The organism is Streptomyces kurssanovii, from assembly GCF_040677245.1.
GTDB lineage: Bacteria > Actinomycetota > Actinomycetes > Streptomycetales > Streptomycetaceae > Streptomyces > Streptomyces kurssanovii.
Map to the genome: position 1 here is coordinate 1 of NZ_JBFAQK010000010.1, position 56,333 is coordinate 56,333.

Genomic DNA, 56,333 nt, shown 5'->3' on the forward strand with positions numbered 1-56,333 from the left:
CCCGCGGGGGGTGCTTATGTTGCATTTAAACTCCAGCCTCGCCGGCGTTTGAGGCGCGGGGGTCCGGTGGGGGTCCCCCCACGCCGCCAGGCGTAGGGGGCGGAGCCCCCGAAACACCGCGCGGAGCGCGGTGGCGGGTCCGGGCGGAGCCCGGTTACGGGAAGGGGCGGGGAGGGGAACAGCTCCGCCAGCGGCCACCCCCGCAGCGGCCCCGCCCCGCAGCTGCCACGCCCCCCCGCAGGGGTCACCGCGCCGCCCCCACCAGCGCCGCCATCACCCGCGTGTCCGATCCCATCTCCGGATGCCACTGCACCCCCAGCACCCAACCGCCGCCCCCCGCCAGTTCGATCGCCTCCACCGTGCCGTCGCCCTCCGCGTACGCGCTCGGGACGAGGCCCTCGCCGAGGCGGTCGACCGACTGGTGGTGGTAGGTCGGGACGGGGGTCGCCTCGGGGGCGATCGAGCCGTAGAGGGTTCCTGGCACCGGCTTCACCGGGTGCCGGCCGAAGACCCCGACCGACGTCACGTGCCCGTCCAGGTGCTGGACCAGCGTCCCGCCGAGCGCGACGTTCAGCAGCTGCATACCGCGGCAGATGCCGAGCAGCGGTGTGCCGGACGCCAGCGCCGCCCCGATCAGCGCCAGTTCCCACGCGTCACGTTCGGGTGCCGGAGGGCCGGTGCGGGGCTCGCGCGGCGCGCCGTAGCGCTCGGGGTCGACGTCGGCGCCGCCGGCGATGACCAGTCCGTCGACGCGTGCCACCGCGGCCTCCGCGAGCGCCGGCTCGTCCGGCGGGAGCATCGCGGCGATGCCGCCCGCCGACTGCACGAGACGCGGGTAGCCGGCGGGCAGCAGCGCGGCGGGCAGATCCCACACGCCCCACCGGGCGGACGTCTCCCAGTAGGTGCTGATGCCGATCAGCGGCTTGGACACATGCATCAGGTTGTCACTTCCGTTCCAGTTCGGCCTCCGCGGCCGCCAGGGCCGCGAACTCCTCCTCCGGGGCCCGTGCCACCAGATGGTGGCGGCTGTAGAAGGCGAAGTAGGCGAGCGCCACGGCGTACACGCCGAGTGCCATGAACGCGGCGTCCTTGTCCACGAGGAACGTCGCCACCAGCGCGGACAGCGCGAGCACGAAGGCGACGGAGGAGGTGGCGACGCCGCCCGGTGTCCGGTAGGGGCGCGGCAGTTCCGGCTCACGGCGGCGCAGCACGATGTGCGAGAGCGCCATCAGCGCGTAGCTGATCGTCGCGCCGAAGACGGCGATGTTCAGCATCCGCGCGCCGTTGCCGGTGCCCGCCGCCAGGGCGAAGCCGATCGCGCCGGGGATCAGCAGGCCGAGGTAGGGGGACTTGCGGCGGCTGGTCAGTGACAGGAAGCGGGGCAGGTAGCCGGCCCGGGAGAGGGCGAAGAGCTGCCGGGAGCCCGCGTAGATCAGCGAGAAGAACGAGGCCACGAGTCCGGCGAGGCCCGCGTAGTTGACGAAGCGGCTCAGCGCGGTCGGGTCACCGTCGCCCTGGAGGGCGACCACCAGCGGGTTGCCGGCCTCCTGGATGGCGGCGGAGCCGCGGGCGCCGCTCGCCGCGAAGAAGGTCAGCAGCGCGAGCAGCACCAGGATGCCCATGGAGATCGCCAGTGCCCTGGGCATGGAGCGCACGGGGTCCTTCGCCTCCTCGGCCGCCAATGGCACGCCCTCCACGCCGAGGAAGAACCACATGCCGAAGGGGAAGGCGGCCCAGATGCCCAGCAGGCCGAACGGCAGCCAGGAGCTCGCCCCGAACGCCTCGGTGTCGACGGGGATGTCGTCGAGTCCTCCGGCGCTGAACTCGGTGAACGCACCCACCGCGAAGATCAGCAGCGCCGCGACGGCGATGGCGGTCACGACGAGGCTGAAGCGCAGGGCCTCGCCCACGCCCCAGAGGTGGATGCCGATGAAGATCGCGAAGCAGGCCAGATAGACGGGCCAGCCGGATTCCAGGCCGAACAGGCCGAGCGATTCGACGTAGTCGCCGATGAAGATGGAGATCGCGGCAGGGGCGAGGATGTACTCGATGAGGATGGCGGTGCCGGTGAGGAAGCCGCCCCAGGTCCCGAGTGCGCGCCGGGCGAAGCCGTAGCCGCCGCCCGCGGTGGGCAGGATCGCGGACAGTTCCGCGAGTGCGAAGACGAGACAGGCGTACATCGCGCCCATCAGGAGGGTGGCGACGGCGAGGCCGCCGAAGCCGCCCTTCGAGAGTCCGATGTTCCAGCCGGAGAAGTCGCCGGAGACGACATACGCGACGCCGAGTCCGGTCAGCAGCAGCCATCCGGCGCTGCCTCTGCGCAGGGTGCGCCGGTTCAGATAGGCGTCCGACTCCGGGTCGGATCCGGGTGGGGCGGCGGACGGGGGGCGCGATGTGGTGCCTTCAGCCATGGTCGCTCCTGGCTCAGGTCAAAGGTTTGTGCGGACACCTTTGCGGCAGTCCGGCGGCAGCGCAAGCCCTGTGCGTAAACCCGGCGTTACGGATCCGCCCGCCCGCCTCCCTGCGCGAGGTCGTACGCCGGACCGTCCCGGTCCCGGCCCTTTCATGCCCTGCCGCCCCCTTGGCGCCCACGGGACCGGCGCCGCGTCCCGGACGCTCAGGCCAGGAAGCCCCGCAGCAGCGCCGCCGTCCCCTCGCAGTGCTCCCGCATCACCTCGCGCGCCCCGTCCGGGTCGCCGTCGAGCACGGCCTCGACCAGTGCCGTGTGCTGGTGCTGCGAGTGCTCCAGGTTCCGTACGAGCAGCGGGATGCAGTCGAGCAGGTCGTTCAGGGTGGCCCGGACCGCCGCGTACTGCGCGGTGAGCGAGGGGGAGCCGGACAGCTCCGCCAGGGTCAGGTGGAGCAGCGTGTCCTGCCTGCGGTACTCGGTGAGCGGCGCGTCGTGCGTCGCCGTGAGGGCCGTGCGCAGCCTCAGCGCGCCGTCGTCGGTGAGGCCGTGGGCCGCGCACAGGCCGGCCGCCCCCACCTCCAGCACCTCGCGGAAGCGCAGAGTGTCCTCGACGTCGACGCCCGCGACCCGGCGGCGCAGTTCCTCCTCGCCGTGGCTGTCGGGGCGGTGCAGCACGAACGTTCCGCCGTAACGGCCGCGGCGGCTCTCCACCAGTCCCTGGTCGGTGAGCACCTTGAGCACCTCGCGCAGGGTGACCCGGCTGATGCCCATGCGCTCGGCCAGTTCCCGCTCGGCCGGCAGCCGCTCCCCGCCCGGAACCAGTCCGAGGCGCAGCAGTTGAAGGATCTGCTCGAGCGCCTCCTCGAAGCCGTTGCCCGCCCGCACGGGGCGCAGCACCGGTGTCAGCCGGTCCGTCGGCGTGCCCGCGGTCCCACCTGTCTTCGCCACCTCGCGTTTCCCCTTCCCAAGCAATGGTCTTCAGTAATACCTTATGGCTCCCGGCTGACCCAAGGAGGCACCGTCCCGTGGCAGACCGCAAACCCCCGCTCGCCCTCGACGAGCTGCGAGCGCTCGTCGCGAGCGGCGAGATCGACACCGTCGTCCTGGCCTTCCCCGACATGCAGGGACGACTGCAGGGCAAGCGGTTCGCCGCCCCCTTCTTCCTCGACGAGGTCGTCGAGCACGGCACCGAGGGCTGCAACTACCTCCTCGCCGTGGACACCGACATGAACACGGTCGACGGATACGAGATGTCGTCCTGGGAGCGCGGCTACGGCGACTTCGCCATGCACCCGGATCTCACCACGCTGCGCAGGATCCCCTGGCACGAGGGCACCGCACTCGTCATCGCCGACCTGGCGTGGGACGAGGGCCGGCCCGTCGTCGCCGCCCCCCGCCAGATCCTCCGCGCCCAGCTCGAGCGCCTCGCCGAGCACGGACTCACGGCCCACGTCGGCACGGAGCTCGAGTTCATCGTCTTCAAGGACACCTACGAACAGGCCTGGGACAGCGGCTACCACGGCCTCACCCCGGCCAACCAGTACAACATCGACTACTCCGTCCTCGGCACCGGCCGCATCGAGCCCCTGCTGCGCCGCATCCGCAACGAGATGACCGGCGCCGGCCTGACCGTCGAGTCCGCCAAGGGCGAGTGCAACCCGGGCCAGCACGAGATCGTCTTCAAGTACGACGAGGCCCTCGTCACCTGCGACCAGCACGCCGTCTACAAGACCGGCGCGAAGGAGATCGCGGCCCAGGAGGGCGTCTCGCTCACCTTCATGGCGAAGTACAACGAGCGCGAGGGCAACTCCTGCCACATCCACCTGTCCCTGCGGGACGCCGACGGCCGGGGCGTCATGGCCGGGGACGGCCCCGACGGCATGTCGCCGCTCATGCGCCACTTCCTCGCCGGCCAGCTCGCCGCACTGCGCGACTTCTCGCTGCTGTACGCGCCGACCGTCAACTCCTACAAGCGCTTCCGCCCCGGCTCCTTCGCCCCGACCGCCGTCGCCTGGGGCCACGACAACCGCACCTGCGCCCTCCGCGTCGTCGGCCACGGCCCCTCGACGCGCTTCGAGAACAGGCTGCCCGGCGGTGACGTCAACCCGTACCTCGCCGTCGCCGGCCTCGTCGCCGCCGGCCTGCACGGCATCGAGCAGCGGCTCGAACTCCCGGACCCCTGCACGGGAAACGCCTACTCCGGTGACTACGAACACGTCCCCACGACCCTGCGCGACGCCGCCGAGCTCTGGGAGAACAGCCCGATCGCCAAGGCCGCCTTCGGCGACGCGGTCGTCGCCCACTACCGGAACATGGCGCGCGTCGAACTCGAGGCCTTCGACTCCGCGGTGACCGACTGGGAGCTCCGCCGCTCCTTCGAACGCATGTGAGGAACCCCTTGGCTGACACGCACCACGACGTACTCGACCCGGCCACCGGGGAAGTCGTGCGGACCGTCCCCGCGACGACCGTCGCGGAGGTCGACGCCGCCGTCGCCCGCGCCACGAGGGCCCAGGCGCAGTGGGCGGCCGCCGCACCCGCCGACCGGGCCCGGCTGCTGCGCCGCTTCGCCGCCGTCGTCGACGACCACCTCGAGGAACTGGCGCGGCTCGAGGTCCTCGAGGCGGGCCACACCATCGGCAACGCCCGGTGGGAGGCGGGCAACGTGCGCGACCTGCTCGACTACGCCGCCGGGGGAGTGGAGCGCCTGAACGGCCGGCAGATCCCCGTCCCGGGCGGCCTGAACTTCACGATCCTCGAACCGCTCGGCGTCGTCGGCGTGATCGCGCCCTGGAACTTCCCCATGCCGATCGCCGCCTGGGGCACGGCCCCGGCACTCGCCGCCGGCAACGCCGTCCTGCTCAAGCCGGCCGAGACCACCCCGCTGACCGCCCTGCGCCTCGCGGAACTCGCCCTGGTGGCCGGCCTGCCCGAGCATCTCTTCCAGGTGCTGCCCGGCGCCGGTGACGTGACCGGCAACGCGCTCGTCGAGCACCCCGGCGTCGCGAAGATCGTCTTCACCGGCTCCACCAGGGTCGGCAAGAGCATCATGGCCACGTGCGCGGACCGCGTGAAGCGGCTGACCCTCGAACTCGGCGGCAAGAGCCCCAACATCGTCTTCGCCGACGCCGACCTGGACGCCGCCGCGGCCGCCACGCCCATGTCCTTCCTCGACAACAGCGGACAGGACTGCTGCGCCCGCACCCGGATCCTTGTGCAGGCTTCGGTGTACGACCGCTTCCTCGACCTGCTCGCCCCGGCCGTCGAATCGGTCGTCGTCGGCGATCCGTCCGACGAGAAGACGCAGATGGGCCCGCTGATCTCACGCACCCAGCTGGAACGGGTGCGCGGCTACGTCCCGGACGGCGCCACGGCGATCCGGGGCACCGCCCCCGACGGACCGGGCTTCTGGTTCCCGCCGACGGTGCTCACCGACATCGCGCCGGACGCGCCCGCCGCGTGCGAAGAGATCTTCGGACCCGTCGCCGCCGTGATCCCCTTCGAGGACGAGGAGGACGCCGTACGCCTCGCCAACGCCACCGAGTACGGCCTCTCCGGCTCCCTCTGGACCCGCGACGTGGCTCGTGCCCTGCGCGTCTCCCGCGCCGTCCGCGCCGGCAACCTCTCCGTCAACTCCCACTCCAGCGTCCGCTACTGGACCCCGTTCGGCGGCTACAAGCAGTCCGGGCTCGGCCGTGAACTCGGCCCCGACGCGCTCACCGCTTTCACCGAGACCAAGAACGTCTTCATCAGCACGGAGGCCTGAGACACCATGACCGAGACCCCGCTCTGCCGCCGCCTCGAAGGCCGCACCGCAGTGATCACCGGTGCCGGCAGCGGCATCGGCCTGGCCGCCGCGCGCCGGCTCGCCGCCGAAGGCGCGAACGTCGTCTGCGGCGACATCGACGAGACGGCGGGCAAGGCCGCGGCCGACGAGGTGGGCGGCACCTTCGTACGCGTCGACGTCACCGACGCCGAGCAGGTCGACGCGCTGTTCAAGGCGGCGTACGACACCTACGGCAGCGTCGACGTCGCCTTCAACAACGCCGGCATCTCGCCCCCCGACGACGACTCGATCCTCACCACCGGCATCGACGCGTGGCGCCGCGTCCAGGAGGTCAACCTCACCTCCGTCTACCTGTGCTGCAAGGCGGCCATCCCCTACATGCAGCGCCAGGGCCGGGGCTCCATCATCAACACCGCCTCCTTCGTGGCGATCATGGGTGCCGCCACCTCCCAGATCTCCTACACCGCCTCCAAGGGCGGCGTGCTCGCCATGTCACGGGAACTGGGCGTGCAGTTCGCCCGCGAGGGCATCCGGGTCAACGCCCTGTGCCCGGGGCCGGTCAACACCCCGCTGCTCCAGGAACTGTTCGCCAAGGACCCGGAGCGGGCAGCACGGCGCCTGGTGCACATCCCGGCCGGGCGTTTCGCCGAGGCCGACGAGATCGCCGCCGCCGTCGCCTTCCTCGCCAGCGACGACTCGTCGTTCGTCAACGCCACGGACTTCCTCGTCGACGGCGGGATCTCCGGGGCGTACGTGACCCCTCTGTAGCCCGCCGGGCCCCCGCCGCCCATAAGGTGGCGGGATGAGCATGACGACCCCTCCCGGCTGGTACCCGGACCCCCAGGCGCCCCACACCGAACGCTGGTGGGACGGCACGGCCTGGACCGCGCACTCCCGCGCGGCCCAGGCCACGGGCGGCGTGCCGGGACTTCCGCCGCAGGGACCGGGCGGGACGTTCGGGCCCCCGCAGCCGCACACCGTCCCGATGCGGCCCGCCGGCACCGGCCCGGAAGGCAGCGGCAACAAGCGGATCATGGCGCTCGCCGCCGCCGGGATCGTGCTCGTCGCGGCGGTCGCGACCGGGGCCGTACTCCTCGGCGGGGACGACAGCGGGTCCGCCCCCAGGACCGCGCCGAGCAGCAGCCCGACGCCCGCCCCGCCGACGGCAGACCCGAAGAACAGCGCCACCGCGTCGCCCGCCGCGCCGGACGACCCCACGGTGTTCGAGGACCAGCTCAACGGCATCACACTCGCCATCCCGGACGGCTGGGTGCGGGCCACCAGCTCCCTCGAAGAGGGCGCCACGATCTACACGGACGAGACGTACGACTGCCCCGGAGGAGGGTCCTCCCTCTGCCGTCACGGGCGGGTGTCCTCCCTCGCCGCGAGCACGGACGCCGCCACGGCGGAGGCCGTGGCCAAGGAGGACATCTCCCGGTACGCGGAAAAGGTGTACGGCGAGGACACCCTCGGGAACCGCCCCCACGGCGGTATCGAGTCCCACAAGGTCCTCAAGTCGCAGAACTTCGCCGTCGCGGGGAAGGCCGGCTATCTGGTGCGCTGGCAGGTCGTCACCGGCGCGGGACCCGGCGGCTACGTGCAGACGATCGCCTTCCCCTCACCCGCCGGCACCGGGGCGCTGATGGTCGTCCGCTTCGCCTTCGACGCGGCCCCGTCCGCGCCCGGACTCGAGGTGATGGACGAAGTGGCCGCGAGCATCCGCCCCGTCGGCGAAAGCACGGGCGGCGGCGTCGGCAGCAGCATCGGCCCCGGCTGACGGTCCACCGCCGCGGCAGGGCCGGACACCGGCCCTCAGAGGAAGGTGCGGCCCTCGCCCCGGTACGTCGGCGCGGTGCCCGTCACACGGTCGCCCTCGACGAGGTGCAGAGTGTCGAAACGCTCACACAGCTCACCGGCCTTGGCGTGCCGGAACCACACCTTGTCGCCTATCAGCAGATCGTCGGCGGGCGGACCCAGCAGCGGCGTCTGCACCTCCCCGGCACCCTCCTGAGGGTCGTACCGCAGCCCCTCGGGCAGCCACGGCACGGGCAGCCGGTCCCGGCCCGCGGCACCGGAGGCGGGATAGCCGCCGCCGAGCACCGTGACCGCTCCCACGCCGGGCCGGCGCACCACGGGCTGCGCGAACAACGCGGCGGGCCGGGCCGTGAACGACGTGTAGTTGTCGAACAGGCGCGGCGCGTACAGGCCGGAACCGGCCGCGATCTCCGTGACCGCGTCCTCGGCCGCCGTGTGCTGCACACTGCCGGTGCCGCCGCCGTTGACGAACTCCAGGCCGGGCTCCACCGCCCGCACCGCCCGCACCACGGCCGCCCGGCGGGCCGCCAACTCCTTACGGGCCGCGCGCTGCATCAGCCGCACGGCACGCGAACGCACCGGCGAACCGGCGACCGCGTCGCCCACGCCGGCGACATGGCCCTCGTACGCCATCAGCCCCACGAGGCGGAAACCAGGGCGGCGCGCGATCGACCTGGCCATGTCCGCGAGCCGGGCCGGCTCACGCAACGGCGAACGCCGTGCGCCGACCCTCACCCGGCCGCCCAACAGGTGGAGCGCCGTGTCCAGTTCGAGACAGAGCCGGATCTCCTCCGTACCGCCGGCGCGCGAGGCGTCGATGAGCTCCAGCTGCTCCGGGTCGTCGACCATCACCGTCACCGCGGCGGCGAGCTTGGGGTCGGCGGCGAGCTCGGCGAAACCGGCGCGGTCCGCGGAGGGATAGGCGAGCAGCACGTCGTCGAAACCGGCCCGCGCCAGCCAGATCGACTCGTCCAGCGTGAACGACATGATCCCGGCGAACCCGTCCATGGCCAGCACCCGTTCGAGCAGCGCCCGGCAGCGCACCGATTTGCTCGCGACCCGCACGGGCTTGCCTCCGGCCCGGCGCACCAGATCGCCGGCGTTGGCGTCGAAGGCCTCGAGATCGACGATCGCGACGGGTGCGTCGAGGTGGGCGGTGGCCTTGTCGTAACGGGCCCGGTCAGCGGAACGGGGAGTCATGGGCCGAGCTTGCCAGACATGATTACCCCGGGGTAGGGGATGTTTTGGGCAGATCCCCACGGACCGCAGGCAGGTGGCCGACGCCGTCGATCGTGCCCGTTAGAGTGACGGCACGAGGTGACGCAGCGCCTGCCCGGAAGGGTGATCAGCCGGCGGTACGTGATTGAGCAACGGGGGGTGGAATGAGCACGGAGGCGCAGCGCCCTTCCGGCCCGCAGCCCCCGCCCCGCTCCCGCATCTCGGATGCCCTGCTGCCCCCGGACGACGATGCCTCCGGCCCGACCCGCTCCGGCCCGGCCCGCTCCGGCCCGCCCGTGACGCCTCCGGCCGCGCCGCCCACGCCACCGGGTTCTCCCACGACTCCCGCCGGTACGCCCGCTCCCGGCTCTGCCACGACGGCTCCCGGTGCGCCCGCTCCCGGTGCGTCCGCCGCGTCGGCTCCCGGCACTCCGGCCGCCCGGTCGGGCGCCGCCGCACCGCCTGCCCTGCCCGGGGCCGGCGTGCCGCCGGCGCGCCCCGGCACCGGTGCCGCCCCCGGCCGCCCGGTTTCCCCTCCGCCGCCCGCCGGGCCCGCGCAGGCCGCGCCGCCGCGTCCGGCGCCGGCACCTGCCGCCCCCGCCCGGCCCGTGTCCCCGCCGCGTTCCTCCGCCGTGCCGCCGTCGCGCCCTGCCACCGGCGTTGAGCGTTCCTCCGCCGTGCCGCCGTCGCGCCCTGCCACCGGCGCTGAGCGTCCCTCCGCCGTTCCGCCGTCGCGCCCGGCCGCGGGCGTCGACCGGACTTCCGTGTCTCCCGCGGCCCCGCCCCATGCGGTGCCGCAGCCCCGGCCCGGGCAGGCGGACGGACCGGCCGACGGGTCGATCCCCGAGGTCGAGACCACCACGCGGCTCCGGCCCGTCGCCGACGTGCCCCGGCCCGCGGCCCCGGCACGCCCCGCGCGGCCGCCGCGGCCGCCGCGGCCGGTCGGCAGCGTCGACATGACCCCACGGCCCGACGCTCCGCGCCCTCCCGCGCAGATGTGGATCCCGCCCGAGACACCGGCCGAGATGACGACCCGGCTGCGTCCCGTACGCACCCGGCACCCCGCACGGACCGTCGGGGCAGTCGCCGCCGTCGTGCTCGGCCTCGGTCTGATCGGCGGAGCCGTCACCGGCACCTGGCTGACCGGTGATTCGAGCGCCGACACGGCCGAAGAGAACGTCTACGCCGAGGTGCGCACCGCCTGGCACAGCGTCCCCGTGGACACCCTCTTCCCACGGAAGCTCGACGGCGACGGAGCCGGGCCCGGCGGCGCGGACCGCGTCTGGACGCGGATCGCCGTCGCACCCGACGGCGACTGCGCCACCGCGCTCGACCCGCTGCTCACCAAGGCGCTGGAGCCCGTCGGCTGCACCCGCGTCCTGCGCGCCACGTACACCGACGCGACGGCCAGCAGCGTCACCACCGTGGGCCTGGTCTTCACCGAGGCGGACGAGAAGGGGATGCTCGCCCTGCACAACCGGTTCACGACCGAGTCGCTCGGCGAGCGCACCGACCTGATGCCCCGTACGTTCCCGGCCAAGGGCACCGTCTCCGCCGGGTTCGGTGACGAGCAGCGCGCCAGCTGGACCGTGGAGGTCGTGACCGAGGCCCCGGTCGTCGTCTACGCCGTCTCCGGCTTCGCCGACGGCCGTGCCGTGGCCGACCCCCAGCCGGCCGACGAGGCCCAGGCCGAGGGCGCCACGAACGCGCCCGCCCAGGCGGGGCTCGGCCACGAGGCCACGGGTATCGCCGAGCGCATCGAGAAGGGTCTGCGCGGAGCCGTGCGCAAGGGGACGGAGGAGCCCCGATGAGACGCCACCGTCTGCGCATCGTCGCCGCCCTCGCCGCCACGTCGTTCGTCGTGCTGCCGGCGACGCCCGCGCACGCGGACGCCATCCGGGCCCAGCAGTGGAGCCTCGACGCCATGAACACCGAGCAGGCGTGGCGGACCACCAAGGGCGAGGGCATCACCGTCGCCGTGCTCGACACCGGTGTGGACGACCAGCACCCCGACCTGGCCGGCTCCGTGCTGCCGGGCAAGGACTTCATCGGCTTCGGCGCCGAACGCGGCGACCGTGCCTGGGCCCGGCACGGCACGGCGATGGCCGGCATCGTCGCCGCCCACGGCCACGGACCCGGCCGGGAGTCGGGCGTCCTCGGCATCGCCCCCGAGGCGAAGATCCTCCCGGTCCGCGTCATCCTCGAGGGCAGCGACAAGGCCCGCGACAAGGCCCGCAAGACCCGCGGCACGGCCCTGGCCCAGGGCATCCGCTGGGCCGCCGACCAGGGCGCCGACGTCATCAACCTCTCGCTCGGCGACGACAGCGAGTCCGCGCACCCCGAGGCGGGCGAGGACGCGGCCGTCCAGTACGCGCTCTCCAAGGGCTCCGTCGTCGTCGCCTCCGCCGGCAACGGCGGCGAGAAGGGCGACCGCGTCTCCTACCCCGCCGCCTACCCGGGCGTCATCGCGGTGACCGCCGTCGACCGCTGGGGCACCCACGCGTCGTTCTCCACCCGCCGCTGGTACGCCACCGTCAGCGCGCCGGGCGTCAACATCGTCATCGCCGACCCCGACCGCCGCTACTACGAGGGCTGGGGGACCAGCGCGGCGGCGGCCTTCGTGTCCGGCGCCGTCGCCCTGGTGCGCTCGGCACATCCGGACCTCACGCCCGCGCAGATCAAGAAGCTCCTCATCGACACCGCGCGCGACGCCCCCAAGGGCGGCCGTGACGACTCCAAGGGCTACGGCACGGTCGACCCCGCCGCGGCGATCAGCGAGGGCGCCCGGCTGCGCCCGGGCGACCCGAAGGCGGCCACCGCGGGCTACCGCGAGGAGTTCTTCGGCCCGGGCCCCCGGCCGGAGGGCGCGGACGGCGGCCCGGGCGGCTGGCTCGCCGTGGCCGCCGGCGGCGCCGGCGCGCTGCTCCTGGCCATGGCCGTGGTCCTCTGGCGCGGCGGCCGCACACGCCGCCCCTGACCCGGCTCCCGGCCATCAGCGCCCCGGCGCCCGGCAGCCGCCGACAGGCGCCCGCGAGCAGGGCGTTAGGCTCGGTGCGTGGCGCTCAAGAACATTCCCGACCCCGGTTTCTCCGACGACGACGGCACCGCCGACCCGGCCCTGGAGGCGGCGCTCGCCGCCTGGTCCGAGGACCGCGGGGCCGAACCGCGGGTCCTGGAGGCGCTCCGGGGCGCCCGGCTCCTCGTCCCGATCGTCGCCGTGCTCGGTGAGGTCGAGGAGGACCCGCAGACCGGTCTGCGCCGCGAGAAGACCAGCGACATGGCCGTGCCGACACTCACGGCCGGCTCCCGCCGGGCACTGCCCGCGTTCACGTCGATCGCCTCGCTCGCCCGGTGGGATCCAAAGGCCCGCCCCGTCGCCGTGCCGCTGCACCAGGCGCTGCAGGCAGCGGCCCACGAGAAGGCGGACACCGTCGTGCTCGACCTGGCCGGGCCCGTCCCGTACCAGCTCACCGGTCCCGCCCTGCTCGCCCTCGCGGAGGGCCGTACCAGCACCGACCCGCTCGCCGACCCGGCGGTCACCGGGGCGGTACGTACGGCGGTCGCCGCGGAACCGGCGGTGCTGCGGGCCCACCTCGGTCCCGGCCGGGACTCGGACGGCACGCTCGCCCTGGTGCTGGCGGCGGACGCCGAGCCGGCGGAGGCGGGCGGTCGCGTCGCCCGGGCGCTCGCGTCGGACGACGTACTGAGGGCCCGCCTGGTGCGGGGCCTCGACCTGGCGCTGCTGCCGGCCGGGGCCACCCCTCCGGGCGAGCCCTTCTACGTAAAGGAATAGGTCAGCCGTACACCGGGCCGGTGTACTTCTCGCCGGGGCCCTGGCCCGGCTCGTCCGGCACCAGCGACGCCTCGCGGAAGGCGAGCTGCAGGGACTTCAGACCGTCCCGCAGCGGCGCCGCGTGGAACGAGCTGATCTCCGTGGTGCTCGCGTCGAGCAGCCCGGCCAGGGCGTGCACCAGCTTGCGTGCCTCGTCCAGGTCCTTGTGGTCCTCGGCGTCGTCGGTCAGGCCGAGCTTGACGGCTGCAGCGCTCATCAGGTTCACCGCGACCGTGACGATCACCTCGACGGCCGGGACCTCGGCGATGTCGCGCGCCATGGCGTCGAAGTCGGGTGATTCGGGTGTTTCGTTCGGGGAGGTCGCGTCACTCATGACGCACACGATATGCCCCGTCCCTCGCGCCGCCGCCCCGGCCACCGGTTAGCCCCTCCTCCTCGGAGCTGCTAACCTTGTGTGACGACCGGCTGGACACGTCCGTGTCCGGCCCACAAGTGGAGGCTCCGATCTCCCACCTGGCTGTCCTTCGGGACGGCGGGTCACCGGTCAGGCGGCCACCATCGTTCCGTACGGACGATGGAGTCGCCCGATGTGCGCCCCGCGGTACACCGCGGCGGTGCTCCGGTATTCAAGGAGCTGCCGCCTGTGTCCCGTCCGGGGCATTTTTGACGTTCCGGTGCGGTTGGTCTGACGAAACAGACGTTACGCGGCTGTCTGCCAGACATCCGTGTGGTGCTACTTAGGAGGATCCATCAGCGCCGAGCCCCGCATCAACGACCGGATTCGCGTTCCCGAGGTGCGACTTGTCGGTCCCAGCGGCGAGCAGGTCGGGATTGTTCCGCTTGCCAAGGCCCTTGAGCTTGCTCAGGAGTACGACCTCGACCTCGTCGAGGTGGCGGCGAATGCCCGTCCGCCCGTCTGCAAGCTCATGGACTACGGGAAGTTCAAGTACGAGTCGGCCATGAAGGCCCGTGAGGCGCGCAAGAACCAGGCGCACACGGTCATCAAGGAAATGAAGCTCCGGCCGAAGATCGATCCGCACGACTACGACACCAAAAAGGGTCACGTCGTCCGGTTCCTCAAGCAGGGCGACAAGGTCAAGATCACGATCATGTTCCGTGGTCGTGAGCAGTCCCGCCCCGAACTTGGCTTCCGTCTGCTGCAGCGCCTCGCCGCAGACGTCGAGGATCTCGGCTTCATCGAGTCGAACCCGAAGCAGGACGGCCGGAACATGATCATGGTTCTCGGCCCCCACAAGAAGAAGACCGAGGCGATGGCCGAGGCGCGTGAGGCCCAGGCCGCACGCAAGGCTGAGCGCCAGGGCTCGCCGGAGGGCGAGGGCGTCGACGCCCCGACCGACACACCTTCCGAGGCGTGACCGAGGGGCTGCCCCCGTGGCAGCCCCGGGTCCTGCCCGGAATCCACAACCAAGATCTGACGCTCCCGTAGTCCGGTGCCCGCACCGGGGGAGCGCCACTGACGAGGAGATAACGGCGCGATGCCGAAGAACAAGACGCACAGCGGTGCCAAGAAGCGCTTCAAGATCACCGGCTCCGGCAAGGTGCTCCGTGAGCGCGCCGGCAAGCGCCACCTGCTCGAGCACAAGCCGTCCAAGCTGACGCGCCGCCTGACCGGCAACGCCGAGATGGCCCCGGGCGACTCGAAGACCATCAAGAAGCTTCTCGGCAAGTGACGTTCGTGTCCCTTCCCCGGGGACACGCGCCGAGACCGGGACCAATTCGTTTCCGGGCCGTGTGAGCACAGACCACGGCCCCGCTACAAGGAGTTAACAAGTGGCACGCGTCAAGCGGGCAGTCAACGCCCACAAGAAGCGCCGGGCGATCCTCGAGCAGGCCAGCGGTTACCGCGGGCAGCGTTCGCGCCTGTACCGCAAGGCCAAGGAGCAGGTCACCCACTCCCTGGTCTACAACTACAACGACCGCAAGAAGCGCAAGGGCGACTTCCGTCAGCTGTGGATCCAGCGCATCAACGCCGCTGCACGCCAGAACGGCATGACGTACAACCGCCTCATCCAGGGTCTGAAGGCCGCCAACATCGAGGTGGACCGCAAGATCCTGGCCGAGCTGGCCGTGAACGACGCGGGCGCGTTCGCCGCGCTCGTCGAGGTTGCGCAGAAGGCCCTGCCGAGCGACGTCAACGCCCCCAAGGCCGCCTGACACCCGCATCGAGCCGACCGGACCCGCAGGCCTTGGCCTGCGGGTCCGGTGCGTTTGCCCGCCCCCGGCCGCGTCCCCTTCCGGGCGCGGGGGACGCCCTGCCGAACCCTTTCGCCCTTTCGACTTTCGACGTTTCGTACGCAGTCCCGTGAGAGAGAGCCGCCGAGCCGCATGCCGACCCCCGAGCTGATCTCCCCCCGCTCCCCGCGCGTCACCGCCGCGCGGCGGCTCGCCAAGCGCAACTTCCGGGGCAAGGACCGTCTGTTCATCGCCGAGGGGCCGCAGGCCGTCCGGGAGGCGGTCGCCCACCGCCGACCCGACGGCGAGGCGACCCTGGTCGAGCTGTTCACCACCGTCGAGGCCGCCGAGCGCTACGCCGACATCATCGACGCCGCCCACGCCGCGGGAGCCCGTGTCCACCACGCGGCGGACACCGTGCTCGCCGAGGTGTCGCAGACCGTCACGCCGCAAGGACTCGTCGGCGTCTGCCGGTTCCTCGACTCGCCGTTCGAGGAGATCCTGGCCGCCCGGCCCAAGCTCGTCGCCGTGCTCGCGCACGTACGCGACCCCGGGAACGCCGGGACCGTGTTGCGCTGCGCCGACGCGGCCGGGGCGGACGCGGTGATCCTCACCGACGCGTCCGTCGACCTGTACAACCCCAAGTCGGTGCGGGCATCGGTCGGCTCCCACTTCCACCTGCCGGTCGCCGTCGGGGTACCCGTCGAGCAGGCCGTCCAAGGGCTGCGCGACGCCGGCGTACGCGTCCTCGCGGCGGACGGCGCCGGTGAGCAGGACCTCGACGACGAACTCGACGCCGGCACCATGGGCGGCCCCACCGCCTGGATCTTCGGCAACGAGGCCTGGGGCCTCCCGGAGGAGACCCGCGCCCTCGCCGACGCCGTCGTCCGCGTCCCGATCCACGGAAAGGCGGAGAGCCTGAACCTGGCGACCGCCGCCGCCGTATGTCTCTACGCGTCGGCGCGCGCCCAGCGCGCCGGGGCCAAGGGTGCCCCGGCAAGCTGACGGACCACTCGCTCAGGGGGTCGGCGACGTCACTTTCAGCTAGTAGGGTGACGCACTCGGGGGCCCACTGCGCCGGCGGAGAGGTGGGGTACGGGGACATGACGGTCGGGACCAGCAGGCCGACACAGCCACAGGATTTCCACCTGGGCCCTTCCGGCTGCCCCGAGGCCCCCGGGATCGACCCCGACGACCTCCCGGACGGCCTCGTCGTGGCCGACGAGACGGGCCGGGTCGTCTGCTTCAACCGGGCCGCCGTCCGCATCACCGCCGTGGCACGGGCCGACGCGATCGGACGGCCGCTGGAGCGGGTGCTGCCGCTGGAGGACCTCAAGGGACGCCGCTGGTGGACCCTCACCGACCCCTACGGCGGACTCGCCACCCGCGTCGGCCAGCCCGAGCGGAACCTGCTGCTGCCCGGCGGCCGCGAGGTCCTCGTCTCCGCCCGGTACGTCCGCGATGTCCCCACCGGGCCGGTGCGCAGGCTCGTCGTCAGCCTGCGCGGCACGGAGGCCAGGCGCCGCAGTGAACGCAGCCACGCCGAACTGATCGCCACGGTCGCCCATGAGCTGCGCTCCCCGCTGACCTCCGTCAAAGGCTTCACGGCGACGCTCCTCGCCAAGTGGGAACGCTTCACCGACGACCAGAAGCGGCTGATGCTGGAGACCGTCGACGCCGACGCCAACCGCGTCACCCGCCTCATCGCGGAGCTCCTCGACATCTCCCGCATCGACTCCGGACGGCTCGAGGTGCGCCGCCAGCCCGTCGACCTCGCCGCCGCCGTGCGCCGCCACGTCGACGCGCACGTGGCCGCCGGCCAGACCCCCGACCGGTTCCGTGTCGACGTCACCCGGCCGCTGCCCGACCTGTGGGCCGACCCCGACAAGGTCGACCAGGTGCTCGGCAACCTGCTGGAAAACGCGGTGCGGCACGGCGAGGGAACTGTCACGATCGACGTAGCGCCCTCGCCATCTGCCGGCGAGCAGAGCGGGACCGGCACCGCCGTCACCGTGAGCGACGAGGGTCCCGGCATTCCGGAGGAGTCGATGGCACGGGTCTTCACCCGCTTCTGGCGGGGGAGCAAGCGCGGTGGCACCGGCCTCGGGCTCTACATCGTCAAGGGCATCGTCGAGGCCCACGGCGGGACGATCACGGTCGGCCGTGGCCCCGGCGGCGGCGCCCAGTTCCGATTTATCCTGCCCGTCGGCACCCCGGCGCATCTCCAGTAGCGATCCTCCCGGATCGGCCGGCGAGAGCGTCCGAGCAGCCCGCGGGCTCATTCACCGTTCCACACCCCGTTAGACTCGACCTTTGGCACCTTTGCGTCCTCGGTCGTCCCTGGTCGACGTGCGGGGTCCCCAGCCAGCCCATCGGAAGTACGGGAAGAGATGTCCGCACCCAATAAGTCGTACGACCCTGTTGAGGTCGAGGCACTGAAACCGGAAGAGATCGAGCGCATGCGGGACGAGGCGCTCGCCGCCTTCGCCGCCGCAGACTCCCTCGAGGCGCTCGCCCACGCGAAGTCCGCGCACACCTCCGGCACCTCGCCGCTCTCCCTCGCCAACCGTGAGATCGGGGCCCTGCCGCCGCAGGCCAAGGCCGAGGCCGGTAAGCGCGTGGGCCAGGCCCGCGCCGCCGTCGGCCGCGCGCTCGCCACCCGGCAGGCGGAGCTCGAGGCCGAGCGCGACGCCCGGGTGCTCGTCGAGGAGGCCGTCGACGTCACGCTGCCCCACGACCGCGTCCCCGCCGGTGCCCGCCACCCCCTCACCACGCTCTCCGAGCGCATCGAGGACGTCTTCGTGGCCATGGGCTACGAGGTCGCGGAAGGCCCCCAGGTCGAGGCCGAGTGGTTCAACTTCGACGCGCTCAACATCGGCCCCGACCACCCGGCCCGCGGCGAGCACGACACCTTCTTCGTGCAGGACGCCGAGGGAGGCGCGGACTCCGGTGTCGTGCTGCGCACCCACACCTCGCCGGTGCAGATCCGTTCCCTGATCGACCGTGAGCCGCCGGTCTACGTGATCTGCCCCGGCCGCGTGTACCGCACCGACGAGCTGGACGCCACGCACACCCCCGTCTTCCACCAGGTCGAGCTGCTCGCCGTCGACGAGGGCCTGACCATGGCCGACCTCAAGGGCACCCTCGACCACATGGTCCAGGCGCTGTTCGGCGAGGGCATGAAGACCCGGCTGCGGCCGAACTTCTTCCCCTTCACCGAGCCGTCCGCCGAGATGGACATGGTCTGCTACGTGTGCCGCGGCGAGTCCGTCGGCAACCCCGACCGGCCCTGCCGCACCTGCTCCAGCGAGGGCTGGATCGAGCTCGGCGGCTGCGGAATGGTCAACCCCAAGGTGCTCGTCGCCTGCGGCGTCGACCCCGCCAGGTACAGCGGATTCGCCTTCGGGTTCGGCATCGAGCGGATGCTGATGTTCCGCCACAACGTCGAAGACATGCGAGACATGGTCGAGGGTGACGTCCGGTTCACCCGGCCGTTCGGGATGGAGATCTGATGCGGGTCCCGCTTTCTTGGCTGCGGGAGTACGTCGACCTGCCGGCGACGGAGACCGGCCGTGACGTACAGGCCAAGCTCATCGCCGCCGGGCTCGAGGTCGAGACCGTCGAGCAGCTCGGCGCCGGGCTCAAGGGCCCGCTCGTCGTCGGCCAGGTGCTGACCATCGAGGAACTGACGGAGTTCAAGAAGCCCATCCGCTTCTGCACCGTCGACGTCGGCCGGGCCAACGGCACCGGCGAGCCTCAGGAGATCGTCTGCGGCGCCCGTAACTTCTCCGTCGGCGACAAGGTCGTCGTGGTCCTCCCCGGCGCCGTGCTGCCCGGCGACTTCGCCATCGCCGCACGCAAGACGTACGGCCGGACGTCCCACGGCATGATCTGCTCCGGCGACGAGCTCGGCATGGGCGACGACGGCAGCGGCGGCATCATCGTGCTCCCGCCCGAGCACGAGGCCGGCACCGACGCGATCAAGCTCCTCGAGCTCGTCGACGAGGTCCTCGACATCGCCGTCACCCCCGACCGCGGCTACGCCCTGTCCATGCGCGGCGTTGCCCGCGAGACGGCCACCGCCTACGGCCTGCCGCTGCGCGACCCGGCGCTGCTCGACGTGCCCGGACCCAACTCGTACGGCTACGGCGTCAAGGTGGCCGACCCCGTCGGCTGCGACAGCTTCACCGCACGTACGGTCGTCGGCCTCGAGCCGGAGGCCCGCTCCCCGATCTGGCTGCGGCGCCGGCTGCAGAAGGCCGGGATGCGCCCCATCTCGCTCGCCGTCGACATCACCAACTACGTGATGCTCGAGCTCGGCCAGCCGCTGCACGCCTACGACAGGTCCCGCCTCGACGGGCCGATCGGGGTACGCCGCGCTGAGCCCGGTGAGAAGCTCACCACCCTCGACGGCACCACCCGCGTCCTCGACGCAGAGGACCTCGTCATCACCGACAACCGCGGGCCGATCGGCCTCGCGGGCGTCATGGGCGGCGCGAACACCGAGATCGCCGACGCGGCCCCCGACCCGGAGACCGGCCGGGTCAACGGCACCACCGAGGTCGTCATCGAGGCCGCGCACTTCGACCCGGTCGCCATCGCCCGCACCGCGCGCCGGCACAAGCTGTCCTCCGAGGCGTCCAAGCGCTTCGAGCGCGGCGTCGACCCGCAGGCCGCCGCCGCTGCCGCGCAGCGCACCGTCGACCTGCTGGTGCTCCTCGCCGGCGGCACGGCGGAGGGCGGCGTCACCCAGGTCGTCGCCCCCAGCGCCCCGCGCACCATCGCCATGCCGGCGGACCACCCCGACCGCGTCGCGGGTGTCACCTACGGCCGCGAGACCGTGGTGCGCCGCCTCCAGGAGGTCGGCTGCGACGTCTACGGGCAGGACGACCTCGTCGTCACCGTCCCCTCGTGGCGGCCCGACCTCGCCGAGCCGAACGACCTCGCGGAAGAGGTCATCCGGCTCGAGGGCTACGAGAACCTCCCCTCGACCCTGCCCACCCCGCCGTCCGGCCGCGGTCTCACCGCACGCCAGCGTCTGCACCGCCGGGTCGGCCGCTCGCTCGCCGGCGCCGGCTACGTCGAGGCGCCGAACTACCCCTTCATCGGCGAACCGGTTCTCGACCAGCTCGGCCTGGAGGCCGACGACGCCCGCCGCCGGGTCGTCAAGCTCGTCAACCCGCTCTCCGACGAGGAGCCGGCGCTGCGCACCACGCTGCTGCCCGGCCTCCTCGGCGCCCTGCGGCGCAACGACGGGCGCGGCAGCCACGACCTGGCGCTCTTCGAGACCGGTCTCGTCTTCCGCCCGACCGGCGAGGAGCGGCCGGCGGTGACGCCGCCCGTGGACCGCAGGCCCACCGACGAGGAGATCGCCTCGCTGGACGCGGCGCTGCCGCGCCAGCCGCGCCGCGTCGCCGTCGTCCTCGCGGGCGCCCGCGAGCAGGACGGCTGGTGGGGCAAGGGCCGCCCGGCCGACTGGGCCGACGCCGTCGAGGCCGGCCGGCTCGTCGCCCGCGAGGCGGGCGTCGAGCTGACGATCCGCGCCGACCAGCACGCGCCGTGGCACCCCGGCCGCTGCGCCGCGCTGTACGCGACGGTGAACGGCGAGGAGACCCTCGTCGGCCATGCGGGCGAACTGCACCCGCGCGTCGTCAAGGCGCTGCACCTGCCGGACCGCACCTGCGCGACTGAGCTGGAGCTCGACGTGCTGGAGCAGGCGTCGGCCGGCGTCGTCCAGGCCCCGCGGATCTCCACCTTCCCGGTGGCCACGCAGGACGTCGCGCTCGTCGTCGCGAGCGACGTGCCCACGGCCGACGTCGAATCGGCGCTGCGCGAGGGCGCGGGCGAACTGCTGGAGTCCATCCGGCTGTTCGACGTCTTCACGGGCGAGCAGATCGGCGAGGGCCGCAAGTCGCTCGCGTACGCGCTGCGCTTCCGCGCGGCGGACCGCACGCTGACCGTCGACGAGGCGTCGGCCGCACGGGACGCGGCGGTGTCGCTGGCGTCGGAGCGGACTGGAGCGGTGCTGCGGGGCGCGTGAGCCGTGCCGCGTGTTGTGGAAGGGCCCGCCCGGAGCGATCCGGGCGGGCCCTTCCGCGTGGTGCCTGCGGCGGGCCGTCCGACTTCTCGCCCGGCCGGCCACCGGTTCCTTGGGCGGTCACGCGCCGTTGACGTCGATCGCGTGGCCGCGACGCGGTGCGGGTGCCCCGTGGTGTCCTCAGGCGCCCGCCCGATCGCACCCCGAGCGGAAGACCGGGGCGCCCGGCGGGCGCCCGTAGGCGCGCAGTGGTGCCGGCACTACGGTTCCGGCCTCCGGCGGGCCGCGCCGGCAGGGGTGAGCGCACACCCCGCCGTGCGGCGCCTGGGACAGGGCGGGCAGCGGCGGGAGCTCGCGGAGACCGACGAGCGTGTCGTTTCAGCTGGACTGTTCGTCCGGGCCGCTCCAGTCGAAGGGGAAGTGCTTGCTCGACTTCCCTGAGCGCTCCCAGGTGAAGCCGTAGGCGTCGGCGCGGTCGGTGGTGGCCCGTCCCCAGGTCGCGACCTGGCCGGGGCCGACCTCGGCGCCCGGTGGGTTGTGCACCTGCACGCGTGCGCCCTCCGGAGTGGTCGGCCCGGTCAGCGCCTCGGCACGCGCGGTCACCCGCCCGGGGATCTCGGCGCGCCAGGCGCCCAGGCCCTCGTCGACCTCGATCCGGATGGGAGCGAACTCCATGCCCCGCATCTCGGGGCCGAACATCTCACCGAACTCCGCGGGCCATCCGCCCGCCTCACCGCCGAAGATGCTCTGAAGGGCGGCGCGCTGCCGCTCGTCGGCGCGCTCGTCGAAGAACACCGCGGCGTACGCGTCGGTGTGCTCGCCGGCCCATGCGTTGCCCACGAAGGAGCCGAGCATCAGCACGTTGAGATCGTCCAGCCGCACGTCGCCGAAGGTGCCTTCCCGGATGTGCCAGGCCAGCACGCCCTCGCAGTCGCCGTAGGTGGGGGGCTGGGCGAACGTGCAGGGGCACGGAATGGCGCACTTGCACACGTCGAACCAGTCGCCGGTCAGGTGCCAGCGCGTACCGGTGGTGGCCTGTTCTGTCATCTCGCTTCCCTCCTGACGAGCCCGTACGAGCTCACTCGGAGTGGCGAGACCGGGTGTCCCGGGCCCACTCTCGGGATCGGGAAGCGGCCTCCCTTCCAGAGTGCGCCTTACCGGCCCGGGAGGAAAAGAGCTACATCGCGGGCTCGGACATCAGCAGGCCGGGCAGCAGCCATTCCTGGAAGGGCGCGAGCGCGGCCAGGACCAGGAAGGCGATGCCGACCGCCCGGGTGAGCCATGGACCCCACCGCCACAGCTTCTCCAGGAAGACGACCGCCGCCAGGGCGGCCATGGCCGCCACGTTCATCACGCCGAGCGGGACGAGGACGATCATCAGGCCCCAGCAGCAGCCCACACAGTAGAGCCCGTGATGCGCCCCCACGCGCAGATCACGGGCCCACGGCCGGAAGCGCGCGTACCGGACGAGGTGCGACAGCGGATTGCGGCAGTGCAGCAGACATACGCGCTTCAGCGGCCCGAACTGGTACAGCCCCGCGAGCAGGAACGCGGCGGCGCCCAGCCAGCGACCTGCGTCGGGACTGCCGTCCACCAGCCTCGCGGTCGCCGTCAATGCCCCGTACGCGACCAGACCGAAGGCCGTCCAGGCGATCAGATAGCCCCCGGCGAACTGGGCGATCCGAGCAGCGCGGGCGGCGCCTGCCGACTGCCGGCCGATCGCCCGTGCCCAGGTGATCGCCACCGGCGCCATGGACGGGAACATCATCGCCACCATCATGGTCACCCACAGCAGCAGGAAGAGTGGCAGCTCCAGACCCATGGTTCCCGGCTCCATGGCCATGTCGCGGGACCGGGCGACAGTGAGTACCCATGCCGATCCGGCGAGCAGGGCCATGAGGATCCAGGCGGCGGCGAGATCACGCCGCGGCAGGAGGTTGCCCGACTGTGCCGGCGAGGGGCCTGCAATGCGGTTGTGCAGCATGGAAATCCTCCCAGGGCCGTCCCGCCGCCCCGCTGCGACCGCCCGGCGCTTCACCACGGGCTCCCGGCTGCCGCGTCGACCGCTGTCGGCCGTGAGATGACGGACCCTGCCCGACTCCTCCAGCACAGCACAGAAACATGCGCCGGAGAAGCCGGGCCGGGTCCGGACCGCCTCCACCCCGCCACCCCGCCCGCCCCGCCACGCGAAACGGCGCGGGCCGGAGGGGGAAGCCGGTCCGCGCCGTGCGAGGGGCGGGCCGGGAAGGGTCCGATGGACCGGCCGGGCCGCCCGCGGCCTGGCGTCGCCCGCCCTGCCGCGGAGTGTCGGGCAGATCAGCAGGACGGACGACGCGATCGGGGCCGCCGCACTGTACGAGGGGGAGCCGGCGGCCCGGCCGCCTCTGTGAGAGGCAGTTCAGTCAACAGGCCCCGGCCGCACGCCGGGAGCGCACACAAGGCGTGGAAAAGCGCACTTGTTTCACACCCCGTGCGAAACGGTCTCCACTACCCTGAGCGGACGCAAGTCACCGGAGGTGGCCGTGCAGCCGAACACCCTTCTCGACGCCCTGCTCGAAGAGGCGGGCTTCTCGAACGCGGGCCTCGCCGCCCGCGTCAACCGGGCAGGCTCGGCCAGGGGGCTGTCGCTGCGCTACGAACACACCGCGGTGGCACGGTGGTTGAAGGGCCAGCGGCCCCGCGGCCGGGTTCCTGATCTGATCTGCGAGGTTCTCGCGGAGCGGCTGCGACGCGCGGTCACTCTCGACGACGTCGGGCTCGGCGTACCGGACGGGCCCGCCTCGCCCCGCAGTTCGTCGCTGTCCGGGTTCGTGGAGCGGGCCACCGCCCTGTGGCGCTTCGACGCCCAGCAGCGGGCCCGGGACGCCGGTGCGCCCGCGGTCACCGGTACTCCCGCGGTGATGCCGGTGTGGGAGTGGGAGAACCCGCCGGAGGACTCGGACGTCTCACGCGACGGGCGTACCCGCGTCGACATGGCCGACATCCAGATGCTCAGATCCGCCCGCGCGCACTACGAGTTGATGTACCGGCGGGCAGGCGGCATCGCGACCCGCTCGCGGGTCGTCGGTTTCCTCCACGCGGAGACCGCGCCGCTTCTGCGCGGCTCGTACAGCGACGCTCTCGGCCGCCAACTGCACCGCGCCGCCGGCGGCTTGGTGGCGGTGGCCGGCATCTGCGCCTACGACTCCGACGCACAGGGCCCGGCCCAGCGCTACTTCCATCAGGCGTTGCGGCTGGCGAAGGCGAGCGGTGACCGGGGGCTCGGCGCCTATGTGATCGCGCTGCTGGTCAACCAGTCGCTGTTCATGTCGGAGCACCGGCAGGCCGTCGCCTTCGCGGAGGCGGCGCTGCGGACGGCGGGCCGGCAGATCACCCCGGCGCTGGCGGCCGACCTGTACGCGATGCAGGCCAAGGCGTACGCGCACTTGGGGGACGCCCCGGCCGCGCGGCGCTGTATCGGGCGTGCCGAGTCGGAGGCGGAGCGCATCCGCCCCGGCCATGAGCCGGACGAGACCGGCTACGTCCAGCCGGGCCTGGTCAACGTCCAGGTGGCGGAGGCGCTGCTCGGTCTCGGTGAACTGGAGGCGGCGAGGGAGCACGCGGCTGCCGCCGTCGGCACGCCGGCGCACGACCGCGGCAGGGTGCACCGGCTCGCCATGCTCAGTCAGATCGAACTGCGCCAGGGCGAGGTGGACCGTGGGGCGCGGACGGCGGCGGAGATGGTGGAACGCGCCCGGGGGATGGAGTCGCAGCGGCTCAGGGACCGGATGCGGGCGGTGCGTGAACATCTGGCGGCGAGCGGCTGCGCCGGTGCGGAGGAGGCCGCCGAACTCATCGATGGGGCGCTCCGCGTTCCCCTCTGACCGAGCTCCTGCTGCCATGTTGGCCATCTACCTATCGGAAGGTGGCAGAAACGTGCAGTGGACGAACTTGAACGAACAAACCGTGTACGAGAACCGGTGGTTCAGGGTCAACCTCGCGGATGTCGAGCTGCCCGACGGCCGCCACCTGGACCATTTCCTGATCCGTCTCCGCCCCGTCGCCGTCGCGACCGTGGTCAACGACGCGAACGAGGTGCTGATGCTGTGGCGGCACCGTTTCATCACCGACAGCTGGGGCTGGGAACTCGCCGCGGGCGTCGTCGAGGACGGCGAGGACGTGGCGGCAGCGGCGGCCAGGGAGATGGAGGAGGAGACCGGCTGGCGACCCGGTCCCCTCCAGCACCTGATGACCGTGGAGCCGTCCAACGGCCTCACGGACGCCCGCCACCACCTCTACTGGGCCGAGGACGCCGCCTACACGGGGTACCCGGAGGACGACTTCGAGTCCTCGCGCCGCGAGTGGATACCGCTGAAACTGGTGCCCGACATGATCGCCCGCGGCGAGGTCCCGGCCGCCGCGATGGCGGCCGGGCTGCTGATGCTGCACCACCTGCGGCTCGGCTGAGTCCGGGCCGGCTCGGTGGCGGAACTCAGGAGTACGTGTAGAAGCCCGAGCCCGTCTTGCGGCCGAGCCGGCCCGCGTCCACCATCCGCTGGAGCAGCGGGGGAGCGGCGTACAGCGGCTCCTTGTACTCCGCGTACATGCTGTCGGCGACCGAGGCCACGGTGTCGAGGCCGATCAGGTCGGACAGCTTCAGCGGGCCCATGGGATGGGCGCAGCCCATCTCCATGCCGTTGTCGATGTCCTCGCGCGACGCGATGCCGGATTCGAACATCCGGATCGCCGAGAGGAGGTACGGGATGAGCAGCGCGTTGACCACGAAGCCCGAGCGGTCCTGGGCGCGGATCGGGTGCTTGTCCAGCACCTGCTGCACCACGGCCTCCGAGCGCTTGATGGTCTCCTCGGAGGTGGTCAGCGCGGGGATCAGCTCGACGAGCCTCTGCACCGGGGCCGGATTGAAGAAGTGGATGCCGATGACCTGGTCGGGACGCGAGGTCGCGACGGCCAGCTTCACCAGCGGGATCGAGGAGGTGTTGGAGGCGAGGATCGCGTCCTGACGCGTCACCACCTGGTCCAGCACCTGGAAGATCTCCGTCTTGACCTGCTCGTTCTCCACCACGGCCTCGATGACGAGGTCGCGGTCGGCGAACTCCCCGAGGTCGGTCGTGAAGCTCAGCCTCTCCAGGGTGGCGTCCCGCTCCTCGTCCGTGATCTTGCCGCGTTCGGCGGCCTTGGTCAGGGAGTTGAACAACCGGGTGCGACCGATCTCCAGGGCCTCGCCCGTGGTCTCGGCCACCTTCACCTCGAGGCCGCTGCGGGCGCACACCTCCGCGATGCCCGCGCCCATCTGGCCGCAACCCACCACTCCGACGCGTGCAATGTCGGCCATTGAGTCCGTCACCTCGTGCCTTTCGCTGATCTTTCGGCCGGCAGGTCCCCCGTATGGTTCCGGCGCCCGCCCGACGCCCCGACGTTACTCCGAACGCGTGGGTGGCCGAGCGCCCGGGGCGGGCATGCTCTGCGGATACGACGGCGGACACCGAGCTCGACAGGGGTGGAAATATGGGGCGAATCGGTAGAAGAGGGTTCGTGGTGACGGCGGCGGGGGCGCTCGCCGCCTTCGCGACGGCCGGTGACGCGGCGGCCCGTGTCCCGTCCGAGGCGGCGTCCCGTGGACGGGGACGCCGCCGCCGGACCGGGCGCGAGTTCCGCGGGATGTGGCTCGCCACCGTGGGCAACCGCGACTGGCCGTCCCGGCCCGGACTCACGGCCGACCGGCAGCGCGGGGAGCTGCTCGCCTACCTCGACACCGCCGTGGAGCGCCGGCTGAACGCCGTGGTCCTCCAGGTGCGGCCCACGGCGGACGCGCTGTGGCCTTCGCCGCACGAGCCGTGGAGTCAGTATCTGACCGGGGTGCAGGGCCAGGACCCGGGCTGGGACCCGCTCGGCACGGCCGTGCGGGAGGCTCACCGGCGAGGGCTGGAGCTGCACGCCTGGTTCAATCCGTACCGGGTGGCCAGTCACACCGACCCCTCCCGTCTCGTCGAGAACCATCCCGCCCGGCTGCACCCGGAGTGGATCATCGCGTACGGCGGCAAGCTCTACTACGACCCGGGCATCCCGGAGGTCCGGCACTTCGTCGAGGACGCGATGATGGACGCGGTGGTCCGCTACGACATCGACACCGTCCACTTCGACGACTACTTCTACCCCTATCCGGTCCCCGACCAGGTCTTCGACGACGACGCGACCTTCGCCCGGTACGGCGACGGCTTCGCCGACAAGGCCGCCTGGCGGCGCGACAACATCAACCGGCTGGTGCTGGAGATGGCGGCCCGGATCAAGGCCGCGAAGAAGCACGTCCGCTTCGGGATCAGCCCCTTCGGCGTGTGGCGCAACGCCACCACGGACCCGCTGGGCTCCCGCACGGCGGCCGGCGTGCAGACCTACGACGACCTGCACGCGGACACCCGCCGCTGGGTCAAGGAGGGGTGGATCGACTACGTCGTCCCCCAGGTCTACTGGAACATGGGCTTCCCGCCCGCGGACTACGAGGCGCTCGTGCCCTGGTGGGCGGAGGTCGCGGACGGCACCGGCGTCGACCTCTTCATCGGGGAGGCCCTGTACAAGGTGGGGGTGACGGGGCAGCCGGAGGCCTGGCACGACCCGGCCGAACTCTCGCGGCATCTGACGTACGCGAAGAGGTACCCGGCGGTCGGCGGTCACTGCTACTTCTCGGCGATGGAGGTCGTGGCGGACCCGATCGGGGCGATGACCAGGGTGGTGGCCGACCACTACCCGACCAGGGTCCGGCCGCCGGCCTGACGCGCCGGAGGGCGTCAGGTCTTCTCGTGGTGCCTGACGACGGTGTCGGGTCCGGGGGACAACAGCGCTTCGTGCCCGTCCTCGAAGCGGACGCGGAACGGCGGATTGCCTTCGGACCCCAGCACCTCGACGACTTCGGCGACCTTGTCGTGCTGTCCCACGGTCCTGCCGTGCACCAGCAGCGTGTCGCCCACGTTCGCTTGCATCGGGACTGACCTCCTCGGAGCGGCTCGATCTATGGATTTGTCCGTTTCATCGAGTCTACGGCCGGGGGAGTCCGCCGCGCCTCAGGTGCGCCTCAGGTGCGGGAGCGCTGGGTGACGGCGATGCACACGAGGACGGCCACGGCCGCGATCGGCGCCGCGGGGGAGAGCTCCTCACCGAGCAGCATCACCGACCAGACGAGCGTCAGCAGCGGCTGGGCCAGCTGGAGCTGACTGGCCCTGGCGATCCCGATGCCGGCCATGCCCCGGTACCAGACGTACAGCCCGAAGAACGTGGAACCGGCGGCCACCCACACCAGCCCGATCACACCGCGCACACCGAGGTGGACCGGCTCGAACGCCAGGGCCACGGCGGAACCGGCGACGGCGAACGGCAGGCAGAGGATCAGGGCCCAGCCGATCACCTGCCAGCCCGGCATCTGCCGCGCGAGCCGGCCGCCCTCCGTGTAGCCCGCGGCGCAGACCAGCAGCGCGCCGAACAGATACAGGTCGCCGGTGTGCAGCGCTCCGCCGCTCTGCTGCACCGTGAACGCGATCACGACCGCGGCGCCCGCGAGCGCCGCGGCCCAGAACGTACGGGAGGGCCGGCGGCCCGTACGCAGGGCGGCGAACGCCGCCGTGGTCAGGGGCAGCAGACCGACCACCACGGCGGCGTGCGACGAGGTGGACGTCTGCAGCGCGAGCGTCGTCAGCAACGGGAATCCCACCACCACGCCGGCGGCGACCGTCGCCAGGGAGGCCCAGTGGCGGCGGTCGGGCAGCGGGACGCGGAGTGCCAGCAGGAACGTGCCCGCGATGGTCGCGGCGAGAGCGCTGCGTACGGCAACCAGTGACCAGGGTCCGAAACTCTCGAGCCCCCAGACCGTGGACGGGAACGTCAGGGAGAAGGCGACCACGCCCAGCGCGGCGAGAAGTGTGCCGCTGCTGACCGCTATCGAGGTGGTGTCGGTAGCGCTATCCTGTGCTGTCATGCAAGAGCGTAGCAGTGTGACGGAACTGGCGCAGTCGCTGAAATCGGAGCTCGACCGCTACCCGATGGGTGGAAAACTACCGTCGAGCCGTGCCCTCGTCGAGCGCTTCCGGGTGTCCCCGGTGACCGTCTCCCGCGCTCTCGCGCAACTCGCCGCCGAAGGCCTCGTCGTCACCCGGCCCGGCGCCGGCGCGTACCGGGCCGAGCCGCGGCCCGACGCGCGTCCCGCGGGTGACACCTCCTGGCAGGAGGTGGCCCTCAGCGCCGACGCCGCGGCCGAGATCGTGCCGCGCGCCGTCGACGCCTCCGGCGTGCTCGTCACCCTCGCGGCCCCGCCGCCGGGCGTCGTCGAGTTCAACGGCGGCTACTTGCACCCGGGCCTCCAGCCGGAGAGCGCCATGGCCGCGGCGCTGGCCCGGGCCGGCAGGCGTCCTGGCGCATGGGGCCGTCCGCCCACCGACGGGCTCCCCGAACTGCGTGAATGGTTCGCCCGCGGTCTCGGCGGCTCCGTCACCGCCGCCGACGTACTGGTCACCGCGGGCGGCCAGTCCGCGCTGACCACCGCGTTGCGGGCGCTCGCACCGCCTGGCGCGCCCATCCTTGTCGAGTCGCCCACCTATCCGGGCATGCTCGCCATCGCCCGCGCCGCCGGGCTGCGGCCCGTCCCCGTACCGCTGGACACCGACGGTGTCCGGCCCGAGCTGCTCACCGCCGCCTTCCGGGCCACCGGCGCCCGGGTTCTCGTCTGCCAGCCGCTCTTCCAGAACCCGACCGGCGCGGTACTGGCGCCCGCCCGGCGCAGCGCCGTCCTGCGCATCGCGCGCGAGGCCGGGGCCTTCGTCGTCGAGGACGACTTCGCCCGCCGGCTCGTGCACGAGGACGCGGGACCGCTGCCGCCTCCGCTGGCCGCCGACGACCAGGACGGGGTCGTCGTCCATGTGAGCTCACTCACCAAGGCGACCTCGCCCAGCCTGCGGGTGGGGGTGCTCGCCGCCCGCGGCCCGGTCCTCGAACGGCTCCGCGCCATCCATGTCGTCGACAGCTTCTTCGTCCCCCGCCCCCTCCAGGAAGCCGCCCTGGAGCTGGTGGGCGCGCCCGCGTGGAGCCGGCATCTGCGCGCCGTGGCCGCCGAACTGAAAAGCCGACGGGACACCATGACCGCGGCACTACGGCTCCAGGTTCCCGAACTGGCCCTGCCCCACATCCCCTCCGGCGGCTACCACCTGTGGCTGCGGCTGCCGGAGGGCAGCGAGGAGTCCGCCTTCGTCGCCGCCGCCCTCCGCGCCGGCGTCGCCGTGGCACCCGGCCGTCCCTACTTCTCCGCCGAACCCCCCGGCGGGCACGTCCGGTTGAGCTTCGCGGGCGTCGCCGGGGCGGCCGAGATCGCCGAGGGCGTGCGCAGACTGCGTACCGCTTGCGACGAAGTGCTGCGCTGAGGCCGTACGGCCGGGCACCCGTCCTTGACCCGCGGGGCGCTCCTCCGCCGGTGTGCGAGTCGCCCTCCGTGGGCGGCCGTGCCTGGCGTGAGCCGGATGATCTCCACGGCCCGGCCGCCCGGCCCCGCGGCGACGCCCGGCGCTGCCACGGGCGGCGGACGCGGAGGGTGACCGGGGAACCGTCCGGCGCTCCCCCCGCTGCGCCCGCCTACGGGAAACCCTTGACCTGCGAGGCGCCGGCCAGCACCATCACGCCATGAGTGTCCGGGTCACACTGATCGCCGCCGCGCGCACGTCGTCGCTGCTCACCGAGCGCTTCGACGACGACCGGCCGCTCGACCAGGCGGGCTGGCACGAGGTGCAGCTCGCCGCCCACGCACTCGTGCCGCTCAGCGCCGCCGAGCTGCGCTACTGCTCGCCGACGCCGCGCAGCCGGGCGACCGGGGAGGCCCTCGGCTTCGCGCCGCTGGCACAGCCCGCGCTGCGCGACTGCGACATGGGCCGCTGGCGCGGCTACACCCTCGCGGAGGTCACCGCCAGGGAACCCGCCGCCGTCGACGCGTGGCTCTGCGACCCGCGCAGCGCGCCGCACGGCGGGGAACCACTGCTCGCGTTCATCTCCCGCATAGGGGGCTGGCTGGACACCCGCCCGGCCGACGACGGTGGCTCGATCGTCGCCGTCGCGGAGCCCGCGGTCGTACGGGCCGCGTTCGTGTACGCGCTGCGGGCGCACCCGTCGATGTACTGGAACGTGGACGTCCGACCGCTGTCGACGGTGACCCTGACCGGTGTGCCCGGTCGCTGGAGCCTGCGCCTGGAGGCGGTGGCCTGAAACATGGGTCCGGTGCGGTCCGCCGGGGCCGGACGCCACGTTCCCTGCGTCTGCTGCGGCTCCTGCGGCTTCTACGGTTTCGGTGCGGAGCCCGGCCGGTTGAGCAGCACGAAGCCCTCGCGGTCGGCCACGGTCCGGTAGCCCTTCTTGAGGGCGCTCCTCAGTTTGAACTGCTCCTCGGCGGCGCTCTGCGGCCATCGCAGATGGTCCGGCACCCAGGTGTCCACCATGATCCACTCGGGATACGGGCGGCTGTCGGGCCAGCCGTAGAGGCTCACACTGGTACGGGAGACCAGGTGGGGCACCAGGTGTGTGGACGCCTGCACCGTGGCGCCCTCGGGGATCCGCTCCATCAAGCTGTCCGCCACCTCCACGCGGGGGTCGGTCCGCCAGGTGGCCGGCTGGACGAGCTGCCACAGCGGGAACTGCGGCAGGAGCAGCGCGGTGACCGCCGCGGACGCCGCCAGGTAGCGGCGCACGCCACCGTGCGCGGAGCGCCTGCGGACCAGGGCGTCGACGAACGCCGCGAAGACGATCGGCATCAGCACGAGCGAGTAGTGGTAACCGGTGCCCCAGTGAAGTTCGTAGCTCGAGGCGAAGCGCCACAGCACGGTCGGCACGGCCACCAGCAGCAGCGGGGACCGCAGGGCGAGGAACAGTGTGGGGGCGAGCAGCAGCACCAGCGTCGTGATCTTCTGCACCGGGGTGATCAGACCGATGGTGAGCTTGTGGAGCATGGCCGGCAGCCCGCCGTCCCCGCCGCCGGGGCCGTCCAGCCAGATCAGATAGCCGTAGGACCCGCTCGGATTGAACGCCGGAAGGATCACCGTCATCGCGAGCAGCGTCCCTACGACACCGCACACCGCCGTGACGATTCCGAGCCGGCGGTCGCCGCGCCGGGCGATGAGCAGGCCGATCACGGCCACGGTGATCCCCAGGTCCTCCTTCACCAGCAGCAGCGGCAGCGCCCAGTACGCCGCCGCATGCAGCCGGTCGTTCGCCAGCGCGGTCAGCGAGAAGGCGAGAAGGGGAACGGCGAAGGCCACTTCGTGGAAGTCGAAGCCGACCGCGCTCGCGATGCCCCAGGACAGGCCGTAACAGAGGCCGATCACCGCTGCGGCCGCGGTGCCGAGCGTGCGGCGCGCCCAGAGCGCCAGGGGGAACACGCTCGACGCGATGAGCGCCGCGTGCACGACGAGCAGGGTGTCCGTCGACGGATGGAGCAGGTAGAGCGGGGCGATGAGGGCCAGAACGGGGGAGAAGTGGTCCCCGAGCACGGGGAAGTCGGGGCCCTTCACCTCCGAGACCGGCAGGTGTCCCTCCGCGTAGGAGCGGACGGCCTGTTCGAAGATCCCCAGATCGAAGCTGTGGGAAAGCAGCATGTCGTGCCTGCGCAGCGACAGGGCCGCGTAGGAGATGAAGAGCGCTCCCGCCAGGGCCCAGATCCACCAGGGAATCCGGGGACCTGCCGCGGAATCCCGCGGCTGCGGTGTCTCGCGTTCGTCTGCCGCCGCTTCTTGCGAAGCGCGCGCAGTGGTGCTGATCGGGGGCGCCTGCATGACCGTGCCTTCCGGAAGCCGACCTGAGAGCCCTCAAGATGTCAGCAACCAAACGCATGTGAGCCGGATGCCTTCTGCGGTGCGGTCAGGTTCCACCGAATGGGCGCAGAAGTGTTCCGGCGGTCCTGGCGGCCGCCGGTTCGCCGGATCGCTACGAGCTGCGGCGAGGCTTGCCGCGCTTGCCGCCCTTCGGGCCGGCGGAGCCGCTCCGCGGCCGCTTGCCGGCAACGTTGCCCGTGGCCTTGCCCGCCGTCCGGCCGCCCGGGGACTTTCCGCCCGAGGACTTCGCCGATCCACCGGACGTCTTTCCGCCCGAGGTCTTGGCGCCGGTGGCCTTCCGCCGCGCTTCGCCCGCTTCGGGACGCTTGCCCTTGGGCTGATCCTGGGCCGGGCGCCCGCGTGAGCTGTTGACGGTCCGGCCCCGGACGATGCCGATGAACTGCTCCACGAGATCGGTGGTCCCGTCCTCCGGCCAGGACAGGGCGACACCCGACACCGGGGCGTCGGAGACCGGCCGGTAGGTGAGGTCCTTGCGGTGGTGCAGCCGGGCCAGCGACTGCGGCACGACGAGCACCCCCACTCCCGCGGCCACCAGTTCGACGGCGTCCGCCGTCGAGGCGGGACGCTCGATCGCGGGCAGACCCGGCTGGCGCTCCCATTCCAGGGTGTCGTCGAGAGGGTGCAGGACGATGTCGTCGGCCAGGTCCTCGGCGGTCACCTCGTCGACGGCGGCCACGGCGTGGTCCTTCGGGACGACCACCACCGTGGTCTCGGTGTAGAGGGGGATCGCGCTGAGATCGGTCCGGTCGATCGGAGACCGTACGAAACCGGCGTCGGCGTCGCCGCTTCGCAGCATCCCGGGAGCTTCCGCCGCGGAGACCGCGACGAGGGTCAGCGGGACGTCCGGGAGCCGCTCGTGCCAGATCCGTACCCACTTGGTCGGCGTCACGCCGGGGACGTACGCGAGCCGGAAGGAAGGGGATGTGTCGGAGCCTGTCACTCCGCCAGGTTACCGGTCGTGGTCAGAGGCATCGAACACCTCTCGATACCCTTGACACCATGACGTCGCACCAGACCACCCAGACGATGAAGCCCGCAACCGCGGCGAAGAAGCTGGGTGTGTACCTCCCGGCCACACCCACCGAGTTCCAGGAGGGTGTCGTCTCACGCAGCGAGCTCAACGCTCTGCAGGCCGACCCGCCCCAGTGGCTGCTGGACCTGCGCCGCGACGGACCGCACCCCCGGCCGGTGGTCGCGGCGAAGCTGGGCGTCTCCATCGCCGGTCTCGCGCGCGGCGGGGTCACAGAGGCCCTGACCACGGAGCAGATCGACGAGCTGAAGCGGGAGCTTCCTGACTGGCTGCGCCAGGAGCGCGCCACTCAGGCCGAGGTCCGCAAGGAAGCCGCCCGCATCAAGGAGAAGAACGCCGCCCGGGCCGAGCAGCCCGGCGAGCCGCGTCCCTGACCCCGCACTGAGCGGCGGCGGTCCGCCGGCGGCGAGCGGCTGCCGCCGCGGCGGACCGGCCGCGCTTCCCGTACCTGAGCGAGCACCGCGGACCTTCCGCCTCCTCACTCCGTGCCCGGCGTGGCCGGGAGGTCGAGGACAGTGAGGAAGGCGGACGCCGCGGGCGTGCGGCCGACGCGGTTCCAGACGACGTATTCGACGCGGGCCGGCGCGTCGGTGACCTCGATGGTGGTCACGCCGGTCAGCCGGGGCACGTAGGCGGCGGGGAGCATGGCGATGCCGAGGCCCTGCCCGACCAGTCGGGCCATGAAGTCCGCGGTGGTCACTTCGAAGGCGACGTCGCGGCTGAGACCGGCCGCAGAGAAGGCCTGGTCGGACTGGATCCGTCCGGCTGTGCCGACCGGAAGGTCCACGAACACCTCGGAAGAGAGCCTGCGAAGGTCGACCGTCGGTTCGTCGGCGAGCGGATGGTCCGGCGCGACCACCGCGACGAGCCGGTCACGGGCGAGTTCGCGCGCGGCGACACCTCGAGGCCGCGCCGTGGTGGGCAGACCGAGGAAAGCCACGTCGATGACTCCTTGCTCGACCTGCTGGGCCAGGTCCTCGCTCGCGCCCACCCGCAGGCCGATGCGCACGTGCGGGTACTGCCGGCGGAAGTCGTGCAGCGCGGCCGGGACATCCACCGCCGCGACGGTGGGGATCAGGCCCACGGCGAGCCGTCCGCGTACCTCGCCGACAGCCGCGGCCACTTCGGCGGCAGCGCGCTCGGCGGCGTCCAGGCACTGGCGGGCCGCGGGGAGGAACGCCGCGCCGGCCGGCGTCAGCCGCACCCGGCGGCTGGTGCGTTCGAAGAGCCTCGCGCCGAGTTCCTGCTCCAGGCGGGCGATCTGGTGGCTGAGGGCGGACTGGACCACGTGACACCGTTCGGCGGCGCGGGTGAAGCTGTTCGTCTCGGCGACTGCGATGACGTAGCGCATCTGCTGGAGCTCCATCGATCCATCGTGGATCGAGATCGGTGAGGTGACAAGCATGTGTTGGACTCATTGATCGCGGCCGGGCGAGACTGCTGGCGTGACAAGCCCTGGAGCACAGAGAGTTCTTGACCGCGCCGGCAGCGGTGTTTCCCATGGCCACGTACCACGGGCCGTCCTGACGGCGCTCGCTCCCTTGGCGTGGGGCACGACCTATGTCGTCACCACCGAGCTTCTCCCGCCGGGACACCCCCTGTTCGCCGGACTCCTGCGCGCGTTGCCCGCCGGACTCATCGCGCTGGCGATCACCCGGACGCTGCCGCGTGGGGCGTGGTGGGGGAAGGCGGCGGTGCTCGGTGTCCTGAACATCGGGTTGTTCTTCCCCCTTCTGTTCATCGCGGCCGAACGCCTGCCGGGAGGTGTCGCCGCCACCTTGGCGGCGGCTCAGCCGCTCGTCGTCGCCGTCCTCGCCGTGCCGGTCCTCCGCGAAGGCCTGTCCGCCTGGCGTCTGTTCTGGGGTGCGGCCGGGGTCGTCGGCGTCGGCCTGGTGGTGATCGGGCCGCACGCCGCGTTCGACGGCGTCGGGGTCGTGGCGGGTCTTGCGAGCGCGGCCACGATGGCGCTCGGGGTGACGCTCACCAAGCGCTGGGGACGCCCTGCCGAGGCCGGTCCCACCGCATTCGCCGGCTGGCAGCTCACCGCGGGAGGCCTGTTCCTGGTGCCCGTCACCTTCCTCGCCGAGGGGGCACCCCCTCCCGTCGACCCGACCGCCGCCCTCGGCTACCTCTGGCTGGGTCTGGTCGGTGGTCTGGCCGCCTATGTCCTGTGGTTCCGCGGCATCACCACGTTGCCCGTCACGTCCGTCGCGGTGCTCGTCCTGCTCTCGCCGCTGGTCGCCGCGGTCCTCGGCGCCGTCCTGCTCGGCGAGACGTTCGGGCCGGTCCAACTCGTGGGGTTCGGACTCTCGCTCGCCGCGATCGTCGCGGGACAGCTCCCGGCACCCACCCGCTCACGGGACGGTGCCGCGACCTCCCGCCGTGGATGACACGTGGACGACGGCCGGCCTGCGTCCTCCGCGCGGTCCCCGGCAGCCGCCGCACCTTCGGCGTTCGCGCGGGGTGACTCGCCTCGCCGACCAGGCAGTCCGGCGGCACTCGTCGGAAAGGAGCTTCGTCGTGGAAAGCCGGCCGGGGCATGATTCCCACCGTGCATGCGAACTCGGCCCAGGGCGGGCGCGGACGGTACAGGCTGACGGAGACGGAGCACGGTCACGTCTGGGGGGTCTGCGCCGCGGTGGAGGGGCTCTTCGGGGAGTCCCGGCGCGGGACGTACGAACTGTTCGACTGGGTCCCGGAAGGCGCGGAGCCACGCGGCTGGGCCGGCAGCCGGGTGTGGCTGGTGCCGGATGACGAGGCACTCGACCCCTGGCTGCTGGAGGACGCGGAGAGCCTGGGGCGGCTTCCCGGGTCGGACGGTCCGGTGTTCACCGGCCTGGACGACTACGAAGGTCCGCCCGAGGGGCACAGGGGTCGCGTGCGCTTACACGACGGGCGCCGGTGGCTCGGCTCCTGCCGGGAATTCACGCGCGTCCTGGCGCCCGAGCACGTGGCGCCCCCGCTCGTCCTGCGGGGCCTCGCCCCGAGTGATCGGCTGCGGGCGGCACTGGCGAAGGGCACCCGACGGGCGCTGCGCTTGGAGGAGGCCGCACTGGAGATACAGGACGACCGGGGCGAGCCACTCACCGACCGGCTGCTCCAGGCCACGGTCAGCGCCTGGCGCCCGTCTTCCCACGGGGCGGATCTGATCGACCTGGAGCTCGACGGGGAGCACTTCGCGCCCGTCCCCCCGTACGCCCGGCCCGTCTGGGAGCGGTGGCTCGCCGGGCCGCCGGACGCCTTGGGCGCCTGGGCCGGCCTGGACACCCGGCGGCGCGGGGCCTGGCACGATCTCGTCCGGGAGAGGGGCTGCCGGCGTGCGGACCGTGACCGGCCGGCCGGTCACGCCTACGAACTGGACGGCCGGCACATCACCGACGAACCGGGTCTCTACCTGGCGCTCGGCGAGGCGGTCAACGGTCCGGGCGGCTACTTCGGCGGCTGTCTCGCCGCGCTCGACGACTGCCTGCGCGGCAGCTTCGGTTACACCGCCCCCGCCACCTTGCTGTGGCGGGACGCCGTGACGGCACGCGAGCACCTGTCCCGGGCACTGACACCGGAAGGTGAGCCCTACGACCTCCTCGGCGAGGTCCTGGAGGCCCTCGCCGAGGGCGGCATGCACGTCACCCTGGCGTGAACCGCTCCCACGGCCCCCGGCGTGAACCGTTCCCACGGCCCCCGGCGTTGTGTCGGCTACTCGCGGCGACGGACGTCCTCACGCGGACGGGGCCGGAGTCTCCGGAGTTGCGGGAAGCGTCCGTCCCAGGCGGGCGAGTGGCGACAGGGCCATCAGCGCCGGCGACAGCAGCATGCCTGCGGCTGTTACCAGCAGGCCGGCGCGCGTCCCCCACACTTCCGCGAGAAGGCCGCCGAGCAGCGAGCCGAGGGGGGTCAGCCCCATGCCGACAAAGTTGATCGTCGCGGCCACACGGCCTTGCATCGCGTCCGGAGTGACGGTCTGCCGTACGGCCATGACCGTGACATTCACCAACTGGCCGAAGGTCCCGAAGAGGAAGTTGACCGCGAGGAGCGCGGGAACCGTCACCGCGGAGGAGCCGTGCAGTGCGGGCACGAGCAGGAACACGCCGTCGCCGAGTGCTGCCGCGGACACGAGCACAGCGCCGTGCCCGAAGCGGCCCGGTAGGCGGGCGGCCAGCAGCGAGCCCAGGACCGCGCCCGGCCCCGTCGCCGCGAGCGCCAGTCCGACGACGGTGCCCGACAGGTGCAGGTCCCGTGGCAGGAACAGCAGATAGATGGTCATCACAGCCGCGAAGAAGAACTGAAAGGCCGCTGACGCGAGGCACACAGTCCGCAGCGAGGTGTCGCCGGCGACGAAGCGGATGCCCTCATGGATCTGCCGCCGGACCCCGACAGGACGTGCCGAGCGTTCCGGGACGGATTCACGGCGACCGATCCGCCGGATCGTCAGGAACGACAGCGCGAAACACAGCACGCCGGCGGCGGCAGCGATCGGCGCCGCCGGCAAGGACACCAACGCACCGCCCAGGGCGGGACCGCCCATCTGCGCAGCCGACCGACTGCCTTCGAGCGCGCTGTTGCCCCGCAGCAACTGGTCGCGATCCACCAGCCGTACCAACGACGCCTGGTACGCCACGTCGAAGAACACGGACAGGCCCCCGACGGCGAAGGCCACCACAAGCAGCGCCGGCAGGCCGAGCCCGCCGAGGAGGCCCGCTACGGCGGCGGCGCCCAGTGCCAGGGCCCGACCGGCGTCCGTCAGCACCATCACCGTACGGGTCCGCCACCTGTCCACCCACGCGCCGACGAAGAGCGACAGCAGCAGGATCGGCGCCTGCCCCACCGCGCGCAGGGCGCCCAACTGGCCGGCGTCGGCATTGAGCGAGAGGACAGCGAAGAGCGGAAGAACCACCAGGCTTACGTGTTCGCCCAGTTGGGAGACCGTCTGGCCCACCCAGAGCCTGCGGAAGTCGCCGTCCCGCCACAGGCTTGACGGAACCGGGCGGCCTGCATCGGATACAGCGGAGGAACCGGAATCGGATGCAGCGGAGGAAGAGGACGGCACAGGGACCCCTCGGACGACCGAAGACGAGACCCGCCGCCCGGCGCACGCCAGGTGCACCCACCATCTCAGGCAGCGGGAAAGGAAGGCTCGCTGTGCCGCGCATCAAGGGCAGCACGCGATGACGGGCCGCACACGGCCTCCGACGTCAACGCGTGCTCGGACGACCGACCATGTCTTCGCTCCTCGTGAGTCACTCGCTGCGCGAACCCTAGCTCCCGTTTGGCAGGGCACGGAAGGCGCACAGGGCCTGTCCGGCGGATCGTGCCGGACAGGCCCCTGGGCCCGAGGAGGGCTCAGCGCTTGAGCGTGAAGGTGAAGTCGCCGGAGAGCTTGCCGCTCAGCCGGACCGCCGCCACGAGTCTCCCGTCCGTGATCAGCCTCTCGACCTCGGCCCGTGCAAGACCGCAGCCTTCGGCGATCAGTCGCACCGGCCGGACCGGGATCCGCGCGGCAAAGCGCACCGAGACGTCGATCACCTCGCGGTCCAGGTGATCCGACCCGCCGGTGTCGAGGCGCCAGGCATCCTCCCAGTCGAGGGCGATGCGATTACGGCGCCGCACGACGGGATCCTGGAGCAACTCGGCTGCCAGGCCAGGGTCGTTGTCATGCAGCCGGTCCAGCAGCTCAGGCCGTACGGAGCGCACATGCATCCGCTCCAGGACCGTGAGCTTCGTGGTTTCCCCGCAAGCGGTACAGAGCGCGAGGAGCCAGGCGTCGATGAGCTTGTGGTGGGCGTTGACGCGGAATTTACCGCTTGTCCGGAAGCGCTCGGACCCGCACGTGTGGCAACGGCGGAGAACGAGCGGCAGGCAGGTGGGCGCGACAACCCAGTTGTTGAGCACAGAAGTACACCGGTTTCAGTGAGAAGTCCGCAGCAAAAAGCAGCGCGGCGCACATGCGGCACATGCGCGACGCGCGACGAATCAGCGCTCGGGAGGTCTCACACGGTGTACAACGGAACGTCCTTGCCCAGACGACTTGGTCGGGCAGCACGGTAATGGCGCACAGCGACGCTGCTCCACTGGTTTTCGGGGTGGCGGCTGCCGCCGCGCAGCCAAGTGATCAAGAACGCTCCGGACACGCGGGCGCCGGCCCACGACGGCCGGGTACGTGGGCCGTGCGCGAAGTCCGGACGGCCGTGACTGTGACTTGGCGCGGTAGTTGGCCCGTCCGGCCAGATACGCGCTCAGTACCCGGTGGAGCCGGTCCACGACGTCCCGTACGGTCGGTCCGTGATGATCAAAGCGGGCGACCCCCGCAGCCTCGGCGTCCCTTCCTCCGAGGCACGGTTGCACTTCGGTACGGAACTGCAGGAGCTCGGAGGCGGGCCGCGGCGCCGCTTGCTCATGGTCGGCGACGAGCCTGCCTTCGAGCTCAGCTTCTACTGCGGAACGTGCCCGCTCCTGTTTCGCCGACTGGAAACCGCGAGCGAGAAGGTGTCCCTGGAGAGCATGCAGGAACGGCTCACCGGTGCACTGGACGATCCGGACGACCGCGGTGTGATCGATGCGTTCGGTGCGTTGCTGCCGGAGGGCGAGTACCTTCCGCTGCTCCTGAGCGTGGAACCCCGGCTGATCACCCCAGGGAAGGAAGGTGACTACTTCAGCGGCGAACAGGTCACGACGTGGGGGATCGATCAGTTCTGGGGCCTCCCCGAGTACCCGCACACCCCGTACTACCGAACCTTCGAGACCGCCGTCGACGCGGACGCCCACCTCTATGAGTTCGTCGTGCCCATGGTCCCCCCGACGTGGAACGAGAGGGAGCGTGTCAAGGAGTACGTCGCGCTCATGGAGCAGGGAACGGTCCCCACGGCGGTGGCGATCTCCACGCTGGACGTGTGCCAGCCCGCCCTCGGCCTGGGAGATGATCCCTCTGCGCACTGGGGCCTGACCCACTTCCTCCTCGATGGTCACCACAAACTGGAGGCCGCTGCCACAGCCGGCCGGCCAGTGCTGCTCCTCTCACTCCTGACCCTGGGCGAGAGCCTGGCCGGAGCGGAAGACTGTGCACGCCTCCCCGCCCTGCGTGCCCGACCCCGCTCGGCCCGAGCAACCGGCACCTGAACCGGCGCCGAAGATCACGCCTGCGGGCCAACAACAGCGCAGACCAAGGTCAACTGGACCGCTAACGGGCCAACTGAAGCACTGAGTCACAGTGACAGCAGCCCGGCGCACTCTTGATTGCATAAACCTGCATAGCTGCGTATAGTCATGCCATCGATGAGGAGGATTTTCGATGACCGTACGAGCAGCAGTGGCAGGGGCGAGCGGGTACGCGGGCGGAGAGCTGCTCCGGCTGCTCCTGGCGCACCCCGAGGTCGAGATCGGCGCCCTCACCGGCAACTCCAATGCCGGCCGGCCCCTCGGCACCATGCAGCCGCACCTGCTGCCGCTGGCCGACCGCGTGCTCATGCCGACCACCGCCGAGGTGCTCTCCGGGCACGACGTCGTGTTCCTCGCGCTCCCGCACGGGGAGTCCGCCGCAGTCGCCGAGCAGCTCGGCGACGACGTGCTGGTCATCGACATGGGGGCCGACTTCCGGCTGAAGGACGCCGCCGACTGGGAGCGGTTCTACGGCTCCGAGCACGCCGGCACCTGGCCCTACGGCCTGCCGGAACTGCCGGGCGCCCGCGCCGCGCTGGAGGGGTCCAGGCGTGTCGCGGTGCCCGGCTGCTATCCCACCGCCGTCTCGCTCGCGCTGTTCCCCGCCTACCAGGCGGGGATCGCCGAGCCGGAAGCGGTGATCACCGCCGCCACCGGGACCTCCGGCGCGGGCAAGGCGCTCAAGCCGCATCTGCTCGGCTCCGAGGTCATGGGCTCCATGAGCCCCTACGGCGTCGGCGGCGGCCACCGCCACACCCCCGAGATGATCCAGAACCTGAGCGCGGTCGCGGGGGAGCGGGTCACCGTGTCGTTCACGCCCACCCTCGCGCCCATGGCCCGCGGCATCCTCGCCACCTGCTCCGTGAAGGCGAAGCCGGGCACGACGGCGAACGACGTGCGGGCCGCGTACGAGAAGGCGCTGGCCGACGAGGAGTTCGTGCACCTGCTGCCCGAGGGGCAGTGGCCCGCCACCGCCTCCGTGTACGGGTCGAACGCGGTGCAGATCCAGGTCGCCTACGACGAGAACGCCGGCCGCGTCATCGCCATCAGCGCCATCGACAACCTCACCAAGGGCACCGCCGGCGGCGCGGTGCAGAGCATGAACATCGCCCTCGGACTCCCCGAGAGCACCGGTCTTTCCACGATTGGAGTTGCGCCGTGAGCGTGACCGCAGCGAAGGGATTCACGGCAGCGGGTATCGCCGCCGGGATCAAGGCGAACGGCAACCCGGACCTGGCCCTCGTGGTCAACACCGGGCCCCGCCGCGCCGCCGCCGGCGTCTTCACCTCCAACCGTGTCAAGGCCGCGCCCGTACTGTGGTCCGAGCAGGTCCTCACCGGCGGCGAGGTCAGCGCGGTGGTCCTCAACTCCGGTGGAGCCAACGCCTGTACGGGCCCGAAGGGCTTCCAGGACACCCACGCCACCGCGGAGAAGGCCGCCGAGGTGCTCGGGCACAGCGCCGGCGAGGTGGCCGTCGCGTCCACCGGCCTGATCGGCGTCCTGCTTCCCATGGACAAGCTGCTCCCCGGCATCGAGCAGGCCGCCGCCCAGCTTTCCGAGCACGGCGGCGAGAAGGCCGCCATCGCCATCAAGACCACGGACACCGTCCACAAGACCGCGGTCGCCCAGGGTGACGGCTGGACCGTCGGTGGCATGGCCAAGGGCGCCGGCATGCTCGCGCCGGGGCTCGCCACGATGCTCGTCGTCCTCACCACGGACGCCGACCTGGAGCCCGCCACCCTGGACAAGGCACTGCGCGACGCCACCCGGCAGACCTTCGACCGGGTCGACTCCGACGGCTGCATGTCCACCAACGACACCGTGCTGCTCCTCGCCTCCGGCGCGAGCACGATCACCCCCCGCTACGAGGAGTTCGCCGAGGCCGTACGGGCCGTCTGCGACGACCTCGGCCGGCAGCTGATCGGCGACGCGGAGGGCGCGAGCAAGGACATCAAGATCGAGGTGATCAACGCGGCCACCGAGGACGACGCCGTGGAGGTCGGCCGCTCCATCGCCCGCAACAACCTCCTCAAGTGCGCCATCCACGGCGAGGACCCCAACTGGGGCCGGGTGCTGTCCGCCATCGGCACCACCCGTGCCGCGTTCGAGCCGGACCGGCTCAATGTCGCCATCAACGACGTCTGGGTCTGCAGGAACGGCTCGGTCGGCGAGGACCGCGACCTCGTCGACATGCGCTACCGCGAGGTCCGGATCACCGCCGACCTCGCCGCCGGCACCGAGTCAGCGGTCATCTGGACCAACGACCTCACCGCCGACTACGTCCACGAGAACAGCGCGTACAGCTCATGAGCACGACCAGGAAGCACACCGCGCTGCCCAAGGCACAGATCCTCATCGAGGCGCTGCCGTGGCTGACCCGCCACAACGGCAAGACCGTCGTCATCAAGTTCGGCGGCAACGCCATGATCGACGAGGACCTGAAGGCGGCATTCGCCCAGGACGTCGTCTTCCTGCGCCACGCCGGCCTCAAGCCGGTCGTCGTGCACGGCGGCGGCCCGCAGATCTCCGCGGCGCTCGACCGGCACGGCCTCGTGAGCGAGTTCAAGGCGGGGCTGCGGGTCACCACCCCGGAGGCGATGGACGTCGTACGGATGGTGCTCGCCGGACAGGTCCAGCGTGAACTGGTCGGCCTGCTCAACCAGCACGGCCCGTTCGCCGTCGGCATCACCGGCGAGGACGCCCACACCATCACCGCCACCAAGCACCAGCCGCAGATCGACGGCGAATTCGTCGACATCGGCCGGGTCGGCGAGATCACCGAGATCGACACCGGCGCCATCACGGCGCTCCTCGCCGACGGCCGGATCCCGGTCATCTCCTCGATCGCGCGCTCACAGGACGACGGACATGTCTACAACGTCAATGCTGATACGGCGGCTGCGGCACTCGCTGCGGCGCTGGGCGCCGAGACTCTGATGGTCCTCACCGACGTCGAGGGCCTCTACGAGGACTGGCCCGACAGCGACGAGGTGATCAGCCGGCTCACCGCCACCCAGCTGGAGAAGCTGCTGCCCGAGCTGTCCAGCGGCATGGTCCCCAAGATGGAGGGCTGCCTGCACGCCGTGCGCAACGGGGTCAACACCGCCCGTGTGATCGACGGCCGTGTCCAGCACTCGATCCTGCTGGAGATCTTCACGGACGAAGGTATCGGCACCATGGTCGTGCCCGACGACGTACAGGGGGAAGCATGAGCGGCAACGGGAACGAGCAGCTCGCCCAGCGGTGGCAGGGCGTCATGTCCGACAACTACGGCACACCCAAGCTGTCGCTCGTCCGCGGCGAGGGCTCCAAGGTCTGGGACGCGGACGGCGCCGAGTACACCGACTTCGTCGGCGGCATCGCCGTCAACGCGCTCGGTCACGCGCATCCCGCCGTCGTCGAGGCCGTGACCCGCCAGATCTCCCGTCTCGGCCACGTCTCCAACCTGTACGTCGCGGAGCCGCCCGTCGCCCTCGCCGAGCGGCTGCTCCAGCTCTTCGGCCGGCCGGGCAGGGTCTACTTCGCCAACTCGGGCGCCGAGGCGAACGAGGCCGCCTTCAAGATCGGCCGGCTGACGGGCCGCAAGCACATGGTGGCCACCGACGGAGGGTTCCACGGACGCACGATGGGCGCTCTCGCGCTCACCGGGCAGCCCGCGAAGCAGGACCCGTTCCTGCCTCTGCCGTCGGACGTCACACACGTCCCGTACGGCGACGCGGAGGCGCTGCGCGCCGCGGTCACCGAAGACACCGCCTTCGTGATCATCGAGCCGATCCAGGGCGAGAACGGTGTGGTCGTGCCGCCCAAGGGCTACCTCGAGGCCGCACGCGAGATCACCCGCGCCACCGGCACACTGCTCGTCCTCGACGAGGTCCAGACCGGCATCGGACGCACCGGCCACTGGTTCGAACACCAGGCACACCAGGGCGTCGAGCCCGACATCGTCACGCTGGCCAAGGGCCTCGGCGGCGGGCTGCCCATCGGCGCGACCGTCGTCTTCGGTGAGGCGGCGGAGCTGCTGAAGCCCGGCCACCACGGCACCACGTTCGGCGGGAACCCGGTCGCGTGCGCTGCCGGACTCGCCGTCCTCGACACGCTGGCGGCCGACGGAGCGCTCGACACCGTCAAGCGGCTGGGTGAGAAGCTGCGTGAGGAAATCGAGGGTCTCGGTCATCCGCTGGTCTCCCACGTCCGCGGCAGCGGCCTGCTGCTGGGTATCGTGCTCACCGGGCCCCTCGCACCGAAGGTGCAGCAGGCGGCCCAGGATGCAGGGTTCCTGGTGAACGCCCCCGCGCCCGATGTCGTACGGCTCATGCCGGCACTGACCATCGCCGACGCGGAGGTCGAGGCGTTCCTCCACGCGCTGCCCGGCATCCTCGACGCCAGCACGCCGGCCACGGCGGGCAACGGGGAAGGACGATCCGGAGAATGAGACGACGATGACCGACGCGAACGGCACCGAGCACGGCGGGCCCGCCGTACCGCAGACCCGGACAGCCCGCCACCGCCGGATCGTGGACATCCTCAACCGGCAGCCGGTGCGCTCCCAGAGCCAGTTGGCGAAACTCCTCGCGGACAACGGACTGCACGTCACCCAGGCGACGCTCTCCCGCGACCTCGACGAACTGGGCGCGGTGAAGATCCGCAACACCGGCGGCGAGCTCATCTACGCGGTGCCCAGCGAGGGCGGCTTCCGCACCCCGCAGGCCCCGCTGGGCGAGTCCGCGAAGGAGGAGCGCATGCGGCGCCTCTCCGGCGAACTGCTGATCTCGGCGGAGGCGTCGGCGAACCTCGTCGTCCTGCGCACACCGCCGGGCGCGGCTCAGTTCCTCGCGTCGGCCATCGACCAGGCGGAACTGCACGATGTGCTCGGCACGATCGCGGGTGACGACACGCTGATGCTGATCAGCCGCGATCCGGCGGGCGGGCAGGCGCTGGCGGACCACTTGCTGCGGTTGGCGCAGAACGACCGCTAGGCCCCTGCGGGTGCTGTTCCCGGTCCCCCTACGGCCTGGCGGCCGTGGGGACCCGCTTCCCGTAACCGGGCTGGTCCCCTCCCCGGTCCGGGCTCCGCCGGACGGAGGGCGCCGGCCCTGCGGGCCGCTGCTTCGCCGCCGTCCTGGCCACCCGGACCGGCACCGCGCTCCGCGCGGCGTTTCGGGGGCTCTGCCCCCGCACCTCAATCGCCGGCGAGGCTGGAACGGCCCCGTCGCTAGGCGGCAGGCACCGGCGGGGCTGGAGGCCGCGTGGTGAGGCCGCAGCTACCGGCCGGGGCTGGAGGCGCCGCGTGGAGAGGCCGCAGCTACCGGCGGGGCTGGAGACGGCCCCGTCGCAAGGCCGCAGCTACCGGCCGGGGCTGGAGACGGCCCCGTCGCAAGGCCGCAGCCACTGGCGGGGCTCGAGGCGCCCCGTCGCTAGGCCGCAGCCGCCGGCGGGGCAGACCACCGCGTCGCTAGGTCACAGCTACCGGCGGGGCTGGAGACGCCGCGTCGTGAGGCCGCAGCCGCCGGCGAGTCCGGAGACGCCCCGTCGCGAGGCCGCAGCCGCTGGCGGGGCTGGAGACGCCGACGGGGGCGGAGTTGTCCAGTGTCTGCGCCGACGGGCTGGAGTGCCGCGCAGCGGCATTCTCAGCCCGTCCGGCGATTGAGGACACCGCGCGGAGCGCGGTACGGGGTCCGGGGCTTGCCCCGGTTTCGGGAAGGGGCGGGGTGGGGAGCAGGCCCGCCGCAGGCGTCACGCCCCGGCAGGTGTCACGCGCCCGCAGCCGTCACGTCCCGGCGGGTGTCACGCACCCGCAGGTGCCACGCACCCGCAGCCGAGGCGCCCGCCCCGGCAGGCGTCACGCGCCCGCAGCCGACGCGCCCCCCGTTCAGTCCGTGCGGGCCGGCAGCGGCAGCGGGAGGGCAGGGAGGCCGTCCAGGCTCACGCCGATGTGTTCCTTCTTCGCGCAGTACGCCTGGAACTCCTCGTCCGACTTCCGCCCGAAGTACTCGGCGTGCTGCGTCCGTTCCTCCCGGTACTCCATGAACGGCACGGCGAAGCCGCAGACCTGGCTGATGCGGCGGGCGTGGACGACGATGATCGCGCGGGCGCTCGGGCCGTCGACGTCCTTGAAGAGGCCGATCAGTTCCGCCCAGCGCGGATCGTCACGGAAGACCGCCTCGCCCTGCCCGTGCACCCGCACCACCTGCGGCGGCCCGGAGAACGCGCACCACATCAGGGTGATCCGACCGTTCCCCTCCTCCCGCACATGCGCGATCGTCTCGGCGCCGCTGCCGCCGAAGTCGAGGTACGCGAGCGTCATCTCGTCGATGACGACGAGCGTGCCGCTGCGTCCCTTGGGTGACAGATTGACGTGCCCGTCACCGGCCAGCGGCGCGGTCGCCGTGAAGAAGACCGGCTGCTGTTCGATGAAGTCCCGGAGCCGGCCCTCTATGCGTTCAAATGTTTTCCCCATGAAGCGATTATCGACCCCGCGACCCCGCGACCCCTGGCCCCGACCCCGGTCCGGGCCCTGGCTCCGGCTCCGCGCCGGAGTCGTCAGGCGCGCCCGAGGCCGGTCCGTGTGCGCGTCGCCGCCATGACGTGGTCGCTGAACAGGTGCGCGCACCGCCGGAGCAACCGGTCCACCTCCGCGTCACCCCGCGGGACCTCGTACATCCATGTCCGCTGGTGCACCGAGGACTCCGCAGTGCGCCGCAGCTTGGGGTCGGCGTCCGCCAACAACGCCACCGAAGCGCGGAGTTGCACAAGGCCGCCTTGTTGCCGCAGCAGCCGGAACGCGGCCCGGCGCGTGGGGGTGGGCCACCCTGGCGACAGCCGCTCGGTGAGCCGGTCCGCGCAGAGCCGGCGGGCGTACGGGAGCAGCGCCCGTGCCGCCTCGCGGGCGACGGCCGCCGCCGGGTCGTCCACCAGCGGGAGCACGGTCTCGACGGACACCGACTCCAGCAGCCGCAGTCCGGCCACGGCCTGCGCCCGCACCCCGTCGGCGGGATGCGTCAGCAGCGGTCGGAGCAGTGCGGCGTCCTCCCGCCGGCCGCACTCCGCGAGTCCGGTGACGGCGTAAGGCGCCACGGTGTCGGGGTGCTCGCACAGCTCGAGGTGACGGGCGTGCGGATCCCCGCCGTCCTGGCTGATGACCCACCGGGCGCAGGCCCGTACCAGTCCCGACCGGTCGGCGAGGTGGTTCACCGCCTCCTGGGCCCGGCCCGCCCGCCGCAGCGCCGTGACGCCCGCCGACCGTACAAATGGCAGGCGCCCGCCGAGCAGGACGTCGACGGCGCGGTCGTCGGAGCCGTCGGCCGCCATCCCGGCGAGCGCCGCGTCCGACCACAGCCGCGCCAGGACCGGGTCCGGGTCGTCGGCGGCGTGGCGCGCCAGCGCGCGCACGTCCAGCAGCCCGTGGTCCAGCACGATCCGTGCGGCGAGGCGCCGCGTCGCGCTGTCACGCGTGTCCCCAAGGAGGCTCCGCGCCAGCTCGGGAACGCCGCGCAGCGCCTCCTCGAAGAGGTCGTGCGCCCAGGCGCCCTCCTCGCGGCGGCCCAGGCGCAGCACCAGCGGCGTGAGTACGCGCAGGGTCTGCTCCGGTCCGCTCCGCAGCCGATCCGTGAGCAGCGCGCGGGCGCGCAGCCGCACCGGCTCCGCCCAGTCGGTGCAGCGCACGACGACGAGGTGCCAGAAGGCGGCCGTGCGGGGTCCGGTGGCGAGCGCGCCCTCACGGACCCGGCCGTCCGGGTGGCACAGGGCGGTCTCCGGCCGCTGCCGCAGCCGGTGCGATATCCGCGGGTCGTACTCCTCCCACCCGTACCGTCCGAAGGCCCGGGTCGCCTGGTCCAGCGCCGTCCAGCAGGCCGGGTCGTCGAAGTCCAGCACCTCGCTCGTCGCGCGCCCCTCCAGCAGAAGCCTCACGGCCTCCCTGGCCGCCGCGTCGTTCCACCGCTTGCCCATGTCCGGCACCCCTCCCCGTGCTGATGACGGCCCACCCTAGGAGGGGAGGGACGGCGCCGACCAGCGGGTTTCCCCGTCGATTGACAAACCATACGGCCGACTGCATAGTTATACCCATCAGTGTATGCACCGTAAGGAGAAACCCGTGACCGAGCGCGTCGTACTCGCCTACTCGGGCGGCCTGGACACCTCCGTCGCCATCGGCTGGATCGCCGAGGAGACGGGCGCCGAGGTCATCGCCGTTGCCGTGGACGTCGGCCAGGGCGGCGAGGACCTGGACGTCATCCGCAAGCGCGCGCTCGCCTGCGGTGCGGTGGAGGCCGAGGTGGCCGACGCCAAGGACGAGTTCGCCGAGGAGTACTGCCTCCCCGCGATCAAGGCCAACGCCCTCTACATGGACCGCTACCCGCTGGTCTCCGCCCTCTCCCGGCCGACGATCGTCAAGCACCTCGTCGCCGCCGCCAAGAAGCACGGCGCCACGACCGTCGCCCACGGCTGCACCGGCAAGGGCAACGACCAGGTGCGGTTCGAGGCCGGCATCGTCGCCCTCGCGCCCGAGCTGAAGTGCATCGCCCCGGTCCGTGACTACGCGATGACCCGGGACAAGGCGATCGCCTTCTGCGAGGAGAAGCAGCTCCCGATCGCCACCACCAAGAAGTCGCCGTACTCCATCGACCAGAACGTCTTCGGGCGGGCCGTCGAGACGGGCTTCCTGGAGGACATCTGGAACGCGCCGATCGAGGACATCTACGAGTACACCTCGAACCCGGCCGAGCAGCGTGAGGCCGACGAGGTCGTCATCTCCTTCAAGGCCGGCGTCCCGGTCGCCATCGACGGCAAGCCCGTCACCGTGCTCCAGGCCGTCCAGCAGCTCAACGAGCGGGCCGGCGCCCAGGGCATCGGCCGGATCGACATGGTCGAGGACCGGCTCGTCGGCATCAAGTCCCGCGAGGTCTACGAGGCTCCCGGCGCCATCGCGCTGATCACCGCGCACCAGGAGCTGGAGAACGTCACCGTCGAGCGCGAGCTCGCCCGGTACAAGCGGCAGGTCGAGCAGCGCTGGGGCGAGCTGGTCTACGACGGCCTGTGGTTCTCCCCGCTCAAGCGCGCCCTGGACGGCTTCATCAACGAGGCCAACCAGCACGTCACCGGCGACATCCGGATGACCCTGCACGGCGGCCGGGCCGTCGTCACCGGCCGGAAGTCCGACGAGTCTCTCTACGACTTCAACCTCGCCACCTACGACTCGGGCGACACGTTCGACCAGTCCAAGGCGCAGGGCTTCATCGAGATCTTCGGCCTGTCTCAGAAGATCGCCGCCAAGCGCGACCTGGCGTGACCCGCCCGCGTTGAACAGTGCGCCTCCTCGTCGCGGCGGGGAGGCGTCTTCACACCCTCATCCAAGGAGCTCGAGCTGTGAGCAGCAACAACGGTGACGTCCGGCTCTGGGGCGGCCGCTTCGCCGACGGTCCGGCAGAGGCGCTGGCGAAGCTGTCCGCGTCCGTGCATTTCGACTGGCGGCTCGCGCCGTACGACATCGCCGGCTCCCGTGCCCACGCCCGCGTCCTGAAGAAGGCGGGCCTGCTCACCGACGACGAGCTGACGCGGATGCTCGACGGACTCGACCGGCTCGAGGCCGACGTGGCCTCCGGCGACTTCACCGGCACCATCGCCGACGAGGACGTCCACACCGCCCTCGAGCGGGGCCTGCTCGAGCGTCTCGGCCCCGACCTCGGCGGCAAACTGCGCGCCGGCCGGTCCCGCAACGACCAGGTCGCCACGCTCTTCCGGATGTACCTGCGCGACCACGCCCGGATCATCGGCGGCCTGATCGCCGACCTCCAGGACGCCCTTGTCGGCCTGGCCGAGGCCCACCCGGACGTGGCCATGCCCGGCCGTACGCACCTCCAGCACGCGCAGCCGGTCCTCTTCGCCCACCACGTCCTGGCGCATGTCCAGTCGCTGTCCCGGGACGCCGAGCGGCTGCGCCAGTGGGACACCCGCACGGCCGTCTCCCCGTACGGCTCCGGTGCTCTGGCCGGTTCCTCCCTCGGGCTCGACCCGGAGGCGGTCGCCGCAGACCTCGGCTTCGAGCGTGGCTCGGCCGGCAACTCCATCGACGGCACCGCGTCGCGGGACTTCGTCGCCGAGTTCGCCTTCATCACCGCGATGATCGGCGTGAACCTCTCGCGGATCGCCGAGGAGATCATCATCTGGAACACGAAGGAGTTCTCCTTCGTGACCCTGCACGACGCCTTCTCCACCGGTTCGTCGATCATGCCGCAGAAGAAGAACCCGGACATCGCGGAGCTGGCGCGCGGCAAGTCCGGCCGGCTCATCGGCAACCTGACCGGGCTGCTCGCCACGCTCAAGGCCCTCCCGCTCGCGTACAACCGCGACCTCCAGGAGGACAAGGAGCCGGTCTTCGACTCCTGCGACACGCTCGAGGTCCTGCTCCCCGCCTTCACCGGCATGATGGCCACGCTCACCGTCAACCGCGAGCGGATGGAGGAACTCGCCCCGGCCGGCTTCTCGCTCGCCACGGACATCGCCGAGTGGCTGGTCAAGCAGGGCGTGCCGTTCCGCGTCGCGCACGAGGTCGCGGGCGAGTGCGTCAAGGAGTGCGAGCAGCTCGGCATCGAGCTGGACCAGCTGACGGACGAGCAGTTCGCCAAGATCTCCGAGCACCTCACGCCCGAGGTCCGTACCGTCCTGAACGTGCCCGGCGCGCTGGCCTCACGCAACAGCCGCGGCGGCACCGCCCCTTCGGCGGTCGCCACCCAGCTCAACGAGGTCAAGGCCGACCTGGTGATACAGCACGCCTGGGCCACGGCCAAGCAGTAGCGCGGGGGCGGCGCCACGGCGCCGCCGCCCGTCGCCGGCGCCTCGACGTCCGGACCGGTCGCCCCGGTCCGGACGTCGATGCGCCGCTTGCGTACCGCCGGTGTCAGGAGCTCGTGAGGACCACGAGCTGCCGGGTCGCCCGGGTCATCGCGACGTAGCGGTCGACCGCTCCTTCGATGCCCTCGCCGAACTTCTCCGGGTCGACGAGGACGACCAGGTCGAACTCGAGCCCCTTCGACAGCTCCGGGGTCAGCGACCGGACGCGGGACGAGGACCGGAACGCGCCCTCTTCGATGACCCCGGCGCCGATGACGCAGGCGATCCCGTCGGCATGCTCGGAGAGCCAGCTGTCGAGGATCGCGTCCCGCTCGGAAACGGATCCGTGGACGACGGGGACGCCGCCGCTGCGGATGGAGACCGGCACGTTGGCGTCGGGGAGCGCGGCCCGGATCACCGGCTCGGCCTCAGCCATGATCTCTTCCGGCGTCCGGTAGTTGACGTTCAGGGACGCCAGGGTGATCCGGTCGAAGCCGACCCGCTCGAGCCGTTCCTGCCACGACTCCGTGAACCCGTGCCTGGCCTGGGCACGGTCCCCGACGATGGTGAAGCTCCGGGACGGGCACCGCAGCAGCAGCATCTGCCACTCGGCATCGGTGAGTTCCTGGGCCTCGTCCACGACGACGTGCGCGAACGGACCGGCGAGCAGGTCCGGTTCGACGGTGGGCAGTTCGGAGTCGTCGACCAGGCTGACCTTGGCGTCCTCGCCGCGCAGCATCGTCACCAGGCCTTCGCCGTCGTCACCGTCGGCGCCGGAATCGGCCGCGGCCTGGATCAGGTTGTCGACGACCTGTGCCGTGCGCTCGCGCTGGGCGGCGAGGGCGGCCTCGTGCCGGCGCCTGCGCCGCGACGCCTCCGGGTCGCCGAGCCGCTGCCGTGCGGCGTCCAGGAGCGGCAGGTCGGACACCGTCCAGGCCCGGGGGTCCTCGCGCTGCAGCTTGCGGACGTCGTCGCGGCCGAGCCAGGGCGCGCACATCCGCAGGTAGGCGGGCACCGACCACAGGTCTCCGACGAGGTCGGCCGCTTCGAGCAGCGGCCACGCCCGGTCGAAGGCCGTGATCAGTTCCCTGTTCCCCAGCAGCGACTTGCGGAGCAGGTCGGGCGGGACGTCGTCCGCGTCCTCCTCGACGTGCTTGTCCACCAGGATCGTCAGCAGCTCCTCCAGCACCTGGTCGCGCGCCTCGTTGTGCGGAGTGCCCGGCTCCGCCGCCTCGAACGCCGCGGCCCAGTCGTGGGCGGTCAGCCGGATGTCGGACCAGGGGGTCGCGACCGTCATGCCCTTGGCGGCCGGCTCCTCGTAGAAGGCGACGGCCTTCTCGATGGCGTGCACCAGGTCCGCGGACGACTTCAGACGGGCCACCTCCGGGTCGGCCTCGGCCTCTGCCACGGCCCCTTCGGCGACGAGGTCACGCAGGGTGCAGGTCTGCACGCCCTCCTCCCCGAGGCTGGGGAGGACGTCGGCGACGTAGCTCAGGTAGGGCCGGCTCGGACCGACGAACAGCACGCCGCCGCGGCGGTGACCGAGGCGGGGGTCGGAGTAGAGGAGGTAAGCCGAGCGGTGCAGGGCGACGACGGTCTTCCCCGTGCCCGGGCCGCCGTCGACGACGAGAGCACCGCGGGACCCCGCGCGGATGACGGCGTCCTGGTCCGCCTGGATGGTGCCGAGCACGTCCCGCATCCGCGGCGACCGGTTGCTCCCCAGACTGGCGATGAAGGCGGACTGGTCGTCGAGCGCGGCGTGCCCGGCGAACCCGTCCGCGGTGAACACCTCGTCCCAGTAGTCGCTGATGCGGCCGCGGGTCCAGCGGTACCTGCGGCGGCTCGCCAGCCCCATCGGGTCGGCGTGGGTGGCTCCGAAGAACGGCTCGGCAGCCGGGGAGCGCCAGTCGAGCAGCAGCCGGCGGCCCGTGCTGTCCTTGAGGCCGAGCCGTCCGACGTACACGGGCTCGGGGTCGTCCGCGCCGACCATGCGCCCGAGGCACAGGTCCAGACCGAAGCGGCGCAGTGCGCGCAGGCGAGCGGTCAGCCGATGGATCTCCATGTCACGGTCCATCGCCTGCCGGCCTGTGCCGCCGGGCGCCCTGCGCTCGGCGTCGAGGCGGTCGGTCAGTTCGGCGATCGACTCCTCGAGGCACTCCGCGATGGCCGCGAAGTGCCGCTCGTCGCCGGCGATCAGCGTCGGGTCGGCCTTGGGGAAGAGGCGCTCAGGAAGGTCGAAGGCGCTGGTGGTCAGGGGGTTCACGTCCTTGGTTCCGATGTGGGGCCGCTCGCGGTCGGTGCGCGCGGCAAGTCGTCCGGACCGGCCTGACGAACCTGGTGGCCATGGCGGGCAACAGCCATGGGGCCACGTTCGCAGGGTGTCGGTTCCGGTTCCTGGCTCGGTGGTCACGTGTGCATCGGCGGCCTGTCCTGGGCGACCGCGTCGAGCAGCAGCTTCGCGGCCGCCGTCGTCCCGTCGGTGCGGACCATGCCGGCCACCGCCCTCGCCCGGTCGCGTGTCCCGGGCTTCAGGGCCGAACTGAGCGCCGCCGACAGGGACTCGAAGGTCGGAGTCGGACCGTCGTGCGCCGCGCCGATGCCCAACTCGGCCACCCGGCCCGCCCAGTACGGCTGGTCCACCGACTGAGGCACGACCACCTGGGGTGTGCCGGAGCGGGCGGCCGTCGTCGTGGTGCCCGCGCCGCCGTGGTGCACGACGGCGGCCACCCGGCCGAACAGTGCCTGGTGGTTGGCCTCGCCCACGGCGAAGCAGTCGTCCTGGTCGTCGATCAGTGCCAGGTCGGCCCAGCCGCCGGAGACGAGCACGCGGCGGCCCTGCGCGCGGACCGCCTCGACGGCCACGCGTGCGGCGTCCGGCGAACTGTGCAGGGGCATGCTGCCGAAGCCCACGTACACCGGCGGTTCGCCCGCGTCGAGGAACGCCGTCAACGCGTCCGGAAGCGGGCGCTCGTCGGGCAGGAACCACGCGCCGGTCTGCACCACGTCGAGGTCCGCCGGCTCCAGCCACGGGTCCAGGACCGGATCCGTCGCCAGCCACGGGCGGTCGCCGATGACGTAGTCGCGGACGTGGTCCACCGGGGGCAGATCGATCGACGCCCGGTTGGTGTTGAGCGCCTCACCGAACAGCGAATCGATGCTCTGCGCGTCCAGGTCCCACAGCACCCGGTTGTCGGTCACGTCCGCCGGGAACGGCCTGCCCGCGTACGCCAGCGGCGAGTGGTACGGGGACGGCAGGGTGAGCTGCTGGAAGGTAACGGACACGGAGCGGATGCCCAGTTTCTCGGCCACCGAAAGCGCGCCGGCCGCGGCTGGCATCGCACCCGTCGCCACCAACGCGTCGCATCCCTCGGCGGCCGCGGGCATCGCGTCGAACTGGGCGGCGATCACCGCGGCCGCGCGCTGGGGCAGGGACGAGGGCGCCGGCGCGGCCTTCGTCAGCGCGCGCGCCGACGGGCCGACCGGCACCAGCGGTACGCCCACGCCCGCCAACCGCTGCGCGAAGTCCTCGTCCGGCGGCGCGCACACCCGCACCTCCGCGCCGTGTTCCCGTAGCCGCACCGCGAGTCCCACCAGCGGCTCGACGTCACCGCGCGACCCGTACGTCGACAACAACACTCGCATTTCGTGACTCTCGCTTCCGCAGATTCCGGCTCAGGCCGGAGATTCTGCGGCACGACAGGGGCCTTGCCGCAAGCCCCCCAGTGCGCTATACCTTGAGAGTGGCAAGGAGTGGGCACAGCCCCCTTGCCCTTTTTCGTACCCCCCGACGGACGGCCCATAGGCGGAGATCCGGTCGCCGGGATCCGCCGCCGGAGCCGGTCAGTCGATCCGCTCACAGATGTCCGTCGTCGATCCGTGGGCCATGGTGACCTTCTTGTAGCCGGACGAGCTGATGTCCAACGTGTAGACACCGTCCACGACGTACAGGCCCCGGTCGAGGTTGCCGGCGCCCTCGCCGACCCCGACCAGTACCGGGCCGAGCACCGACCAGAACTGGGAGCCGTCCGCGCGGTAGTCGACGACGGCCGTGCCGCTGACGTCCGCGTCGTAGGAGTCGCCCGTCTCCTTGTTGGTGACCCGCACGATCAGATCGCCCTTGTAGGCGACCAGTTTCGGCCTTCCGTCGGGGTGGGTGTCCAGCACGCGCCGGACCACCTCGTCCACGACGGGCTCGCCGTGGACGGGGAAGTCGCAGCGCAGTCCC

General features: G+C 72.1%; 50 protein-coding genes (1 of these 50 running past the window's edge). 30 read left to right on the top strand and 20 right to left on the bottom strand.

The annotated features are described in order from the left end of the window. Positions 1-244: 244 nt before the first annotated feature. The 3 genes from AB0K36_RS10425 to AB0K36_RS10435 all read right to left on the bottom strand — a co-directional run bounded on the left by AB0K36_RS10425 (position 245) and on the right by AB0K36_RS10435 (position 3,358). On the bottom strand, positions 245-937 hold the full coding sequence (locus AB0K36_RS10425) for a gamma-glutamyl-gamma-aminobutyrate hydrolase family protein (RefSeq protein ID WP_364591114.1): 693 nt from the start codon (positions 935-937) through the stop codon (positions 245-247). A 7-nt stretch (positions 938-944) separates the two neighbouring features. Continuing rightward, positions 945-2,411: an ethanolamine permease gene (eat, locus tag AB0K36_RS10430; RefSeq protein WP_189475187.1), complete on the bottom strand. Its 1,467-nt coding sequence runs from the start codon at positions 2,409-2,411 to the stop codon at positions 945-947. A gap of 206 nt (positions 2,412-2,617) precedes the next feature. Next, entirely contained in the window at positions 2,618-3,358 is a 741-nt protein-coding gene (locus tag AB0K36_RS10435) for a FadR/GntR family transcriptional regulator (RefSeq protein ID WP_364591117.1), read from the bottom strand. A gap of 77 nt (positions 3,359-3,435) precedes the next feature. Here AB0K36_RS10435 and AB0K36_RS10440 point away from each other — a divergent pair, with 77 nt between their 5' ends. Genes AB0K36_RS10440 through AB0K36_RS10455 form a run of 4 tightly spaced genes read left to right on the top strand, consistent with a single transcriptional unit; the run spans position 3,436 to position 7,974 of the window. Then, complete coding sequence (locus AB0K36_RS10440) at positions 3,436-4,800, top strand: glutamine synthetase family protein (RefSeq protein ID WP_364591120.1); 1,365 nt, start codon at positions 3,436-3,438, stop codon at positions 4,798-4,800. Positions 4,801-4,808: 8 nt separating this feature from the next. Then, positions 4,809-6,176 carry an aldehyde dehydrogenase family protein gene (locus tag AB0K36_RS10445; protein WP_364591123.1) on the top strand — a complete coding sequence of 456 codons (1,368 nt, stop codon included), beginning with the start codon at positions 4,809-4,811 and terminating at the stop codon, positions 6,174-6,176. 6 nt (positions 6,177-6,182) lie between these two features. After that, positions 6,183-6,965, top strand: coding sequence for a 3-oxoacyl-ACP reductase (locus AB0K36_RS10450; RefSeq protein WP_364591126.1), 783 nt, complete (start codon positions 6,183-6,185; stop codon positions 6,963-6,965). A gap of 34 nt (positions 6,966-6,999) precedes the next feature. Next, entirely contained in the window at positions 7,000-7,974 is a 975-nt protein-coding gene (locus tag AB0K36_RS10455; RefSeq protein ID WP_364591129.1) for a DUF2510 domain-containing protein, read from the top strand. Between the two features lie 35 nt (positions 7,975-8,009). Here the strand turns inward: AB0K36_RS10455 and AB0K36_RS10460 are convergent, their stop codons facing one another. Continuing rightward, a complete protein-coding gene (locus AB0K36_RS10460; protein WP_364591132.1) occupies positions 8,010-9,212 on the bottom strand; it encodes an amino acid deaminase/aldolase in 1,203 nt (400 codons plus the stop codon). Positions 9,213-10,186: 974 nt separating this feature from the next. Between AB0K36_RS10460 and AB0K36_RS10465 the strand changes: the two genes are divergently transcribed. From AB0K36_RS10465 to AB0K36_RS10475, 3 genes are all read left to right on the top strand, one after another. Further along, positions 10,187-11,041 carry a hypothetical protein gene (locus tag AB0K36_RS10465; RefSeq protein WP_364591135.1) on the top strand — a complete coding sequence of 285 codons (855 nt, stop codon included), beginning with the start codon at positions 10,187-10,189 and terminating at the stop codon, positions 11,039-11,041. Then, a complete protein-coding gene (mycP, locus tag AB0K36_RS10470) occupies positions 11,038-12,207 on the top strand; it encodes a type VII secretion-associated serine protease mycosin (RefSeq protein ID WP_364591138.1) in 1,170 nt (389 codons plus the stop codon). The genes AB0K36_RS10465 and mycP overlap by 4 nt, the downstream gene beginning before the upstream one ends. A 78-nt stretch (positions 12,208-12,285) precedes the next feature. Then, positions 12,286-13,023 carry an SseB family protein gene (locus AB0K36_RS10475; protein ID WP_364591141.1) on the top strand — a complete coding sequence of 246 codons (738 nt, stop codon included), beginning with the start codon at positions 12,286-12,288 and terminating at the stop codon, positions 13,021-13,023. Between the two features lies 1 nt (position 13,024). On the opposite strand, the gene AB0K36_RS10480 is transcribed toward AB0K36_RS10475, so the two are convergent. Continuing rightward, entirely contained in the window at positions 13,025-13,396 is a 372-nt protein-coding gene (locus AB0K36_RS10480) for a DUF1844 domain-containing protein (protein WP_189475166.1), read from the bottom strand. 352 nt (positions 13,397-13,748) lie between these two features. Here AB0K36_RS10480 and infC point away from each other — a divergent pair, with 352 nt between their 5' ends. From infC to pheT, 7 genes are all read left to right on the top strand, one after another. After that, on the top strand, positions 13,749-14,399 hold the full coding sequence (infC, locus tag AB0K36_RS10485; RefSeq protein ID WP_005319591.1) for a translation initiation factor IF-3: 651 nt from the start codon (positions 13,749-13,751) through the stop codon (positions 14,397-14,399). 120 nt (positions 14,400-14,519) lie between these two features. Then, on the top strand, positions 14,520-14,714 hold the full coding sequence (gene rpmI, locus AB0K36_RS10490) for a 50S ribosomal protein L35 (protein WP_005319593.1): 195 nt from the start codon (positions 14,520-14,522) through the stop codon (positions 14,712-14,714). 100 nt (positions 14,715-14,814) lie between these two features. Then, complete coding sequence (gene rplT / locus AB0K36_RS10495) at positions 14,815-15,198, top strand: 50S ribosomal protein L20 (protein ID WP_005319596.1); 384 nt, start codon at positions 14,815-14,817, stop codon at positions 15,196-15,198. Positions 15,199-15,369: 171 nt separating this feature from the next. Beyond that, a complete protein-coding gene (locus tag AB0K36_RS10500; RefSeq protein ID WP_364591146.1) occupies positions 15,370-16,221 on the top strand; it encodes a TrmH family RNA methyltransferase in 852 nt (283 codons plus the stop codon). A gap of 98 nt (positions 16,222-16,319) precedes the next feature. Continuing rightward, complete coding sequence (locus tag AB0K36_RS10505) at positions 16,320-17,447, top strand: sensor histidine kinase (protein WP_364591148.1); 1,128 nt, start codon at positions 16,320-16,322, stop codon at positions 17,445-17,447. Positions 17,448-17,606: 159 nt separating this feature from the next. Next, on the top strand, positions 17,607-18,728 hold the full coding sequence (gene pheS, locus AB0K36_RS10510) for a phenylalanine--tRNA ligase subunit alpha (protein ID WP_364591151.1): 1,122 nt from the start codon (positions 17,607-17,609) through the stop codon (positions 18,726-18,728). After that, positions 18,728-21,256: a phenylalanine--tRNA ligase subunit beta gene (gene pheT, locus AB0K36_RS10515; protein WP_364591154.1), complete on the top strand. Its 2,529-nt coding sequence runs from the start codon at positions 18,728-18,730 to the stop codon at positions 21,254-21,256. Before pheS ends, pheT begins: the two co-directional genes overlap by 1 nt. Positions 21,257-21,631: 375 nt before the next feature. Here the strand turns inward: pheT and AB0K36_RS10520 are convergent, their stop codons facing one another. Both AB0K36_RS10520 and AB0K36_RS10525 read right to left on the bottom strand, forming a co-directional pair. Beyond that, entirely contained in the window at positions 21,632-22,300 is a 669-nt protein-coding gene (locus tag AB0K36_RS10520) for a DUF1326 domain-containing protein (protein ID WP_364591157.1), read from the bottom strand. 130 nt (positions 22,301-22,430) lie between these two features. Then, positions 22,431-23,237 (bottom strand): DUF2182 domain-containing protein, encoded by an 807-nt coding sequence (locus AB0K36_RS10525; protein WP_364591160.1) that lies wholly within the window; start codon positions 23,235-23,237, stop codon positions 22,431-22,433. 538 nt (positions 23,238-23,775) lie between these two features. Here AB0K36_RS10525 and AB0K36_RS10530 point away from each other — a divergent pair. Further along, a complete protein-coding gene (locus AB0K36_RS10530; protein ID WP_364591163.1) occupies positions 23,776-25,116 on the top strand; it encodes an NsdA family TPR-like regulatory protein in 1,341 nt (446 codons plus the stop codon). Positions 25,117-25,168: 52 nt separating this feature from the next. Beyond that, entirely contained in the window at positions 25,169-25,699 is a 531-nt protein-coding gene (locus tag AB0K36_RS10535) for an NUDIX domain-containing protein (protein WP_189475150.1), read from the top strand. A gap of 25 nt (positions 25,700-25,724) precedes the next feature. Here the strand turns inward: AB0K36_RS10535 and AB0K36_RS10540 are convergent, their stop codons facing one another. Next, positions 25,725-26,585: a 3-hydroxybutyryl-CoA dehydrogenase gene (locus AB0K36_RS10540; protein WP_189475148.1), complete on the bottom strand. Its 861-nt coding sequence runs from the start codon at positions 26,583-26,585 to the stop codon at positions 25,725-25,727. A gap of 173 nt (positions 26,586-26,758) precedes the next feature. Here AB0K36_RS10540 and AB0K36_RS10545 point away from each other — a divergent pair, with 173 nt between their 5' ends. Continuing rightward, positions 26,759-28,021, top strand: coding sequence for a glycoside hydrolase family 10-like protein (locus tag AB0K36_RS10545; RefSeq protein WP_364591167.1), 1,263 nt, complete (start codon positions 26,759-26,761; stop codon positions 28,019-28,021). A gap of 14 nt (positions 28,022-28,035) precedes the next feature. Here AB0K36_RS10545 and AB0K36_RS10550 read toward each other — a convergent pair whose 3' ends face one another. Beyond that, entirely contained in the window at positions 28,036-28,227 is a 192-nt protein-coding gene (locus AB0K36_RS10550; RefSeq protein WP_189475144.1) for a DUF1918 domain-containing protein, read from the bottom strand. Between the two features lie 92 nt (positions 28,228-28,319). Continuing rightward, the gene (locus tag AB0K36_RS10555) at positions 28,320-29,216 is read right to left on the bottom strand and encodes a DMT family transporter (RefSeq protein ID WP_364591170.1); all 897 of its coding nucleotides are present in this window, start codon (positions 29,214-29,216) and stop codon (positions 28,320-28,322) included. Between AB0K36_RS10555 and AB0K36_RS10560 the strand changes: the two genes are divergently transcribed. Next, entirely contained in the window at positions 29,215-30,651 is a 1,437-nt protein-coding gene (locus tag AB0K36_RS10560) for an aminotransferase-like domain-containing protein (RefSeq protein ID WP_364591173.1), read from the top strand. The genes AB0K36_RS10555 and AB0K36_RS10560 overlap by 2 nt on opposite strands. 256 nt (positions 30,652-30,907) lie before the next feature. Continuing rightward, a complete protein-coding gene (locus tag AB0K36_RS10565; RefSeq protein WP_364591176.1) occupies positions 30,908-31,483 on the top strand; it encodes a histidine phosphatase family protein in 576 nt (191 codons plus the stop codon). Between the two features lie 71 nt (positions 31,484-31,554). Here AB0K36_RS10565 and AB0K36_RS10570 read toward each other — a convergent pair whose 3' ends face one another. After that, positions 31,555-33,042 carry a DUF2079 domain-containing protein gene (locus AB0K36_RS10570; RefSeq protein ID WP_364591179.1) on the bottom strand — a complete coding sequence of 496 codons (1,488 nt, stop codon included), beginning with the start codon at positions 33,040-33,042 and terminating at the stop codon, positions 31,555-31,557. 151 nt (positions 33,043-33,193) lie between these two features. Then, complete coding sequence (locus AB0K36_RS10575; protein ID WP_364591182.1) at positions 33,194-34,042, bottom strand: LysR family substrate-binding domain-containing protein; 849 nt, start codon at positions 34,040-34,042, stop codon at positions 33,194-33,196. Positions 34,043-34,101: 59 nt separating this feature from the next. On the opposite strand from AB0K36_RS10575, the gene AB0K36_RS10580 reads away from it, so the two are divergent. After that, the gene (locus AB0K36_RS10580) at positions 34,102-34,506 is read left to right on the top strand and encodes a DUF5997 family protein (protein ID WP_364591185.1); all 405 of its coding nucleotides are present in this window, start codon (positions 34,102-34,104) and stop codon (positions 34,504-34,506) included. Positions 34,507-34,610: 104 nt separating this feature from the next. Here the strand turns inward: AB0K36_RS10580 and AB0K36_RS10585 are convergent, their stop codons facing one another. After that, positions 34,611-35,498: a LysR family transcriptional regulator gene (locus AB0K36_RS10585; protein ID WP_364591424.1), complete on the bottom strand. Its 888-nt coding sequence runs from the start codon at positions 35,496-35,498 to the stop codon at positions 34,611-34,613. A 79-nt stretch (positions 35,499-35,577) separates the two neighbouring features. Here AB0K36_RS10585 and AB0K36_RS10590 point away from each other — a divergent pair, with 79 nt between their 5' ends. Together AB0K36_RS10590 and AB0K36_RS10595 are read left to right on the top strand one after the other, a co-directional pair. Then, the gene (locus AB0K36_RS10590; RefSeq protein ID WP_435877831.1) at positions 35,578-36,522 is read left to right on the top strand and encodes an EamA family transporter; all 945 of its coding nucleotides are present in this window, start codon (positions 35,578-35,580) and stop codon (positions 36,520-36,522) included. A 149-nt stretch (positions 36,523-36,671) separates the two neighbouring features. Then, a complete protein-coding gene (locus tag AB0K36_RS10595) occupies positions 36,672-37,769 on the top strand; it encodes a barstar family protein (RefSeq protein WP_364591188.1) in 1,098 nt (365 codons plus the stop codon). A 78-nt stretch (positions 37,770-37,847) separates the two neighbouring features. On the opposite strand, the gene AB0K36_RS10600 is transcribed toward AB0K36_RS10595, so the two are convergent. Together AB0K36_RS10600 and AB0K36_RS10605 are read right to left on the bottom strand one after the other, a co-directional pair. Then, positions 37,848-39,176 carry an MFS transporter gene (locus AB0K36_RS10600; protein WP_364591191.1) on the bottom strand — a complete coding sequence of 443 codons (1,329 nt, stop codon included), beginning with the start codon at positions 39,174-39,176 and terminating at the stop codon, positions 37,848-37,850. A gap of 293 nt (positions 39,177-39,469) precedes the next feature. Next, positions 39,470-40,018 (bottom strand): DUF1062 domain-containing protein, encoded by a 549-nt coding sequence (locus AB0K36_RS10605; RefSeq protein WP_364591194.1) that lies wholly within the window; start codon positions 40,016-40,018, stop codon positions 39,470-39,472. A gap of 393 nt (positions 40,019-40,411) precedes the next feature. Here AB0K36_RS10605 and AB0K36_RS10610 point away from each other — a divergent pair, with 393 nt between their 5' ends. The 6 genes from AB0K36_RS10610 to AB0K36_RS10635 all read left to right on the top strand — a co-directional run bounded on the left by AB0K36_RS10610 (position 40,412) and on the right by AB0K36_RS10635 (position 46,257). Beyond that, positions 40,412-41,242, top strand: a complete 831-nt coding sequence (locus AB0K36_RS10610) for a hypothetical protein (RefSeq protein WP_364591430.1) — start codon at positions 40,412-40,414, stop codon at positions 41,240-41,242. 172 nt (positions 41,243-41,414) lie between these two features. Continuing rightward, on the top strand, positions 41,415-42,443 hold the full coding sequence (argC, locus tag AB0K36_RS10615) for an N-acetyl-gamma-glutamyl-phosphate reductase (protein WP_364591197.1): 1,029 nt from the start codon (positions 41,415-41,417) through the stop codon (positions 42,441-42,443). Continuing rightward, complete coding sequence (gene argJ / locus AB0K36_RS10620) at positions 42,440-43,591, top strand: bifunctional glutamate N-acetyltransferase/amino-acid acetyltransferase ArgJ (RefSeq protein ID WP_364591200.1); 1,152 nt, start codon at positions 42,440-42,442, stop codon at positions 43,589-43,591. The genes argC and argJ overlap by 4 nt, the downstream gene beginning before the upstream one ends. Beyond that, on the top strand, positions 43,588-44,493 hold the full coding sequence (gene argB, locus AB0K36_RS10625) for an acetylglutamate kinase (RefSeq protein WP_364591203.1): 906 nt from the start codon (positions 43,588-43,590) through the stop codon (positions 44,491-44,493). Before argJ ends, argB begins: the two co-directional genes overlap by 4 nt. Further along, positions 44,490-45,713, top strand: coding sequence for an acetylornithine transaminase (locus AB0K36_RS10630; RefSeq protein WP_189475116.1), 1,224 nt, complete (start codon positions 44,490-44,492; stop codon positions 45,711-45,713). Before argB ends, AB0K36_RS10630 begins: the two co-directional genes overlap by 4 nt. A gap of 7 nt (positions 45,714-45,720) precedes the next feature. After that, positions 45,721-46,257 (top strand): arginine repressor, encoded by a 537-nt coding sequence (locus tag AB0K36_RS10635; protein ID WP_005319645.1) that lies wholly within the window; start codon positions 45,721-45,723, stop codon positions 46,255-46,257. A gap of 893 nt (positions 46,258-47,150) precedes the next feature. Here AB0K36_RS10635 and AB0K36_RS10640 read toward each other — a convergent pair. Beyond that, positions 47,151-47,738, bottom strand: a complete 588-nt coding sequence (locus AB0K36_RS10640; protein WP_189475114.1) for a pyridoxamine 5'-phosphate oxidase family protein — start codon at positions 47,736-47,738, stop codon at positions 47,151-47,153. 83 nt (positions 47,739-47,821) lie between these two features. Continuing rightward, complete coding sequence (locus tag AB0K36_RS10645; RefSeq protein WP_364591208.1) at positions 47,822-49,228, bottom strand: hypothetical protein; 1,407 nt, start codon at positions 49,226-49,228, stop codon at positions 47,822-47,824. 145 nt (positions 49,229-49,373) lie between these two features. Between AB0K36_RS10645 and AB0K36_RS10650 the strand changes: the two genes are divergently transcribed. Both AB0K36_RS10650 and argH read left to right on the top strand, forming a co-directional pair. After that, positions 49,374-50,567 carry an argininosuccinate synthase gene (locus tag AB0K36_RS10650; RefSeq protein WP_364591211.1) on the top strand — a complete coding sequence of 398 codons (1,194 nt, stop codon included), beginning with the start codon at positions 49,374-49,376 and terminating at the stop codon, positions 50,565-50,567. A gap of 77 nt (positions 50,568-50,644) precedes the next feature. After that, positions 50,645-52,072: an argininosuccinate lyase gene (gene argH, locus AB0K36_RS10655; protein WP_307705456.1), complete on the top strand. Its 1,428-nt coding sequence runs from the start codon at positions 50,645-50,647 to the stop codon at positions 52,070-52,072. Between the two features lie 103 nt (positions 52,073-52,175). On the opposite strand, the gene helR is transcribed toward argH, so the two are convergent. From helR to AB0K36_RS10670, 3 genes are all read right to left on the bottom strand, one after another. Beyond that, the gene (gene helR / locus AB0K36_RS10660; protein WP_364591214.1) at positions 52,176-54,371 is read right to left on the bottom strand and encodes an RNA polymerase recycling motor ATPase HelR; all 2,196 of its coding nucleotides are present in this window, start codon (positions 54,369-54,371) and stop codon (positions 52,176-52,178) included. Between the two features lie 143 nt (positions 54,372-54,514). Then, positions 54,515-55,750 (bottom strand): glycosyltransferase, encoded by a 1,236-nt coding sequence (locus AB0K36_RS10665; protein WP_364591217.1) that lies wholly within the window; start codon positions 55,748-55,750, stop codon positions 54,515-54,517. A gap of 198 nt (positions 55,751-55,948) precedes the next feature. After that, a protein-coding gene (locus AB0K36_RS10670; protein ID WP_364591220.1) for a hypothetical protein crosses the window boundary here: on the bottom strand, positions 55,949-56,333 show its 3' portion. It continues 173 nt past the right edge of the window; 385 of the gene's 558 nt are visible here — the last part of the coding sequence; its start codon lies off the right edge, out of view; the stop codon is at positions 55,949-55,951.

What these genes read in the sequence shown, in the direction of transcription:
- AB0K36_RS10505 (WP_364591148.1), top strand. Translation starts at nt 16,320, where the DNA reads ATGACGGTCGGGACCAGCAGGCCGACACAGCCACAGGATTTCCACCTG.
- AB0K36_RS10520 (WP_364591157.1), bottom strand. Translation starts at nt 22,300, where the DNA reads ATGACAGAACAGGCCACCACCGGTACGCGCTGGCACCTGACCGGCGAC.
- AB0K36_RS10525 (WP_364591160.1), bottom strand. Translation starts at nt 23,237, where the DNA reads ATGCTGCACAACCGCATTGCAGGCCCCTCGCCGGCACAGTCGGGCAAC.
- AB0K36_RS10465 (WP_364591135.1), top strand. Translation starts at nt 10,187, where the DNA reads ATGACCCCACGGCCCGACGCTCCGCGCCCTCCCGCGCAGATGTGGATC.
- argB (WP_364591203.1), top strand. Translation starts at nt 43,588, where the DNA reads ATGAGCACGACCAGGAAGCACACCGCGCTGCCCAAGGCACAGATCCTC.
- AB0K36_RS10540 (WP_189475148.1), bottom strand. Translation starts at nt 26,585, where the DNA reads ATGGCCGACATTGCACGCGTCGGAGTGGTGGGTTGCGGCCAGATGGGC.
- AB0K36_RS10585 (WP_364591424.1), bottom strand. Translation starts at nt 35,498, where the DNA reads ATGGAGCTCCAGCAGATGCGCTACGTCATCGCAGTCGCCGAGACGAAC.
- AB0K36_RS10635 (WP_005319645.1), top strand. Translation starts at nt 45,721, where the DNA reads ATGACCGACGCGAACGGCACCGAGCACGGCGGGCCCGCCGTACCGCAG.
- AB0K36_RS10555 (WP_364591170.1), bottom strand. Translation starts at nt 29,216, where the DNA reads ATGACAGCACAGGATAGCGCTACCGACACCACCTCGATAGCGGTCAGC.
- AB0K36_RS10565 (WP_364591176.1), top strand. Translation starts at nt 30,908, where the DNA reads ATGAGTGTCCGGGTCACACTGATCGCCGCCGCGCGCACGTCGTCGCTG.
- pheT (WP_364591154.1), top strand. Translation starts at nt 18,728, where the DNA reads ATGCGGGTCCCGCTTTCTTGGCTGCGGGAGTACGTCGACCTGCCGGCG.
- AB0K36_RS10425 (WP_364591114.1), bottom strand. Translation starts at nt 937, where the DNA reads ATGCATGTGTCCAAGCCGCTGATCGGCATCAGCACCTACTGGGAGACG.
- AB0K36_RS10580 (WP_364591185.1), top strand. Translation starts at nt 34,102, where the DNA reads ATGACGTCGCACCAGACCACCCAGACGATGAAGCCCGCAACCGCGGCG.
- AB0K36_RS10610 (WP_364591430.1), top strand. Translation starts at nt 40,412, where the DNA reads ATGATCAAAGCGGGCGACCCCCGCAGCCTCGGCGTCCCTTCCTCCGAG.
- AB0K36_RS10630 (WP_189475116.1), top strand. Translation starts at nt 44,490, where the DNA reads ATGAGCGGCAACGGGAACGAGCAGCTCGCCCAGCGGTGGCAGGGCGTC.
- AB0K36_RS10450 (WP_364591126.1), top strand. Translation starts at nt 6,183, where the DNA reads ATGACCGAGACCCCGCTCTGCCGCCGCCTCGAAGGCCGCACCGCAGTG.
- AB0K36_RS10500 (WP_364591146.1), top strand. Translation starts at nt 15,370, where the DNA reads ATGCCGACCCCCGAGCTGATCTCCCCCCGCTCCCCGCGCGTCACCGCC.
- argC (WP_364591197.1), top strand. Translation starts at nt 41,415, where the DNA reads ATGACCGTACGAGCAGCAGTGGCAGGGGCGAGCGGGTACGCGGGCGGA.
- rpmI (WP_005319593.1), top strand. Translation starts at nt 14,520, where the DNA reads ATGCCGAAGAACAAGACGCACAGCGGTGCCAAGAAGCGCTTCAAGATC.
- AB0K36_RS10665 (WP_364591217.1), bottom strand. Translation starts at nt 55,750, where the DNA reads ATGCGAGTGTTGTTGTCGACGTACGGGTCGCGCGGTGACGTCGAGCCG.
- pheS (WP_364591151.1), top strand. Translation starts at nt 17,607, where the DNA reads ATGTCCGCACCCAATAAGTCGTACGACCCTGTTGAGGTCGAGGCACTG.
- AB0K36_RS10645 (WP_364591208.1), bottom strand. Translation starts at nt 49,228, where the DNA reads ATGGGCAAGCGGTGGAACGACGCGGCGGCCAGGGAGGCCGTGAGGCTT.
- eat (WP_189475187.1), bottom strand. Translation starts at nt 2,411, where the DNA reads ATGGCTGAAGGCACCACATCGCGCCCCCCGTCCGCCGCCCCACCCGGA.
- AB0K36_RS10560 (WP_364591173.1), top strand. Translation starts at nt 29,215, where the DNA reads ATGCAAGAGCGTAGCAGTGTGACGGAACTGGCGCAGTCGCTGAAATCG.
- mycP (WP_364591138.1), top strand. Translation starts at nt 11,038, where the DNA reads ATGAGACGCCACCGTCTGCGCATCGTCGCCGCCCTCGCCGCCACGTCG.
- AB0K36_RS10460 (WP_364591132.1), bottom strand. Translation starts at nt 9,212, where the DNA reads ATGACTCCCCGTTCCGCTGACCGGGCCCGTTACGACAAGGCCACCGCC.
- AB0K36_RS10480 (WP_189475166.1), bottom strand. Translation starts at nt 13,396, where the DNA reads ATGAGTGACGCGACCTCCCCGAACGAAACACCCGAATCACCCGACTTC.
- AB0K36_RS10640 (WP_189475114.1), bottom strand. Translation starts at nt 47,738, where the DNA reads ATGGGGAAAACATTTGAACGCATAGAGGGCCGGCTCCGGGACTTCATC.
- AB0K36_RS10455 (WP_364591129.1), top strand. Translation starts at nt 7,000, where the DNA reads ATGAGCATGACGACCCCTCCCGGCTGGTACCCGGACCCCCAGGCGCCC.
- AB0K36_RS10570 (WP_364591179.1), bottom strand. Translation starts at nt 33,042, where the DNA reads ATGCAGGCGCCCCCGATCAGCACCACTGCGCGCGCTTCGCAAGAAGCG.
- AB0K36_RS10595 (WP_364591188.1), top strand. Translation starts at nt 36,672, where the DNA reads ATGATTCCCACCGTGCATGCGAACTCGGCCCAGGGCGGGCGCGGACGG.
- AB0K36_RS10550 (WP_189475144.1), bottom strand. Translation starts at nt 28,227, where the DNA reads ATGCAAGCGAACGTGGGCGACACGCTGCTGGTGCACGGCAGGACCGTG.
- AB0K36_RS10545 (WP_364591167.1), top strand. Translation starts at nt 26,759, where the DNA reads ATGGGGCGAATCGGTAGAAGAGGGTTCGTGGTGACGGCGGCGGGGGCG.